This window comes from Fredinandcohnia onubensis (assembly GCF_002734285.1).
GTDB lineage: Bacteria > Bacillota > Bacilli > Bacillales > Bacillaceae_L > Ferdinandcohnia > Ferdinandcohnia onubensis_A.
The window spans coordinates 115,615-173,285 of sequence record NZ_NSEA01000015.1 but is presented as its reverse complement, the minus strand read 5'-3'; the positions used below and the strand labels follow the sequence as shown (position 1 = coordinate 173,285).

At 37.6% G+C, this 57,671-nt stretch carries 51 protein-coding genes, 1 pseudogene and 1 riboswitch (2 of these 53 only partly in view); of the genes and pseudogenes, 42 read left to right on the top strand and 10 right to left on the bottom strand.

Annotated features, from left to right (window positions below; all coding sequences use genetic code 11):
• A protein-coding gene (locus tag CKJ95_RS16045) for an ATP-binding cassette domain-containing protein (protein ID WP_099354460.1) crosses the window boundary here: on the top strand, positions 1 to 965 show its 3' portion. 1,342 nt of this gene lie to the left of the window's left edge; 965 of the gene's 2,307 nt are visible here — the last part of the coding sequence; the start codon falls outside the window, past its left edge; the stop codon is at positions 963 to 965.
• A 173-nt stretch (positions 966 to 1,138) separates the two neighbouring features.
• Here the strand turns inward: CKJ95_RS16045 and CKJ95_RS16040 are convergent, their stop codons facing one another.
• From CKJ95_RS16040 to CKJ95_RS16030, 3 genes are all read right to left on the bottom strand, one after another.
• A complete protein-coding gene (locus tag CKJ95_RS16040) occupies positions 1,139 to 2,032 on the bottom strand; it encodes a cation diffusion facilitator family transporter (protein WP_099354459.1) in 894 nt (297 codons plus the stop codon).
• A gap of 256 nt (positions 2,033 to 2,288) precedes the next feature.
• On the bottom strand, positions 2,289 to 3,689 hold the full coding sequence (locus tag CKJ95_RS16035; protein WP_099354458.1) for an APC family permease: 1,401 nt from the start codon (positions 3,687 to 3,689) through the stop codon (positions 2,289 to 2,291).
• Between the two features lie 114 nt (positions 3,690 to 3,803).
• A complete protein-coding gene (locus tag CKJ95_RS16030; RefSeq protein ID WP_099354457.1) occupies positions 3,804 to 4,910 on the bottom strand; it encodes a CdaR family transcriptional regulator in 1,107 nt (368 codons plus the stop codon).
• A 148-nt stretch (positions 4,911 to 5,058) separates the two neighbouring features.
• On the opposite strand from CKJ95_RS16030, the gene CKJ95_RS16025 reads away from it, so the two are divergent.
• The 12 genes from CKJ95_RS16025 (at position 5,059) to CKJ95_RS15970 (ending at position 18,523) form a co-directional block, all read left to right on the top strand.
• Positions 5,059 to 6,228 (top strand): glycerate kinase, encoded by a 1,170-nt coding sequence (locus CKJ95_RS16025; protein WP_099354456.1) that lies wholly within the window; start codon positions 5,059 to 5,061, stop codon positions 6,226 to 6,228.
• A complete protein-coding gene (locus CKJ95_RS16020; RefSeq protein ID WP_099354455.1) occupies positions 6,206 to 7,315 on the top strand; it encodes a 2-keto-3-deoxygluconate permease in 1,110 nt (369 codons plus the stop codon). The genes CKJ95_RS16025 and CKJ95_RS16020 overlap by 23 nt, the downstream gene beginning before the upstream one ends.
• 81 nt (positions 7,316 to 7,396) lie before the next feature.
• Complete coding sequence (larA, locus tag CKJ95_RS16015) at positions 7,397 to 8,665, top strand: nickel-dependent lactate racemase (RefSeq protein ID WP_099354454.1); 1,269 nt, start codon at positions 7,397 to 7,399, stop codon at positions 8,663 to 8,665.
• A gap of 48 nt (positions 8,666 to 8,713) precedes the next feature.
• Positions 8,714 to 9,013, top strand: a complete 300-nt coding sequence (locus tag CKJ95_RS16010; protein WP_099354453.1) for a UxaA family hydrolase — start codon at positions 8,714 to 8,716, stop codon at positions 9,011 to 9,013.
• Positions 9,014 to 9,026: 13 nt separating this feature from the next.
• Positions 9,027 to 10,175, top strand: coding sequence for a UxaA family hydrolase (locus CKJ95_RS16005; RefSeq protein ID WP_099354477.1), 1,149 nt, complete (start codon positions 9,027 to 9,029; stop codon positions 10,173 to 10,175).
• Positions 10,176 to 10,325: 150 nt separating this feature from the next.
• A riboswitch (Lysine riboswitch) is annotated at positions 10,326 to 10,508 on the top strand.
• Between the two features lie 98 nt (positions 10,509 to 10,606).
• The gene (locus CKJ95_RS16000) at positions 10,607 to 11,443 is read left to right on the top strand and encodes a transporter substrate-binding domain-containing protein (protein ID WP_099354452.1); all 837 of its coding nucleotides are present in this window, start codon (positions 10,607 to 10,609) and stop codon (positions 11,441 to 11,443) included.
• Between the two features lie 65 nt (positions 11,444 to 11,508).
• A complete protein-coding gene (locus CKJ95_RS15995; RefSeq protein ID WP_099354451.1) occupies positions 11,509 to 12,255 on the top strand; it encodes an amino acid ABC transporter permease in 747 nt (248 codons plus the stop codon).
• Between the two features lie 18 nt (positions 12,256 to 12,273).
• Positions 12,274 to 13,017, top strand: coding sequence for an amino acid ABC transporter ATP-binding protein (locus tag CKJ95_RS15990; RefSeq protein ID WP_099354450.1), 744 nt, complete (start codon positions 12,274 to 12,276; stop codon positions 13,015 to 13,017).
• 268 nt (positions 13,018 to 13,285) lie between these two features.
• Positions 13,286 to 13,651 carry a DUF2294 domain-containing protein gene (locus tag CKJ95_RS15985; RefSeq protein WP_099354449.1) on the top strand — a complete coding sequence of 122 codons (366 nt, stop codon included), beginning with the start codon at positions 13,286 to 13,288 and terminating at the stop codon, positions 13,649 to 13,651.
• A 151-nt stretch (positions 13,652 to 13,802) separates the two neighbouring features.
• Positions 13,803 to 15,305 (top strand): NADH dehydrogenase subunit 5, encoded by a 1,503-nt coding sequence (locus CKJ95_RS15980; protein WP_099354448.1) that lies wholly within the window; start codon positions 13,803 to 13,805, stop codon positions 15,303 to 15,305.
• A gap of 68 nt (positions 15,306 to 15,373) precedes the next feature.
• On the top strand, positions 15,374 to 17,959 hold the full coding sequence (locus CKJ95_RS15975) for a DUF2309 domain-containing protein (protein WP_099354476.1): 2,586 nt from the start codon (positions 15,374 to 15,376) through the stop codon (positions 17,957 to 17,959).
• Positions 17,960 to 18,019: 60 nt separating this feature from the next.
• Entirely contained in the window at positions 18,020 to 18,523 is a 504-nt protein-coding gene (locus tag CKJ95_RS15970) for a carbonic anhydrase (RefSeq protein ID WP_099354447.1), read from the top strand.
• A gap of 103 nt (positions 18,524 to 18,626) precedes the next feature.
• On the opposite strand, the gene yidC is transcribed toward CKJ95_RS15970, so the two are convergent.
• The 3 genes from yidC to CKJ95_RS15950 all read right to left on the bottom strand — a co-directional run bounded on the left by yidC (position 18,627) and on the right by CKJ95_RS15950 (position 20,928).
• Entirely contained in the window at positions 18,627 to 19,418 is a 792-nt protein-coding gene (yidC, locus tag CKJ95_RS15965; protein ID WP_099354446.1) for a membrane protein insertase YidC, read from the bottom strand.
• A 22-nt stretch (positions 19,419 to 19,440) separates the two neighbouring features.
• Positions 19,441 to 19,737 (bottom strand): hypothetical protein, encoded by a 297-nt coding sequence (locus tag CKJ95_RS15960; protein WP_099354445.1) that lies wholly within the window; start codon positions 19,735 to 19,737, stop codon positions 19,441 to 19,443.
• A gap of 741 nt (positions 19,738 to 20,478) precedes the next feature.
• Positions 20,479 to 20,928: a S1 domain-containing RNA-binding protein gene (locus tag CKJ95_RS15950; protein WP_099354443.1), complete on the bottom strand. Its 450-nt coding sequence runs from the start codon at positions 20,926 to 20,928 to the stop codon at positions 20,479 to 20,481.
• Between the two features lie 621 nt (positions 20,929 to 21,549).
• On the opposite strand from CKJ95_RS15950, the gene CKJ95_RS15945 reads away from it, so the two are divergent.
• The 9 genes from CKJ95_RS15945 to CKJ95_RS15905 all read left to right on the top strand — a co-directional run bounded on the left by CKJ95_RS15945 (position 21,550) and on the right by CKJ95_RS15905 (position 35,242).
• Positions 21,550 to 23,775, top strand: coding sequence for an FIMAH domain-containing protein (locus CKJ95_RS15945; protein ID WP_099354442.1), 2,226 nt, complete (start codon positions 21,550 to 21,552; stop codon positions 23,773 to 23,775).
• Between the two features lie 229 nt (positions 23,776 to 24,004).
• Entirely contained in the window at positions 24,005 to 25,072 is a 1,068-nt protein-coding gene (locus CKJ95_RS15940; protein ID WP_099354441.1) for a Wadjet anti-phage system protein JetD domain-containing protein, read from the top strand.
• A complete protein-coding gene (locus tag CKJ95_RS15935; protein ID WP_257215817.1) occupies positions 25,063 to 26,577 on the top strand; it encodes a hypothetical protein in 1,515 nt (504 codons plus the stop codon). Before CKJ95_RS15940 ends, CKJ95_RS15935 begins: the two co-directional genes overlap by 10 nt.
• The gene (locus CKJ95_RS15930; RefSeq protein ID WP_099354439.1) at positions 26,574 to 27,320 is read left to right on the top strand and encodes a DUF6063 family protein; all 747 of its coding nucleotides are present in this window, start codon (positions 26,574 to 26,576) and stop codon (positions 27,318 to 27,320) included. The genes CKJ95_RS15935 and CKJ95_RS15930 overlap by 4 nt, the downstream gene beginning before the upstream one ends.
• Complete coding sequence (locus CKJ95_RS15925) at positions 27,298 to 31,764, top strand: hypothetical protein (protein ID WP_099354438.1); 4,467 nt, start codon at positions 27,298 to 27,300, stop codon at positions 31,762 to 31,764. Before CKJ95_RS15930 ends, CKJ95_RS15925 begins: the two co-directional genes overlap by 23 nt.
• A gap of 238 nt (positions 31,765 to 32,002) precedes the next feature.
• On the top strand, positions 32,003 to 32,683 hold the full coding sequence (locus CKJ95_RS15920) for an HAD-IA family hydrolase (protein ID WP_257215816.1): 681 nt from the start codon (positions 32,003 to 32,005) through the stop codon (positions 32,681 to 32,683).
• A 182-nt stretch (positions 32,684 to 32,865) separates the two neighbouring features.
• Positions 32,866 to 33,636, top strand: coding sequence for an SDR family NAD(P)-dependent oxidoreductase (locus CKJ95_RS15915; RefSeq protein WP_099354436.1), 771 nt, complete (start codon positions 32,866 to 32,868; stop codon positions 33,634 to 33,636).
• 243 nt (positions 33,637 to 33,879) lie between these two features.
• The gene (locus CKJ95_RS15910; protein WP_099354475.1) at positions 33,880 to 34,386 is read left to right on the top strand and encodes a DoxX family membrane protein; all 507 of its coding nucleotides are present in this window, start codon (positions 33,880 to 33,882) and stop codon (positions 34,384 to 34,386) included.
• Between the two features lie 223 nt (positions 34,387 to 34,609).
• Entirely contained in the window at positions 34,610 to 35,242 is a 633-nt protein-coding gene (locus tag CKJ95_RS15905) for an FMN-dependent NADH-azoreductase (protein WP_099354435.1), read from the top strand.
• Between the two features lie 504 nt (positions 35,243 to 35,746).
• On the opposite strand, the gene CKJ95_RS15900 is transcribed toward CKJ95_RS15905, so the two are convergent.
• The gene (locus CKJ95_RS15900) at positions 35,747 to 36,946 is read right to left on the bottom strand and encodes an iron-containing alcohol dehydrogenase (RefSeq protein ID WP_099354434.1); all 1,200 of its coding nucleotides are present in this window, start codon (positions 36,944 to 36,946) and stop codon (positions 35,747 to 35,749) included.
• 230 nt (positions 36,947 to 37,176) lie between these two features.
• On the opposite strand from CKJ95_RS15900, the gene CKJ95_RS15895 reads away from it, so the two are divergent.
• The 15 genes from CKJ95_RS15895 to CKJ95_RS15825 all read left to right on the top strand — a co-directional run bounded on the left by CKJ95_RS15895 (position 37,177) and on the right by CKJ95_RS15825 (position 51,186).
• The gene (locus CKJ95_RS15895; protein ID WP_099354433.1) at positions 37,177 to 38,394 is read left to right on the top strand and encodes an amidohydrolase; all 1,218 of its coding nucleotides are present in this window, start codon (positions 37,177 to 37,179) and stop codon (positions 38,392 to 38,394) included.
• A gap of 298 nt (positions 38,395 to 38,692) precedes the next feature.
• Complete coding sequence (locus CKJ95_RS15890) at positions 38,693 to 39,088, top strand: DsrE/DsrF/DrsH-like family protein (RefSeq protein WP_099354432.1); 396 nt, start codon at positions 38,693 to 38,695, stop codon at positions 39,086 to 39,088.
• Positions 39,089 to 39,254: 166 nt separating this feature from the next.
• A complete protein-coding gene (locus tag CKJ95_RS15885; RefSeq protein ID WP_099354431.1) occupies positions 39,255 to 40,949 on the top strand; it encodes an FAD-dependent oxidoreductase in 1,695 nt (564 codons plus the stop codon).
• A gap of 251 nt (positions 40,950 to 41,200) precedes the next feature.
• Positions 41,201 to 41,428: a sulfurtransferase TusA family protein gene (locus CKJ95_RS15880; protein ID WP_099354430.1), complete on the top strand. Its 228-nt coding sequence runs from the start codon at positions 41,201 to 41,203 to the stop codon at positions 41,426 to 41,428.
• A 36-nt stretch (positions 41,429 to 41,464) separates the two neighbouring features.
• Positions 41,465 to 41,824, top strand: coding sequence for a rhodanese-like domain-containing protein (locus CKJ95_RS15875; protein ID WP_099354429.1), 360 nt, complete (start codon positions 41,465 to 41,467; stop codon positions 41,822 to 41,824).
• An 18-nt stretch (positions 41,825 to 41,842) separates the two neighbouring features.
• Positions 41,843 to 42,139 carry a rhodanese-like domain-containing protein gene (locus tag CKJ95_RS15870; RefSeq protein WP_099354428.1) on the top strand — a complete coding sequence of 99 codons (297 nt, stop codon included), beginning with the start codon at positions 41,843 to 41,845 and terminating at the stop codon, positions 42,137 to 42,139.
• An 86-nt stretch (positions 42,140 to 42,225) separates the two neighbouring features.
• Positions 42,226 to 42,801, top strand: a complete 576-nt coding sequence (locus CKJ95_RS15865; protein WP_099354427.1) for a sulfurtransferase TusA family protein — start codon at positions 42,226 to 42,228, stop codon at positions 42,799 to 42,801.
• Between the two features lie 51 nt (positions 42,802 to 42,852).
• The gene (locus CKJ95_RS15860; protein ID WP_099354426.1) at positions 42,853 to 43,980 is read left to right on the top strand and encodes an MBL fold metallo-hydrolase; all 1,128 of its coding nucleotides are present in this window, start codon (positions 42,853 to 42,855) and stop codon (positions 43,978 to 43,980) included.
• A 57-nt stretch (positions 43,981 to 44,037) separates the two neighbouring features.
• Positions 44,038 to 44,814 carry a sulfite exporter TauE/SafE family protein gene (locus CKJ95_RS15855; RefSeq protein WP_099354425.1) on the top strand — a complete coding sequence of 259 codons (777 nt, stop codon included), beginning with the start codon at positions 44,038 to 44,040 and terminating at the stop codon, positions 44,812 to 44,814.
• Positions 44,815 to 44,844: 30 nt separating this feature from the next.
• The gene (locus CKJ95_RS15850; RefSeq protein ID WP_099354424.1) at positions 44,845 to 45,210 is read left to right on the top strand and encodes a hypothetical protein; all 366 of its coding nucleotides are present in this window, start codon (positions 44,845 to 44,847) and stop codon (positions 45,208 to 45,210) included.
• 35 nt (positions 45,211 to 45,245) lie between these two features.
• Positions 45,246 to 45,506, top strand: coding sequence for a metal-sensitive transcriptional regulator (locus CKJ95_RS15845; protein ID WP_099354423.1), 261 nt, complete (start codon positions 45,246 to 45,248; stop codon positions 45,504 to 45,506).
• Between the two features lie 139 nt (positions 45,507 to 45,645).
• Positions 45,646 to 46,266, top strand: a complete 621-nt coding sequence (locus CKJ95_RS15840) for a YdhK family protein (RefSeq protein ID WP_099354422.1) — start codon at positions 45,646 to 45,648, stop codon at positions 46,264 to 46,266.
• Between the two features lie 585 nt (positions 46,267 to 46,851).
• Complete coding sequence (locus CKJ95_RS15835) at positions 46,852 to 48,048, top strand: hypothetical protein (RefSeq protein ID WP_099354421.1); 1,197 nt, start codon at positions 46,852 to 46,854, stop codon at positions 48,046 to 48,048.
• Positions 48,049 to 48,087: 39 nt separating this feature from the next.
• Complete coding sequence (locus tag CKJ95_RS15830) at positions 48,088 to 49,278, top strand: M20 metallopeptidase family protein (RefSeq protein ID WP_373604858.1); 1,191 nt, start codon at positions 48,088 to 48,090, stop codon at positions 49,276 to 49,278.
• A gap of 378 nt (positions 49,279 to 49,656) precedes the next feature.
• The gene (locus CKJ95_RS15825) at positions 49,657 to 51,186 is read left to right on the top strand and encodes a Na+/H+ antiporter NhaC family protein (protein WP_099354419.1); all 1,530 of its coding nucleotides are present in this window, start codon (positions 49,657 to 49,659) and stop codon (positions 51,184 to 51,186) included.
• A 79-nt stretch (positions 51,187 to 51,265) separates the two neighbouring features.
• Here the strand turns inward: CKJ95_RS15825 and CKJ95_RS15820 are convergent, their stop codons facing one another.
• Positions 51,266 to 51,625, bottom strand: coding sequence for a Lin0512 family protein (locus CKJ95_RS15820; protein ID WP_099354418.1), 360 nt, complete (start codon positions 51,623 to 51,625; stop codon positions 51,266 to 51,268).
• Between the two features lie 262 nt (positions 51,626 to 51,887).
• On the opposite strand from CKJ95_RS15820, the gene CKJ95_RS15815 reads away from it, so the two are divergent.
• The 4 genes from CKJ95_RS15815 to CKJ95_RS15800 are packed head-to-tail and all read left to right on the top strand — an operon-like array spanning position 51,888 to position 55,232.
• Positions 51,888 to 52,538, top strand: a complete 651-nt coding sequence (locus tag CKJ95_RS15815) for a helix-turn-helix transcriptional regulator (protein ID WP_099354417.1) — start codon at positions 51,888 to 51,890, stop codon at positions 52,536 to 52,538.
• A gap of 52 nt (positions 52,539 to 52,590) precedes the next feature.
• The gene (locus CKJ95_RS15810) at positions 52,591 to 52,983 is read left to right on the top strand and encodes a RidA family protein (RefSeq protein WP_099354416.1); all 393 of its coding nucleotides are present in this window, start codon (positions 52,591 to 52,593) and stop codon (positions 52,981 to 52,983) included.
• Positions 52,983 to 54,092, top strand: a complete 1,110-nt coding sequence (locus CKJ95_RS15805) for a threonine synthase (protein ID WP_099354415.1) — start codon at positions 52,983 to 52,985, stop codon at positions 54,090 to 54,092. Before CKJ95_RS15810 ends, CKJ95_RS15805 begins: the two co-directional genes overlap by 1 nt.
• 36 nt (positions 54,093 to 54,128) lie before the next feature.
• The gene (locus CKJ95_RS15800; RefSeq protein ID WP_099354414.1) at positions 54,129 to 55,232 is read left to right on the top strand and encodes a D-TA family PLP-dependent enzyme; all 1,104 of its coding nucleotides are present in this window, start codon (positions 54,129 to 54,131) and stop codon (positions 55,230 to 55,232) included.
• Positions 55,233 to 55,405: 173 nt separating this feature from the next.
• Here CKJ95_RS15800 and CKJ95_RS15795 read toward each other — a convergent pair whose 3' ends face one another.
• Together CKJ95_RS15795 and CKJ95_RS15790 are read right to left on the bottom strand one after the other, a co-directional pair.
• On the bottom strand, positions 55,406 to 56,131 hold the full coding sequence (locus CKJ95_RS15795) for a CAP domain-containing protein (protein ID WP_099354413.1): 726 nt from the start codon (positions 56,129 to 56,131) through the stop codon (positions 55,406 to 55,408).
• 379 nt (positions 56,132 to 56,510) lie between these two features.
• A complete protein-coding gene (locus CKJ95_RS15790) occupies positions 56,511 to 57,284 on the bottom strand; it encodes an SGNH/GDSL hydrolase family protein (protein ID WP_099354412.1) in 774 nt (257 codons plus the stop codon).
• Positions 57,285 to 57,500: 216 nt separating this feature from the next.
• On the opposite strand from CKJ95_RS15790, the pseudogene CKJ95_RS23865 reads away from it, so the two are divergent.
• A pseudogene (locus tag CKJ95_RS23865) lies at positions 57,501 to 57,671 on the top strand (branched-chain amino acid transporter permease); its annotated part runs 21 nt beyond the window's last position; the annotation flags it as partial.

Below are 57,671 nucleotides of genomic sequence, written 5' to 3'. Positions count from 1 at the left end.
AATTAACCATAAATAGAGGTCCAAGGGATATAAAAAGTTATTTTAGAATCAAAAAAGCAGCTACCAATAACCTGAAGAATATAAGCGTACACATTCCTAAAAATGCCCTAGTCTCGATTTGTGGAGTGTCAGGTTCAGGTAAAAGCTCACTAATGTTGGAAGCATTTGCGGAAGAATATCCTGAGACCATAATGGTAGGCCAAGGAAGCATAGGAATCTCCAATCGTTCGACCCTGGCTACATATATGGGAATCATGGACGATATTCGCGCAACATTTTCAAAAGAAACAGGACAACCAGCGGGTTTATTCAGCTTTAACACCATAGGGGCATGCCCTATCTGCAATGGAAAAGGAGTAATAACCCCAGATGTAGCATTTGCAGATCCTGTGACAATACCTTGTGAAACATGTGACGGTTCGAGATATTCAGATGAAGCGCTGACCTACAAATATCAGAATAAAAATATAGTAGAAATATTAGATTTAACTATAAATGAGGCTGTTCATTATTTTAATATACCCAAAATCATAAAAAGAGTGCGTACACTTAAAGAAGTAGGTTTAGGGTATTTGACTTTAGGCCAGACGACAAGTTCTCTAAGCGGAGGGGAAATCCAACGTCTAAAGCTCGCAAGCCAGTTACAAAAAGAAGGACAAATCTATCTTTTAGACGAGCCATCTTTAGGGCTACACACAGAAGACAATGAAAAACTATTAGACGTATTTCGTAATCTCGTAAACAGAGGTAATTCTGTCATCATAATCGAACACAATCTAAACTTTATAGCGGCGAGCGACTGGGTAATTGAATTAGGTCCAGGAGGAGGAAAAAAAGGAGGACATCTTATTTTTGAAGGCACACCAGAAGAGATGTTACGGGCAGAAACAATAACAGCGAAATGGTTAAAGCATGTAGTGATCGCACAGAAGGAATCGAGCTACAGGAACACGTCAACGAACTAAACAAAGATGGTTTATTATTTGGACAAGGTTTTTACTTTAGCAAACCATTGAATAGTCAAGCATTTGAAGAGTACCTATTAAAAGGAATCAACATGTAACGTGATTCACTGTCCTGCGACACAAAGAAAAGAAGTAAAATCAAAATTAATTTACTTCTTTTCATTAAAATTTTCTTATTCAATCATCATTAACTTGTCATTTCCAATTGGCTCGACATGGACATGAACATCGTGAACGTTATATTGGTTCATCAACATTTCCTCCACATTAGATGCTATTTCATGTGCCTCGGTAATATCTAAATTATTAGGAACAGAGATCACAACATCTACAGTATTGCTATTTCCATATGTTCTTCCTTTAATATCTTTTACTTCTAAAACTCCCTTTACATTCAAGATTGTCTGTTTATACTCTTCTAAAGCATGTATATCGAAGCCATCAGTTAAGTAATGTGAGGATTCTCTAAAAATATCCCATCCTGTCTTACATATCAATAATCCAACAACTAATGCTGCCACTGGATCGAGCCAAGGTATGCCGAATTGAGAAGCTAAAATACCAATTGCAGTACCAATACTAACCCAAGCATCCGAGAGGTTGTCTTTAGCTGCAGCCATAACTGCATGACTTTTTACTTTTGTAGCTAAATTTTTATTATAGCGGTAGACCAAGATCATAATAAATGCGGAAAAGAATCCCGTCCAAGCTGCTATCATATCAGGCGATTCAGCTTTGCCATTAAAAACAGAAGTAGCTGCACCGTATAAAACCTGAAGACCTACAGCTATCATAATTATGGCGGTGATTAATGATGCAACAGATTCAGCCTTCCAATGGCCATAGGGGTGATCTTCATCTGCTGGTTTTTGAGAAAGTCTTAATCCAATCAATACTGCAATAGAGGCAATTATGTCAGTTGTATTATTTAAACCATCGGCTTTCAGCGCTTCTGAACCTGCTATATAACCAACGACTAGTTTTAAACATGATAAAAGTATGTAAACGGCAATACTTAAAATTGCACCACGTTCCCCTAACTTTAAATCTCTATACCTCTGTTCCATTTATCTTCCTCCAATAATAAGCATTGAAATTCATTGTACCAGAGGGGTTTCGAGTTAGTCTACGGCAACGTTTTTGTGCGAAAACAGTAAAATACAGGTTAGGCAAAAGTTTTGAGGGAGGGAAACTTTTGTGGTGAAATGATTGATATATCAATATAATATATTTGCCTATTCATTTGTTCCTTTTATTAATTCTAAGGGACGATTTTTAACCACAAAAAAATGAGCATACGTTATGACAACGTATGCTCTCTTCTTATCCTTCTAATTCTTTATTCATTACGCTATGCTTTTTGCCATAGACAAAATAGAAAAGTAATCCAAATACAAACCAAACACCACAAGCAATCCAAGTAAAGACGGAGAGCTGGGTCATTAAAAATAAACATAATAGGAATGAAAGAATCGGTAAGATTGGAAAGAACGGTACTTTAAACCCATCGGATGGTAGACTCTTATTTTTTCTTAAGTAAAGAATACCAATTGAGACAACAGTAAATGCAAGTAATGTTCCCATATTTACTAGTTCTGCTAGCTTAGATAACGGAATGAAGCCGGCACAAAAAGCTACAATCGATGCAAATACCCATGTGTTTTTAACGGGTGTTTTATGTTTTTTACTAAGCTCATACATACTTTTCGGCATCAATCCATCACGGCCAAACGCATAAAGAAGTCTAGTTCCTCCGTATGACATAACGAGTATAACTGTCATCATCCCAACAACAGCCCCAAGTGAAATAACACCAGCCACCCAATCTTGATGAACGATTTGCATCACGTAACTAACTGGATCACTTACATTTAGCTTTGTGTAAGAAACCATCCCAGTCAAAACAAGGGAAACAGCTGCATAAAGTATTGTACAAATAAATAACGAACCAATAATTCCCACTGGCATATTACGTTGTGGGTTCTTTACCTCTTCAGCAGCTGCCGAAACAGCATCGAACCCAAGATAAGCGAAGAAAACTAAGGCTGCCCCACTTATCACGCCATTCATTCCGAAGGGCAAGAATGGTTGCCAATTAGCAGGCTCTACATAAAAAATACCTACTCCAATAAATAAGAGAACAACACCTACTTTAATAAATACCATAATCGTATTAATTTTCGTAGATTCTCTTATTCCGAGTGTTAATAAATAAGCAGTGGCAAAAATAATGACTATAGCTGGTATATTAATATAAGTTCCATCTGCTGGATTAAAAGAACCTGAAATGGCCTTTGGAATGGTAATATTAAAGCCTTCTAATAAAGCACTTAAATAGGCAGACCAACCAGTTGCAACTGCTGCAACGGCTAAGCCATATTCCAATAGTAACGCCCATCCAACTAACCAAGCGACTACTTCTCCAAATACAACGTAAACATACGTATATGCACTACCCGTTACTGGTACGGATGAAGAAAATTCTGAATAGCACAAAGCTGCCAATGCGCAGACTATCGCAGCAATAATAAATGAAAAAACGATACCTGGTCCTGCGTGCCCCGCAGCTACTGTCCCAGGAAGAATGAATATACCCGTTCCTACAATGGCACCCACTCCAAGTAGCATTAAATCAAAGGCACCTAATGTTTGTGGTAGCTGGATATCTCCCTTATTTTTCAGTAACTCTGCGAGATCCTTTTTCCTAAATAATATATCTTTCATGCTAACCCTCATTTTTTGAAAATATGTACAAATTCTATATGTATATGAATAAAAGGTCAATCGTTTTTGTCGAATTACCAATATTTTTGTCGAATTATAAAAGCTCTCCACCTTTCACTGCGGGGGAGAGCTAGTTCCATTATGTAGCCAAATGACCATTTGTAATAGAAAGGCATCATGAAAGTTTTGTGGGTCATAGCTGCTTTCTGTTTTTATTTTGTTAAGACGGTAAATGAGAGTGTTGCGATGGATGTAAAGTTTTTTCGCAGTTTCCTTTATATTTAAATTCGAGTCAAAGAATGCTTGAAGCGTATCTAAATGATTGATAAGGTCACCCTTACTTTCTAGTATTCTTTCGGAAAACTGTTTTGCGAGCTTTGGATCAATTTGGTGAACGAGTGCCTTCGGTTCAATGTCGGTATAGGAAATGATCTTTTGTTCAGGTTTACTGATGGCTAAGGCAATTTCACATTCATGATAACCCTGATTAATGTGTAGAAGGTCGTGAATTAGTGGAGAAAATGCTAAACGAACGTGAACCTTCATTTTTTCAAATTCTTTACAAAGGGAAGTAAACTTCTTTTTTGCACCTTCGTGGGTTACCCCAGTTAATAGCAACAGTAATTTATTTCCATGAACAAATCCTGCCAACACCTCACCTTTTTCAACCACTTCTTCTGTGTTTTTAATAAGCAAGTGACTCGAAAGAGAATAATCAAATATCTCAATTAAGCTAACGACGAAAGGACCAGTAAGCTTCATCTTGAGTAGGCTAAGCCAGCGTTCAATATTAATTGTGTTCGGTTTCTCCTTCAAAAGCTCTTCGATAATCGTTTCTTTCGTTTTTTGGCGCCATTCCGTTTGGGAAGCCATGTAAGCTTGCTTAATCATTAATTCGGCCATCATTTTAACAAGGCCTCCACGGTCTCCTATTATGTGAGGTTCCCCTGTAATTCCGATGACTCCGACAACCTCATCATGAAAATGAATCGGTAAATTAATTCCTTGCTGTGTTCCACGAAGTTGGCCTTGATTTTCTGATGTAATTTCAAGTGTCTTTCCAGTTTTAACAACTTCTAATGCACCTTCGTGGATCCAATCTAGACGTGAGGGGTCACTCGTTGCAATAATAACTCCTTCTTCATCCATGATATTGATATTCAGGTTCATGACCTTCGAAGTTTCTTTTACTAACATCTCAGCAATTTCCCTAGTAATCATTTAATTCTCCTCTTGGTTATTGAATACAAAAAATCGTTCGAATTTATATAATTATTTGTATTCTACATATAAAGAAGAATTGATGCAAGTACATTATAATTAAATAAACAGAATATTGTAAGCGTTTCCGTAAAGGGAGGGATATAAGATAAAGATCATTATTGCGCCAGATTCCTTTAAGGGCAGTGTAACTGCAATGGAAGCGGCCTTATCAATTGAAAAGGGAATAAAAAATGCTTATCCGAATGCAGAAACAAAGTTAATACCTGTGGCGGATGGGGGAGAAGGAACGATGGAAAATCTCGTTTCTTCGACGAAAGGACATAAAGTTTCAGTGACTGTAACAGGTCCCCTTGGTAAACCAATCGAAGCATCTTTCGGGGTGCTAGGTGATAACGAGACATGCATTATAGAAATGGCTAGTGCATCCGGTTTGGATTTAATTAGTCGTTCTGAGCGTGACCCTCTTACTGCAACGACGTTTGGTACAGGGGAATTAATTAAGAAAGCGCTTGATGATGGGTATCGAAATTTTGTCTTAGCCATTGGTGGATCTGCCACAAATGATGGTGGTGTTGGGATGCTGCAGGCTCTTGGTATGCAAATTCTAGACAAGTCAGGAAAAGAAATTGATTTTGGTGGAGGTGCATTAAACCAAATTCATGAAGTACTTATAGATCAATTTGATAAACGGATCCAAGAAAGTCATTTTTTAATTGCCTCTGATGTGGAAAATCCACTCGTGGGTGAAAAGGGAGCTTCTCATGTGTTTGGACCACAAAAAGGAGCTACAGATGAAATGGTTCGTATCCTCGACGAAAATCTTACTCATTGGGGCAATGTAGTGGAACAAGTAACGGGGATCCGGTTGCATGAAAGCCCGGGAGCTGGGGCTGCAGGCGGAATAGGTGGAGCCTTTCAAGCATTTTTTCCATCCACTATGAAAAGAGGGGTAGATGTCGTTATTGAATACTCCAAGCTCGAAGAAAATCTTAAAGGGGCTGACCTTGTCATTACTGGGGAAGGGCAGGTAGATTTTCAAACAGCTTTTGGAAAAACTCCCATGGGGGTTGCCCAAACAGCAAAGAAGCTTAATATTCCAACGATCATTATCGCGGGTTCCATTGGTGAAAGAATTCAAACCTTATATCAATATGGAGTTATAGGGGTATTTAGCATAATAAATCGTCCAATAAACTTAGACGAAGCGATGAAAGAATCAAAAAAATTGTTAGAACTTACAGCTGAGCAAGTAAGCCGCACTTATTTTTTCAATAAAGAGGGGGTAAATGGGAATGAAAATCAAGCAAACAATTGAGAAAGTACCAGGTGGATTGATGGTTGTACCTTTAATGTTAGGGGCGTTATTTAATACAGTCGATCAAATGCACATCCCAGCAGTTATGAGTGCTTTAAAATCTTTAGGAGTTGCTCAAACTGCTGATGGTTATTATGAGTTTCTACGTATTGGCGGATTCTCTGAACAATTATTTAAAAATGGTGCATTAACATTAATTGCATTATTCCTTTTTTGCGCAGGTAGCCAGATGAATCTTCGGGTCGGTGGGATTGCCTTGAAAAAAGGTGTATTGCTGACAACATCAAAATATTTAACTGGGCTTGCTGTTGGACTATTGTTTGGATACTTTTTTGACCCAATGAATGGTTTACTTGGTTTATCGACATTGGCAATCATTGCTGCAATGACTAATGGAAACGGTGGGATGTATGCAGCCTTAACAGGTCAATATGGAAACAGGTCGGATGTAGGTGCTGTTTCTGTCCTATCATTAAACGATGGACCGTTTTTTACTTTAATGTCACTGGGCCTATTAGGTTCCAAATTCCCAATTATTTCTTTTATCGCAGTATTACTACCGATTGCTCTAGGAATGCTTCTAGGGAATCTTGACCCTGAAATTCGTGAATTTTTGGCTCCAGGAGAAATCTTACCGGTTCCATTCTTTGCATTTGCACTTGGTGCAGGAATGAACTTTATGACATTCTTCAACCCTAGCGTTGTTGGCGCTGGATTACTTCTAGGAATTATGACAACCGTATTAACAGGATTAACGGGTATTCTCGTGTTTAAGCTGTTTAGAGAGAAAAGTCAAATTGCGCCGGTGGCTGAAGCCTCTACAGCGGGTAATGCTGTAGGTACACCGGCAGCAATTGCAGCGGCTGCGACTGTTGCAGCTGGTTCTGGTATGATGAGTGCTGCTGAAGCTCAAGCCTATCAAGATATTGCGAACATAGCTACGATGCAAATATCAATATCTGTATTAACGACGGCCATTCTTTGTCCAATCGCTGTTATACTAATGGATAAATACCAAAGAAGTAAAGGAATTGATGCAAAACTGGAAAATCCCGGAGCGCCAAAAGACCCTGGAGTCCCAGTATAAAAACCACGCTCCACCCCTGGCCAATTAAGAGGCTAGGGGTTGTTATTTATTAAAACATCATGAGTTAAAAAGGAGAAAAAAATGCAAACAACATTACTTTATGGAAAAGACAATTTAACTATTAATGTACCAGATGATTCTCTTATTTTAGAACCACAAAACCCCTCAGGTCTTGAGGATGAAATGGGGGCATTACAAGAAGCCCTCAAAAATCCAATTGGATCACCTCCTTTAGCAGAAATGGTGAAAGCAACTGACAAAGTAGCTATCGTCATTAGTGACATTACACGGCCAACGCCTAATGAAAAACTTGTTCCGGCTTTAATAAAGGAATTAAACCATGTTCCGCTTGAAAACTTTGTGATAATTAATGGAACGGGAACGCATCGTGATCAAACGGAGGAAGAATTCGTTCAAATGTTAGGGCAATGGGTTGTTGATAACGTTCGGATTATTAATAACCATTGTCATGATAAAGAAACACTTGTCAAAGTAGGGCATAGCAAATTTGGTTGTGACGTTTATTTAAATAAAGAATACGTTGAAGCAGATTTTCGAATCGTAACCGGTTTTATCGAGCCTCACTTTTTTGCTGGCTTTTCAGGTGGACCAAAAGGAATCATGCCTGGGATTGCAGGAATTGAAACGATCATGACCTTCCATAATGCAAGAATGATTGGTGACCCGTTAGCAACATGGGGAAATATGGTGAATAACCCTCTTCAGGAGATGACAAGGGAAATTAACATGATGTGTAAACCGCATTTTATGCTGAATGTCACTTTGAATCGTGATAAGCAGATTACAAATGTGTTTGCTGGGGAACTAATTGCCGCCCATGACAAAGGTTGTGAGTATGCAAAAGAGCACGCAATGACGAAATGTGAACAGCGTTTTGATGTAGTCATAACATCAAATTCTGGCTATCCACTCGATCAGAATCTGTACCAGGCTGTAAAAGGTATGAGTGCTGCTCATAAAATTGTGAAAAAAGGGGGAGCGATCATTGTCGCTTCAGAATGTTCAGATGGGCTTCCAAGCCATGGGAATTACGCGGACATCTTAAAAATGGCCAAGTCTCCACAAGAAATCCTAGACATGATCAATGACCCAGAGTTTAAAACATTTGACCAGTGGCAAGTACAAAAGCAGGCTGTTATTCAAGTATGGGCGGATGTGTATGTCTATTCACTACTAACAGACGAGCAAGTGACACAGGCAATGTTGAAGCCAACACACAATATTGAACAAACGTTAGAACAGCTTAAAGAAAAGTATGGAAAAGACATGTCTGTAGCGGTATTACCGTTAGGGCCATTAACGATTCCATATGTCGATTCTGAGGATTAAAAACTCGAAATGCGATTTGCACCTTTCAAAATAAAGGAGGGCTGAGTCATGTCTCAAAGTTTTTCAGCTGTATTAATGAATGAGAGAGATAATGTTGCGACCGTTTTAGTAGATTTAGAGGCTAAAATCTTTGTTACTGCTTCATATGGTGATAGGAAAATTGATGTAAAACTCTTACACTCAATACCCTTTGGGCACAAATTTGCCGTTGATTCTATTAAAAAGGGTGAAAAGATTTATAAATACGGTGAAATCATAGGTGTTGCTTCATGTGATATTGAGATAGGGGAGCATGTCCATGTACACAATCTTGAAGGAACACGTGGTAGGGGGGATATAAGTGAATAATCAAGAATATTTTATGGGGTATAGACGTCCAGATGGAAAAGTTGGGGTTCGTAATCATGTATTGATTCTTCCAACTATCACATGTGCGACACAAGCAGCATACCAAGTTACCCAGATGGTACATGGGACTGTTAGTTTTATTCATCAACATGGTTGTACACAGGTTGGAGTGGATTATGATCAAACCTTCCGAACCTATGTTGGTGTAGGCCTTAATCCAAATGTGTATGGTGTAGTCGTACTAGGTTTAGGCTGTGAAACACATCAAGCAAGAAGTGTTGCAGAAGAGATTGCTAAAAGCGGAAAGCCGGTTGAGACTGTTTCCATTCAGGAAAATGGAGGTACCTTACAAACGATCGCTAACGCAGCCAAAATTGCAGCGAAGATGGTACAGGATGCCTCTGCAATTATGAGGGAGCCTTGTCATGTCAGTGAATTGATCGTTGGAACGGAATGCGGCGGTTCGGATGCATGTTCTGGCTTATCAGCAAACCCTGCAGTTGGCCATGTGAGTGATTTAATTGTAAAAGCAGGTGGAACGGCAATCCTTGCAGAAACTACAGAATTAATCGGAGCCGAACATTTACTTGCTAACCGAGCGGTCGATGACCGTACCGTAGAAAGAGTATATGAAAAGATTAAGCAGGCAGAAGGTCGAGCGCTCATGATGGGGATCGATATCCGGACAGGTAATCCTACGCCTGGAAATATCGCTGGAGGGCTAAGTTCACTTGAGGAAAAGTCACTTGGAGCAGCTACAAAGTCTGGCACAAGTCCGCTTCAAGAACTAATTGAATATGCAGACATTCCAACTAAAAAAGGGCTTGTCTGGATGGATACTCCAGGGCAGGACATTGAACAACTAACAGGAATGGTCGCAGGAGGTGCACAGGTAGTCCTCTTTACAACTGGTCGTGGTACGCCAACGGGATCACCAATTGCTCCTGTTATTAAAATTTCAACAAATACACCTATGTTTAATAGTATGAGAGATAATATGGATTTGAATGCTGGAACTATTATTGAAGGAAAAGAAACAGTTCAATCAGTTGGACAATCTATCTTTGATGAAATTAAATCTGTCTCGTCTGGTAAACTAACAAAATCAGAAATTTTGAAGCAAAACGACTTTGGTATTTGGAGAATTGGACCAACCTTTTAGTCTTATGTTCTATGACGATTTATGTGTTTACATGTGGCGAATAGTTTCTGGCTAGTGTGAATTACTAGATATTGCTAATGAATAGTGGTTGACGGATATATAGATGTTATTGTAGTATAAAAACACAATTTAATAAGGCCTCACTTTTACTAGTGAGGTAGAGGCGCGATATTTAACAGTCTTTAGTGGAGTTTGAGGAAACAGTGATGCTAAGGAGAAGGAAATGTCGCCGAAGTTTGTAATACCCTCAGTATTACATGCTGGGTCTGTAGTTAAGAGCTGCAGGACTGTCTCAATAAACTATCCGGTTTATTGAGTTGAGCTATCTCATATGGGATAAAGAGAGGACTTTAGGGCAAACTTACTGCGACCTGAGTATATCTCAGGTCGTTTTTTTGTCGGAATTTTTAAGAATACGGAGGAGAAACAGCATGAGAAGCAAATTAACATTATTTCTTGTATTACTAATTTCTAGCATTCTATTATTAGCGGGGTGTGGAACAAGTACTAGTTCGGATTCTGGGTCATCAGAAGATAATACTTTTAAGGTAGGCCTTGAAGCTGGATATGCACCGTTTAACTGGACTCAAAACGATGATTCCAATGGTGCAGTAAAAATAGATGGTTCTGCAGAGTATGCAGGTGGATATGATGTAGAAATTGCAAAAAAAGTAGCTGAAGGTTTAGGTAAAGAATTAGTGATTGTTAAAACAGAGTGGGATGGTCTTGTACCAGCATTAACATCAGGTAAAATTGACGCAATCATAGCTGGTATGTCACCAACAGCAGAACGAAAAGAAACAATCGACTTTTCGGATAATTACTATACTTCAAATTTAGTTATGGTTGTGAAAAAAGGCATCACTTATGAAGGTGCTACTTCTATCCAAGACTTTAACGGAGCAAAAATTACGGCTCAATTAAATACATTCCACTATACAGTAATCGACCAAATAGAAGGTGTCGAAAAGAAAACGGCAATGGACAACTTCCCAGCAATGCGAGTAGCTCTTGAATCAGGAATGATTGATGGTTACGTATCAGAACGTCCAGAGGGTATTAGTGCTTCATCTGCTAATGAAAACTTTGTAATGGTTGAATTTGAAGAAGGATTTGAAACATCAGAAGATGATACAGCAATTGCTGTCGGACTTCAAAAGGGCAGCGAATTAACAGAAAAAATAAATGAGACTTTATCAGGTATTTCAGAAGAAGAACGTACAAGCATTATGGATTCGGCTATTCAAAATCAACCAGCAGCAAAATAAAAAATACAGGGAACCGACTGTATATCAACATGCAGTCGGTTTTATAGGGCAAAGGAGGAGAAACAATGAGTTTTGAGTGGGTCATTAAAATTATCATCGAAAACTGGCCAATGTTCCTTCGTGGTGCGGGTTTAACACTTTTGATCGCTCTTATCGGGACGATCTTTGGGGCAATGATTGGATTGCTGGCAGGAGTTGTCCGTACAATTCCAATGCCCGAACGTGGAGTGAACAAACTATTTTTAAAAGTCATTAATGCCATCCTCTCCATCTATATTGAATTCTTCCGTGGAACACCTATGATTGTACAAGCGATGGTTATTTATTATGGTTCTGCGTTAGCATTTGGGATAGATATGAATGTTTTTGTTGCAGCGATCATTGTTGTCTCGATTAATACAGGCGCATATATGGCTGAGTATGTTCGTGGTGGGATTGTATCGATTGATAAGGGACAGTTTGAAGCAGCACATGCGATTGGAATGAATCATTTCCAAACGATGTGGAACGTTGTATTGCCACAAGTTATACGTAATATTCTACCTGCAACCGGTAATCAATTTGTGATAAATATTAAAGATACCTCCGTTCTGAACGTGATTTCAGTAACCGAATTATATTTCGTGACAAAATCGATATCAGGCAATAACTTTAGATATTTTGAATCATTTTTCGTAGCATGTATGATTTATTTTGTGATGACCTTCATTGTTACAAGAATTCTACTATACTTTGAAAGAAAATTAGATGGTTCTGAAAACTATACGATGATTGGGAACGATCACCCTATACAAGTTAATCAACAACAATAGGAAGAAGGAGGAGAGAACATGGAAAAGATTATTGATATTCAACATTTAAGCAAATCCTTTGGCACTCATGAAGTACTAAGAGATATTGATTTCTCGGTGAATAAAGGAGAAGTTGTCTCCATCATCGGTTCCTCCGGATCTGGTAAATCAACTCTTCTTCGTTGTATTAATCTATTAGAAAGACCTAGCGGCGGGCAAATTATCTATCAAGGTGAAAATATTTTGGATAACAAGCATGATGTCGCTACCTACCGAAGACATTTAGGAATGGTCTTTCAACAATTCAATTTATTCAATAATCATAATGTCCTAAGCAATTGTGTAGTAGGGCAACTAAAAGTATTGAAACGCACGAAGGAAGATGCGGAAAGAGTTGCGATGAAATACTTGAAGGTCGTTGGCATGGATAAATACATTAACGCCAAGCCAAAGCAATTATCTGGTGGACAAAAGCAACGTGTAGCGATTGCAAGAGCACTTTCGATGGAACCAGATGTGATGTTATTTGATGAACCAACATCAGCACTTGATCCAGAAATGGTAGGAGAAGTCCTAAAAGTCATGAAGGAACTTGCTGAGTCAGGTCTTACGATGTTAATCGTTACGCACGAAATGGAATTTGCAAAAGAAGTATCGGATCGAGTCGTATTTATGGATAAGGGAGTTATTGCTGAAGAAGGAAGTCCAGAGCACATCTTCAATAACCCAACCCAAGCTCGTACGAGGGAATTCCTAAAACGTACAATCGTACAAGCCTATTAAAAAAATAAATAGAATCAATCATCTGTCAATTTAATATTGACAAGTTGACCATTTTCAATTAAATTATTACTTAGATTAATAACCGAGTGATATTATTTACCTTCTGAATGATAATAAAGAGCTTTAGCATTTTATTAATGTAGAATTGGTAGAATGAAGAAGCAATCTTTTTGTATTTAGAAGTACAGAATAAGACAAATCGGTATATTTTTAGACTTAGAGGGAATAGTCTGGAAATATACCGATTTTTTGTTTAGGGGGAAGTTTCTTGAAAAAAACAAAAGGGTCTATCGAAGCAGAAATTAGCAAAGCGATTACTCATTGGGAAAAGGATTTTCTAGGTCGTGGATCTGTTTCCGTTAAAACAGATATTCTCCGTGATATGATAATCGTTTATTTACAAGGTATATTAACTCCTGCGGAATATGCTGTTTGTCAAACAAAGGATGGCATGCTATCAATTAAACATACTCGGTCCGGGTTAGTTGAATCTGGTTTAGATGGTTTAAAAGAAATCATCTTATCCATAACTGGAGAAGAAGTAAAAAGCTTTCATACTGATTTAAGTACTCGTACTGGAGAACGAGTTATCGTATTTAAGTTGTTTAATGATCTAGAGAAAGAATTAGTTTAGGGAGATTTTTAAAAGACTTTATGAGTCAGTTAAAAATAAACCGAGAACTAGTATCAGTGGTTACTACTGCTGGTACTAGCTCTCGGTTTTTTTATTTAATAGCTTTATTTTTACTATTTTAGTTCGGTCCATTTTGACGGAGGGAAGTTTTATGATTTCGAATAGCATATCCATACTACTTACCTTATTTTTTATCGCACTTTTATTATCTGTGGTAAGTGGATTCGTATTCTTATCCAAACGGGTACCCTTGGGGTATGTGCGGATACACATTGGGATCATTTCATTACCCGCTTTGGTGTCATTATTGATTCTTTTAATGAACAATTTGAATCACAATGTTGGCCCCTTGCACTTGGATTCCTTAGCTTGGCTTATGGCATGTTTTGTTCTTACGATAGGCATTGTCATCCAACGCTTTTCTGTACGGTATTTACATGGAGATCGTTCTTACCGGAAGTACTTTGCATTCTTCACACTCATTACAAGTACTGCTTCTGTTTCCTGGTTAAGTGATGACCTTCGTTTGATGGTCGGTTGTTGGGGAATCACTCTTATAGGGTTAACGATTCTTATAAGTCTAAAGAGGGAGTGGAAGGTAACGAGAGTAGCAACAAGACTTTCTGTTCAGGTATTTGCAGGTAGTTGGTTGGCTCTTCTTTTTGCGATCATTTGGCTTTCTCAAATTACAGGCAGCTGGAAGCTATCTTTCATCTTGACTAATGAAAGTCTGACACATATAGGTACATGGGAAAAGACAGGAATAAATCTATTGTTAATTTTCGCTGTAATCATTCCAGCAGCTCAATGGCCATTTCAAAAATGGTTAATTGAATCTGTTGTTGCTCCTACACCCGTTTCTGCAATCATGCATGCTGGAATTGTAAATGCGGGCGGAATTATCCTAACACGATTCTCGCCGTTGTTTAATGGGGATAAAGCTCAGATTTTATTACTCATCCTCTCCATTATTTCTGTCTTAATCGGTAGTGGAATAAGTTTGGTACAAGTTGATTATAAACGTCAATTGGTGGGTTCTACAATCGCGCAGATGGGTTTTATGCTGATTCAATGTGCATTAGGTGCTTATTCAGCAGCCATTATTCACCTTATATTTCATGGTATTTTTAAGGCTACACTTTTTTTACAAGCTGGTTCGGCAATACGCCGGATTGAATTCTCTTCTAATGTGACTAAACGATCGTCCATTTTATGGATTTTCACTGGTTATGGATTAGGTTTACTTACAGGGATTGCTTATTGGAGGATGTCGTCTAGTGGGCCATATGACATTGTGACTGCATTGATAGTAGGGTGGTCCTTATCATTTTCTTGGATGCAGTTGGTTGTCTTTTGTAAAGGAAAAATTGATAGATTGGCCGGTCTTTTCCTTTTGGGCGGATCAGCAACAGTCTACTTTCTTTTACATAGTTTTTTTAAAGAATGGTTATACACACCCGTTATTCAAAGTCTTCAACTACCAATGCCAATCGTGTTCATTGTCGTTTGTCTATTGATACTTGGTAGTGTAATAGGCGCGCTCGCTTCTCGATATCCTACTTCTCCCTTTTTCTCTGTGCTGTTTCTTTGGTTAATAAAGTTTGGAGAAGGTGAGGCGAAGTCTACCGAAAGTCATCCAAGCTATCTTAAATAAATCACTTTCATAAGGAGGTTGTTGGTGTGACGGTATCCTCTACATTACAAACAGAAATAAACATACAAATGGATCAACAAAAAGAAATTGATACAGTGATTGATATAAAAACGTTAGTTTCTTCAGCAAGTAGAGTAATAGCACCACTTGGACCTATTTCAACATTTGCGGCTCGTCATCCCTGGGTGGGACTGGAAGATTTAACATTTGAAGATGTTGCTAACTGGTTAAAAACCACCCGAAATGTAGAAATATACCCTAGTACTTCAATGATCCAATCGGCTAAAAATCACGGTGAAATTGATGAAGTTTTTTTAGAAAATGGCTTGCAGCATTGGCTTAACTCACATTCTCTTAAAATCCCTCGGAAAGAGGCTGAATGTTTTTGTCGAGTTTCTCTAGAATTGGATTCGATGTCTGAAAATCCTTCTTCATCAATAGAGGTAAAAAAATTAATAGAAAATACAAGAAAGCGAAATATAGAACTTTCCAAGAATATTCCGATACAGCCCTTAAGCATGTATATAGAACACAAGGATGGTGGGAATGTAACGGAAGAGCTAGATCATCATGTGATTAAATGGTGTAAGTTATATCTGGATGAATCTCAGGCAGGCTGGTCAATTCCGAAGCATAAAGAGGGATTTTATCGAACCTGGCAAAGACTTATCCAGCATGACCCTGCATTACGTAAAAACCAACGTAAAATGTTTAGAAACTGGCCACAAGATGCAGAGACGGCTTTGGAAGTCGTATTATCAGCTTTTAAAATTCCTCAATCAAAGATACAAAATTACCTTGAAGGACATTTGCTATCTTTGCCTGGTTGGGCAGGGATGATGCTTTGGCGTTCTCAACAATCTCAACACGAACAATCACTTTTAGTAGAATATTTAGCCGTTCGAATTTCGATGGAATGGGTTCTAGTGAATCCTTCACTTCCTTTGCACAAAAATAGCGTAGAGAAAAAAGTTCAACTTGATTCACTTATAGAAGCCTGGATTCAGTATGGTGGGCTAACAATTGAGAAATGGTTGAGGATGTCTACTACACAACAAGAAGAATATTTGACATTTGCCTACACGTTTAATGAAAAGATTCGAAAAAAATTGTGGCTTGAGGCTTGGGAACAAACATATACAGATCAATTGAAAAAGAAAATCTTTGCTAAACAACAAGTGAAAAATGAAACGAATTCCGCATTAGCCCAATTTGCGTTTTGTATAGATGTCCGTTCAGAAACCTTTAGACGGTATTTAGAGAAAGAAGGGCATTTTGAAACATTTGGTGTCGCTGGTTTCTTCGGATTACCAATTGAAACACGTGAACTTGATTGTAAACATACCCATGCCTCATTGCCCGTCATGCATAAGCCAAAACATAAAATAGAAGAAAGATTGGATACAAATGAACTAACGCAATACCAACAACGTAAACAAGCGTTAGACTCTGTAGCGTATACGTTTAAAACGATGAAACAGAATGCACTTCCAAACTTACTTTTACCTGAAGTAAGTGGACCATGGCTTATGATTCAAACGCTGAGCCGTAGTTTTCTACCCCGAAAAGCGGGACATTTCATACGTAATCTTCGAGAATCATGGTTACGGAAACCAGAAACAAATCTCACCCTTCATTCTGTTGGGAACAATGAATCTGAGATTTCAGTAGGTTTTTCTAAGGAAGATCAAGTCAATTATGTTCGTCAAACACTTAAGATGATGGGGCTGACTAAAAACTTCGCACCATTAATTGTGATTTGTGGACATGGAAGTCAAAGTACAAACAATCCGTACGCAGCTTCTCTTGATTGTGGTGCTTGCGGTGGAGCGTCAGGAGCGTTCAATGCTAGGGTTCTTGCAAATTTGTGCAACATGCCAGAGATAAGAAATGCACTTTTAACTGAGGGCATTGAAATTCCAGTTGAAACGGTGTTCGTTGCAGCTGAGCATAATACAACGGTGAATGAACTGAAATGGATTTATGTTCCCCAATTATCAAGGCTAGCTCAGGAATCGTTTGATCGTATTGAGGAAGTCTTACCTAGCGTAAGTCATCAAGCAAATGCAGAATGTATATCACACTTACCGACTATCGATACTTATTGTAAAAATCCAAAGGCAGAGGCTCATCGGATAGCAGAAGATTGGAGTGAAATACGTCCTGAATGGGGGTTGGCTCGTAATGCAGCTTTTATTATAGGAAAGAGAGAGCTGACCCATCATTGTGATTTAGAAGGAAGAGTTTTTCTTCATAATTATGATTGGGAGCAGGATCACGATGGAGAGATTCTCTCAAACATCATTGCTGGGCCAGGAACCGTAGCCCAATGGATTAACTTACAGTATTATGCATCTACCGTTGCACCACACTTCTATGGGAGTGGGAATAAAGGAACACAAACGATAACCTCCGGACTCGGTGTTATGCAAGGTGTTGCAAGTGATTTATTACCCGGACTTCCTTGGCAGTCTGTGATGAAGTCCGATGAAGAGGCTTATCACGCTCCCATTCGTTTGCAAATCGTCATTCAAGCACCGAGAGAGTATGTGAAAAGATTATTAGAAAATGATGATGTGTTTAATCGAAAAGTTCAAAATGGATGGGTTAGGCTTGCATGCGTTACTCCCCAATGCGATTGGGAAAACTATTAAAATTGAAATTTATGAAACTACTGTCTTTAAACAAATTATCAATATGAAAGGGTGTGCTGTATGGATAAAACAAGAAAAAAGACATTATTTATAACGGACATGGAATCTGGATTGGAGCCTATTCTACAAGAAGAGACGAACGTCCAACCTGAAAATATGTTAATGATACAAAGCTATGGCCCAATCATTTCTCACCCTTTTGGAGAAATAATGAGATCAATCATCCTTGCCATCTATCAGGAAAATGTTGAGGAGATATTTGTAGTTGGTACTACTGGCAAGAGGAACGTTTTAGATGATGCCCAAAGCCAACTGAAATTGACATCAGTAAATAATGATATGAATGATAAGCTAAAAACAGTAGAGTATCTTTTTAAAAATGTGAACCCAGAATTCGTTGATGCTAGTGTAAGTGACTGGTTAGAGGGAAGTAGAAATGTCGCAGAAAGTATCAAAAAGAGTGTTGAAAAAATTCGCCATCATCCATTAGTACCATCTGATGTTAAAATTCATAGCTTAGTGGTAAATAAAAATGTAGAAGTTGCAACTGTTAATCAACAATAAGACCTTAATTAGGCAATTATTATACCTTCTAATAGAATTAGATAGGGCCTGGCCCCGGCGGAAAGTAGTGTTACGCTGGGGTCAGGCCCTATTTTTTATTTGTTTACATTTGTTTATTTTCTACTAACGGCTCGAGCTTTTGGTTTCGATAAAGTCGATAACCGATAAATGATTGGATTGTCAGAAAAATACCGCCTACTGTCCAGTAAAGTGGCAGTGCAGCTGGAGCATTATATGAAATGACAACAATCATAATGGGTGATAATAATCCCATAAATTTCATTTGTTGTTGTTGGCTTTGCGCCATATTTAACTGTGAGATTCTAAATTGAGTGTAATAAATTACACCCGCAATAATGGTTAACAGTAAATCGGGTTGTCCTAGACTAAACCATAAAAAAGTGTGGTGAGTGATTTCTGCTGACCCACGAATGGCATAATAAAGTCCAGTTAAGATAGGCATTTGAATGAGAAGTGGCAAACATCCCATATTAAGTGGGTTAATTCCATGCTTTCGATAAAGCCCCATCAATTCAGTTTGCAATTCTTGCTTCTTTTTCGGATCTGTTTCAGTCTTGATTTTTTCCTGAATCATTTCCATTTCTGGCTTAAGTAATCCCATCTTTTCTTTCATCACCGATTGATTTTTATACTGTTTTAACATGGATGGCATCATAATCAATCGAATTAATATAGTGACAATAATAATAGCCACTCCGTAACTACCATCAAACGTATTTGCGATAAAATTTATGAGTTTTGTTATTGGTTCCACTAAAAAATTGTGGAAAAACCCTTCATTACCCTCACTTGACTGAATTCCACATCCAGAAAGGAATGCAGTGAGGATAGATAATAGGACAATGAATTTAGTAAAAGTGTGATTCTGTTTCATGTTTCCTCCTAAAAAGTTAGACTTAACTGTTAAGATAGAAGGAAACAACACCATCAGAATCATCACTTGTAGCCATTTTATTACGGATCGACTTTGTAATTCTCCTCGAGATAAGGTACTGGATTAAAAGACTCCTGTTACCATCAAAGCGCTTATCTTCACAATTCTGCTTATCTGTAAAATTGGAAAACGGTGAACCAAAACCAATATGAACCCTTTGTGTAGTCAGCATCAGTAACGTTAGCCCTATACAAATACTAACGTTAAGTGCCATATGAGTATATAATTCCGGATCAAGTAAAAATAAATCAAACAACAAAGGATTCTCACCTCTCAATTACGTTAGCGAATACTTTTACTATACATGAATACAGTTAATCTCACAAAATTAAATTATGGAAGTGAGGGCATCACAGAATGAGTAGTTTGATTCAGAGGTCGTATTGTGGTGCCCTAAATTATTATTCACTACTTATTTAACTGTCACTGTCAATGCCTCTTACTGTATCTTCCTCGACAGGAACTGTTCTACTAAGTAAACGGGTGCGTTATCCAAGAAGGATTATCGCTTATTTTAATTTACATATGTTTTTCATTAGAGGTGAGGAAAAGTGAGAAAAAATGTGTTTTTTATAGCTTCAATTTTCAATATATCGTTATTTATTTTCACTATATATCAAATAAAGACCACAAAAGTTGGTCCAATTGGAAGTGGAGAAATATCTACATTATCTTGGATATTAACCTTTTTCCCACTTGTTTTAGGAATCATTTTTCTTTTATTGTTTATTACATTACACATAGAAGAAAGGAAGAAAAGTAGCTAATTGTGACACTCTCTAATTCAAATAAACCCATCCAAATACAATCAAAATATAACTTTGTGAGGTATTGTATTTCAACTAAAGGGTAGCTTTAGTAAAAATAAAAACCTCAATTTTATATCTTTGTATCTCATAGATAAAATTGAGGTTTTTATGATGGGCAAATTCTTAACGTTGTAAATCCGCACCATCCTGACGCTACCCCTATATGATCTTAATGACAAAACAAATCTAGATTATCCGCGTCTACCGCCTCTACCACCACGCTTTGATTCGGTGCTACGTTTGAGTGTTGATAAATTTTCTTCACTAGCCTTTAAAAAACTTGTCATTTTATCTTCAAAACTTTCTTTTGGTTTGAAATTTCCTTTAGAACGAAAATCTTTGGAATGGCTGTTAGGTCTTCCAGGTCGCGATGGACGTTTTGAATAAGTGGAGGTTTGTTCATTGGGTCTTTCTATAGCTTTTTTGATGGATAAAGCAATTTTCCCTTCCTTCTCACTAATCACTTTTACTTCAACCTGATCGCCTACTTTGAGATGGTCATTAACGTCTTTTACATAGCTATCTGCTACTTCGCTGATATGCACAAGACCTGTTACTCCTTCTGGTAATTCAACGAATGCTCCAAAATTAGTGATGCCTGTTACTTTACCTTGTACCTTACTTCCAACTTCTACTGCCATAAAAAAATATTCCTCCTCAATAATGTTACCATCGTTTCATTATAGCAAATTGAGAAATAATATCTATTGGATTTATTTTGCTTTTATTTTTCTAAGAGAAAGCATAGGAAATCGGATTTACACGCGAAGCATTTTGATACAAGTCTTATGAGACATTACGAAGTCTTATTTAAAGGTGATTTGATTATGTATCAATAGACTTTACTCTATTGATATTGTGAAAGAATGTACTTAAAGTAAAAGGTGCTTTAGTCAAACAGCCAATGTTATAAAATGGAACTTCCTAATTTGTGGAGGTTCCATTTTTATAATTAATATCAACATTAAACTTAAAAAGAACCTAAAATTAAGTATCAATTGATAATTATATCCGTTACCGTAATCAAGAAAGTAAAGTAATTCGTAACAGTTGTTTGGTAGCGGTTCATAAGAACTATAAAAAGACGTTGAGTCTTCGTGTTCCGAATATTTCCCTAAGACTATATTCCTGTCTTATTTTTGGGCTATTTATCGTCATACCCACATAATTTTAGATTTGTTACCCTTAAAATATACCAAAAAGAGGGAGGGATCTTAGTAACCGACATATAATAAAAACTTTAATAAAAAGGAGCGAATAAAATGAGAGCGTTTACAAAGGGTTTTGGGATTTTATTAGCTGTAGGTGTGTTAATTGTTTCTTCTCTACTCTATAGTTTGCCCGTTCATGCAGAAGTAGAAAAAAGATTTAAAGATCCTATAAATTTGGGGTCTACTATTCAAAGTATCGCAATCTATGATTCTACCTATGGTACTGAAAATGGAAGAGATATGATGTATACAACTGCTAGTGGAGACCCAGCTATTTTTCAGGTTATCGATCTTGAAAGCCAGGAAGTAGTTAGGACATATCCTTTAGAAGGAACGGGTGCAGTTTGGACACATATTACGGTACCAAATGGCAACGTCTATATTGGGGGAAATGGGTATCTTTATGAATATTCCCCAGATACACAGGAAGTAAAAAATGTTGGGAGTATAGGAGAAAGTGTTGTATACGGTTTATCCTATGATGAACAGGGCCGGGTTTATTTTGGTTCATACCCGAATGCAAAAGCCGGCCGATATGATCCAAATACCGGGGAGATGAGGGACTATGGTACTGTTGCTCCGGGACAAAGTTATTCGCGATCCACGGCATATCACAATGGCTATTTATATGTAGGTATCGGTGTTGACAATCGGATCGTGAAATTGAATGTGGAATCAGGTGAGTATGAATCAATAGAGGTACCAGATCATGTTGTACCTGGAAGCAGTGTTTGGCAATTAGACGCAGCAGGAAAGTATATCATAGCTGGCGTTGGCGGTGGTAGTAATACACTTCTCTTTTATGATACAGAAACAGGTCAATGGAGTGACAAATACTATACAAACAATAAAGGGTTACGTCTGATACAAGGCCTTCCAGGAAGCAATAAAGTCTACTTCTTGCAAGGTAGTAGATTAAAGGAGGTAGACCTGGATACCCTAGAAGCGGTTGATACAGGAGTCGTGTTTGGAACCTTCTTACGTAATACAACTTGGGTTGAAGTTGAAAATGATCCTGACTTACCTGGACAATCATTAGTTACCGTTCAATTTGGTGGCCAAGTCAGTTATTTTAATTTACAAACCAAAAAAGTAAAAACCATTCAATATCCAATTGTCGGTAATCCAATTCCTATACAAACGTTGGAGAAAGGTCCCGAAGGTAATTTATATTTAAGCGGTTATCCAGGAGGAAAGGGTGCAGTGTATAATCCCGAAACAAATGAGTACAAAAACTTCACCTTGGGGCAAGCAGAAGGTATGGTACCCCTTGGCAACAAAATGTATTTTGGGGTTTATCCAGGTGCTACCATTTTTGAAATGGATCCTACCAACCCAGCACTCTCTGCTAAACAAATTTATGATATTCCTAATCAGGACAGACCATTTATAATGTCTGCAGTCAACGATCAATTATATATTGGTACCATACCGGATTATGGCCATTTGGGAGGTTCATTAACAGTACTTGATCCTACCGGTGCAAAAGATCCAGTCGTGTATGAAAATGTTGTCCATAATCAAGCTATTGCAGGGTTGGAAGAAGTAAATGGAAAGCTATATGGTTCAACGACCGTTGCTGGGGGATTAGGAATAGACCCAACTGAGCCTGCAGCTAAAATATTCGTATGGGATATAGAAAAAGGTGAAAAAATTACGGAGTTTGTTCCGGAAATACCAGGTGTTACCGTTCAACCGAAGCTGATTAGTGGAATGAGTCTGGGACCTGACGGATTATTATGGTCAGCAGCGGGTGGAACAATCTTTGCAATGGATCCTGAAAGCTTAGAAATTGTGAAGAGTAAAAACGTTTATCCTGAAGTAAAAGATTATGGAAGATGGAGACCCATTCATATACGCTGGAGTGAGGACGGACTGATGTACACAACTCTTGCCGGAAAACTAACTGTCATTGACCCTGAATCATTGGAGCATGAAACACTTGCTGAAACTGAGTTGATGACCATTGGTGATGATGGAAATATTTATTATGCCGACAAAGCCAATTTAATGAAAATTGAAGTAGCTGAAACGTTAAAATCTGCACTGAAATTCATTAAAAAGCATGCAAGTACGGGAGAGATTACAAACTCATTAAGTATGCAATTGTCTAACTCGTTAACTTCAGCCGTTCATCATCGCGACATGGGTAGAAAAGAACAAGCTTTAAAACATTTACAAGATGCGATCAAACAATTTGAGAATGCTAAAGAAACAGATATAGCCGAACATATATCTATTAAATTGCAAAAAATCCTCGATTCAATCGAAATATAAAAAGCAGAACCATCCTAACTGCGATATGCCATTAGCATAACAGTTAGGATGGTTTTTTTATTTTATTGAACAATATGATAAACAATTAAAACTTGACAATGGAAGGCATGAAGATACTGGATGAAAAATCCATTTACCTCCTCTTAAATAACTAGTTTATAATTAAAAGATATCCTTTTTATATAAAAGGTCCAATTATCAAGGAAAAAGAAGATACAAGTAGGTGAGTATGATCAATATCATTGAAGCAAGGGTGAGAGGGTTTATCGAGGATATTCAGCACCCGAAGCAGAAAAAGAAGATTAATATAAATGATTTAGAGCTTCAGCTACGTAAGCTTATGGATGATTATTTTGATATGGACGGGTATTCATTGTTCTATCAATCAATAGAAGCATTGCAAACTGAAGGGGTACTGACGCCGATTCTAAATAAACAATACAATGGAAGAACACCAGCACTTTCCTTATACTACTGGGTGAATATAAAGGTACAGGAAGACAAATGGGATCGTCTGGAAATGATGAAAGTAAGTGATTTATTCGATTTTTCCTTCTATGAGCGTCATCCTGAATGGCAAACGAAAGAGGAATGGATGCGAATCCAAAATGTATATTCATTTTTAAAGTCTATTCCAGAACGGGAAATTGTATCCGTTGAGGAAAGAAGCCTGGAACTCTTTGGACATGAAAAATTTTTATTGGACTCTGATAGTTTCCCAGAGGGAAAAGGCTTTTTAGCGAGAATCGGAATATCTGAAGACCAGCTGAAAGTGGTGAATTACGGGGAGCCTTTTGTCTTTTGGATGAAGCAAGGAAAAGAAATACATGATATTCGAAGGGTCCTCATTGTTGAAAATCTATCATTCTTTCATACATCCATTAAGCTATTGGAAGCTAATCAACTAGATTATGAACCAGAACTCATTATTTATGGTGAAGGAACGAAAATTGAACGGAGTTTTTCCTATTTTTTTCGAATGTTTCCATCAAAGCCGTATTTATTCTATTATGCAGGCGATTTAGACGCGGCAGGGTACGGAATCCTCATCAGGCTGATTGAAAAATATCCGGATTGCTCGATTCAGCCAGCCTTGAAAATTTACCGCAAAATGCTCGATTGTTTCGAACAAAAGAATGACCAAAAACAAGGGCAATCACAAAACCTTAAATACCGTGATGCATTTTTTCAATGGTTTACCGAGGAGGAGCAAGTACTATTACTCCAATTATGGGAAGAAAATAAACGGATTCCACAGGAAGTACTAACAAGCGAAACATGGAGGAGATGGATGTGAACGAGTCATGGGAAGGATTTGCTCAGAGAATGCAACGTTTGAATCCTCTGTTTGAGCTTGGTAGGGGAATGGATATAGGTGAACTAAAGCCACGTATCCAGACCATTCTTATGCAGGTGCTCCTCACCATCTTTTACCGAGAATTAAATGATGATGACAGCAGACGTAAATCTGATATTAAGTATATGGTTGAAGATACAATCAAGGAAATGAAGCTTTTAGCAGACGAAAAACAAATCGATCGGATTACAAGCGGTCTTTTGTATCAAGGAAAAGAAGAGTTTAGTAAACCATTTGAAGCGCTATATTACGATGAAATAAGAGGTTCATGGGAGACGCAAACCTTCCGATATGTCACAATGGATGAACTCTATACGAATTTAGAGATAGGCAGCTCTATTGTTTATAAGCTGACAGAGGTTGCTCAAGAAATGATCTTTATGAGCAGAGAAATGGCAGAGGAATTCTCGATTACTATTGAGCAGCTCTATAGTATGCAGCTTATTAAGAATGGGAATTTCAGAAAGGCTACCCGAAACCTTGACCACCTAATTTCACGAGTGAACCGCTTAATGGCAAGGGAGTTTTCTTTTCAAAAGGAAATGATTAACAATCCCAAGATCCTTTTAATTGAAGAGGAATGGCAAAGGGCTGACAATCGAGAAGAAATTGAGAACCAATTTGAAGAAGAAAAAAATCATTTCCGTACGATTACAAGTATGATTGAAAAAACGAAACGAAGGAACGAAGAAGATGATTATATTCAGAAGGAACTGATTCTTCTCCAGGAAAAAATTGGCCATACAAGGCAATTGCATGATCGGTTTGCAAAGCTTGTTATTCAAAATATTTCCTATGAGATGAAGCTGAAAGTAGAAAACCCTTCCTTGTTTTGGGAAAACAGCCTCGTTTCATTTCGAGAGCATTTTTATGAAAATTGGTTCATGAAGGAAGGCTTTAATCGCTTTGATGAAATTGAAAATGTTCTCTCACCTTTATTTTCGCCGAAGAATGAGTTTGTTTTGCCTCTTGATTGGATTTGGGGTGAACAAGAATTCGATGAAAATCCTCAACCTGATGTAGTTGAAGAAGAGGAACCAAAAGAATCCATCACAACTCAGCGCGTGACGAACTGGGATTCTGTTATTAAGGCTTGGAGCTATGTTTTTCAATATTTACAAACACACCGTGAGTTCTCTCTAGCGGATCTAGCGGATTTACCATTAGAGGTGCAGGATTTATGGTTAGAGGAATCAGAAACAATTGATTTATGGATGATGTTTGATAAAAAGCCACTGAAAATTCAAGTCATCCATCGGAAAGAAGAGTCATTAGGTGATGAAAGGGAAATCCTTCTTTATAAGTTAATGAAGGAATATCCCCAATTTCAAATGTTTGAGGGCATGAAGATTTATACAGAATTTGATCATCGAGCGGAACCACTCCTTTGGCATCGAATGAAAATAACCCCTTTTAAAATTTGTGTACAGGAGGAGAAGCGATGAACACAGAAACAATCAAAAAAGCATCGACTGTTTATTTTACTCTCTTAAAAGATAAAGTTATTGACGAAAACAGTGAGCATTTTCAAACTTATTTTGATCCGGAAGTAAGGCAAACGGTCCTTTTATTGGCAGATGAATCAGGTACATATATTATTGAAGCACCAAAGCGCATTCACTTGGTTGTCCAGCCTACCGGATCTGTCTTTGCTACTAATTTCACTCATATGAAAGATAAACATCGGCAAGTCGAAACGAAAAAACATTTCCATCTTATGAGCATCATTATTATGTCCTTTTTAGCAAGCATCGACCGGAACCAGGCTGCTAAAGTTCGTACAAAGCGGGAAGGTATTAGCTATTACGCATTAGAACGGCAAGTCAACGACCTTATGATGAATTGGGATAGCCTTCTGAAAGGGAACCCTCGTTTTGGTGAAGAAGAACGAATTGATATGAAGGAAGCTGTAACCACCTGGAAGTACATGGAGGTTGACACAGACGATTATCGAATGAAGAAAGGCAATCGCCGTACGAGAATTGGTTTAATTGCGAGTAGTATGCGGTTATTAGAGACGGAAGGTTTGATTGTTATTCTAGACCGGGACGATGTTCCAAAGGTGATTCCTAAGAATGAGTTATTTGAACGTATTGAATACCTCTATCACGATTATGACCGTTATGAAATGTTTAAAAAATTGATGACAACAGAGGAGGATGAGCATGCCGAAAATTCATCGAATTAGAATTGTTGGCCTTAAGTATGATGGCATGCAAAAGCAATATAAGGATACTACCTTCAATTTCCATAATGAGCAAACATCATCAAATGGACTTATAGCGATGATGAACGGTGGTGGAAAAGGGGTGTTTTTGCAAACAATCTTTCAAATCATAAAGCCAGGCACAGCGTGGGGTAAGCAAAATAATCGGTATTATCAGCAGTTCTTTTTTAATAATAAAGAGCAGTTTATTCCTTATACGTTTCATGTCGCCATGGAGTGGGAATTAGACGGGGCTGACCGAAGGCATCTGATCACTGGGGGCATGTTCTCAGCAGAACAACGGATTTCCATGAGTGATGAGGGTGAAAATGAAAGAAAGTCATTGGAGCAAGAAGCGAAAATCCTTCCGAATATTACCTTTTATACAAGAGAATTTGAACGGAACGAAGTAGCAGCCCTTGAGCATATTCCGCTCTATGAAAATGATGCAGAGGCGGACACAGAAGAATTAAAGGATTATTTAAAATGGAATGGCTATGATGTTTACCGAGATACGAAGAAACATTTTCGCATCCTAGATACATATGGGATTAACCGTAAAGACTGGGATATTATGAAGGATATCAATAAAGATGAAGGTGGAGTTGGAAAATACTTTGAAGGAGCGGAGGATGACCATTCCTTATTCCAAAAAAGAATCATTCCGACGGTTAGTCAGGTGTTACATCGAACCGAGCATCAAAAGAACGATCTCGTGGAAATCTTCAAAAGTCAGGCAAGCATCGCGAAGGACCTGCCAATCCTATTAAAAAGAGAACAAGCCCACAAGGAGTTTCTAGAGGATATTGTCCCATTTGAAGAGCACCTAGCAAAAGGAATCGAACATAAGGAAATTGTGGAAGAAAGCATTAAAGTAGGTAGACAATTTCTCGGAGCTTTAGAGCATTTGAAGCAAATGGAAGAAGAAACAAAGCTCAATTTAGAAAAGGAAATGGAAAAATTAACGGAAAAGCAAGAGGATTTACACTTTCAAAAGGACAATTTGGAGTATGCTAAAGCCCATCAAGAGGTTTTAGGCTGGGAAAAGAAGGTAGAAGAAGAAAAGAAGAAACATACAACCTTAGAGGGTGTTGTTGTAGAAAAAAAACAACGAAAAGATGAACTCGCTTTTCAACTTCTTTTGAAAGAGTGGCATGAATTCGAACAAACCATTCGCTCTCTTTCACAGCAGATAGCAACACTGGAGCAAAATAGTGGCCTAGAGCAAGTGAATCAAAGAATGGATGAGATTAAAAAGGAAGTAACAGTCGAGTGGGAGCAAGCCTTTCAAAAATTACAAGAAGCTGTGAAACAACATTTTGGCTATCAAAAGTTCTTAAAGAAAAAAGGGTTAGAGCTTTCTAGGCAGGATAAACAAATGACAACAGAAATTGCTCAAGTTTCTACGGAAATTGATTTCCTCTATACTCAAATTCATGCCTTTGAGACGAAGGAAGAGGCACTTATTGAAGAATATGGCGACCGCTTAACCTATGATTTAAAGGGTTTCATCGAAAGTTTGATGAAACAAAAAGAGGAGAAAAAGACTAGACTCATAGAGCTAAAAGCTGAGGAAAAAGCATCGAGTGACAGACAAAATCAACTTGCTGAGACACATGGAACGCTTGTTCAATCGATTCAGTATTCAGAAGAAAAATGGGAAGAATTAAAGGCAGCAAATGAAGTTCAGAAGCAGAAGGAAACAAAGCTATACGATAAGCTCCATGGGCTGTTGACTGATATATCGCTCCCATTTACAAACTCTTTGTTATCGAATTATTCGATGCAGATTGAAGAAATGCTTGGACAAAATCGACAAGAAGGGGAGTTAATAAAAAAAGAGCTTTGGGAATCTCAGCTCGACCATTCCTTAAATGATGAACCTTTTTGGATTGCTAATAAGGATGTGAAGGAATTAAAGGAATGGATTGATGAAAAAACAGGCATTGATGTGTTTTATGGTTCGCAATTTCTTCAGTCATTAAGTACCGAGGAAATGGCAAATCACCTCACTGCTTACCCATTTCTTCCATATGGATTAGTCGTCAACCAGCATCAATGGCAAAAAATAAATCAGCAGGTTCTTTCAGTAAGATTGTTTAACAGTCCAGTTCCGATTTTTTTACGTGAGGATATGAACGGAAACGAAAATGCTCATGCACCTTTTGTGATGATTAATGGTACAGAAAGAGAGCTACTTACAGATAAAAATCAATTCACCAATTGGAAAATCAAGATTGCGAAAAACATAGAAGAAAAGAAAGATACACTCATTGAAATCGAAAAAACAGAAAACTCACTTCGTCGGATTTTAAAAGAAATCGATCGATTTCTATCAAGCGATCTATCTATTGATATGGAAAAGGCAATCAATCAAGAACTGCATACGATTCAATTGAAAAAAGTAAAATTACAGGACATCACGAAACAAACCGAAAAAGAAAAGGAACTACAACTCCAGCTGAAGGAGCAACTGGAGAAAGCTTTAAGAAAGATAGACAAGCTTTCAAAGGATGTAGACGTGTTAGAGGATTTTGAACTGGAAAGAGCGATCCACGAGGAAAACAAACGGGTGAAGTTGGAGAAGGAGAAACAAAAGCAAACACTCGTTGTCAAACAACAGGAAATCGGTAAAGAGCATGAAATGATTGTTGGCCTAGAATCCCAGTGGAACCAAACCTATTTGGAATGGAAGCTAAAAACGGAACAAAATATAAAAGAGATTGCCAATTTTATAGATGGAGCGACTTTTCCTTCTGATGAAAAAGCAGACCAAAGTGAGGAGATTCCCCGTCTATCTCCCCATCTATTAGAAGAGATAAATGGAAGCATGGATGAACTAAAACAGCTTCAAAAATCAAAGGAAGAGCAGGCCAGGGAATTACTTATTATTCAGGCTAAGAAAGAATCTGAGCAGAAGCAGCAAAAGAAATTAGAGAAAAAACTGAATGCAATCGGACAGAATTGGAATGAAGCACCGGAGCCAAATGAACCGATTAGTATATTAGAAACAATGCTACAAACTGCACAAAAGGAAGCAAAACGAGCAGAAAAGGAAGAACGTGAGCAGGGTACAGCTGTAACGAAAGCAGAAACGACCCTGGAACATGAGAAGGAACAGCGTGCCAAGGCAGGGAAAAAAGTTACAAAGCTTGAAAAACAGCCAGAAGAATGGGAAGACCTTGACTTAAAGATAAAAGAAATCGAAATAAAAGACCAAACGAAGAAAACAAAAGATGAGATTAAACAGACTGAGAAGCTTCAAAAAGAAACAGAAACCAAAATAACTGGCTATGAAGGGGATTTATTAACCTTATCTGTTATCCTCAAGGAAGAAGCAACAATATTCACAAATGATGAGATCGAAAAAATCAAGAGCCAGGGAAAAGCGTGTATCTTAGCATGGTGTGATGAGCATCAGGCCATTCAGGAGGAAGGCCAGGAGAAGCATGCGAAAATTGAGCAATCATTGCGTAATTTAAAACTGACGATTGAAGGCAAGGATTGGGAGATTCGCTTCAAAAATGAGGTATTAACGACACTAGATCATTTGGATACTAGGCACTATACTCATATCCAAAGCGTAGTAAAGAATATGAAACTTTTTTCACAAAGCGGTTTGGAGCAATTAGAACGTGACAAGGAAAGGGCGGAGAAGGCTCAAAACTTCTGGGCAAGTCGTGCCAGTATGAAGGTGATGAGTATTTCAGAGGCGATCCGTTCGATGGTTGCAAAAATGAAGCTGAAAAATGAACGAGGTTCATTCCCACTTGTTCAGCTAAAAGAGGATATTTTACCAAAACGGCCAGAGGACGTCGAGCCATTATTGAAACAGCATTTCGTATCGTCCATTAACAAAATTACGAAGCAATTTGATATGATTGATGACCAGAATCGAGTGTTAGACCAAGAAATAAAAGAGCTCATTAGTGATGAGCAAATTTTATTTGTCTCTCTTCGGAATCGATATCCAGAGTTGCTCGTCTATAATATGAGAACAGATAATGCCTTTATGTACGGAAAACCGCAAAGAGAGCATTACTCGACATGGCAGACGATTAATCAAGGCTCGAAGACGAAATCCGATGGGAGCGGAGGACAAAAACTATCAGCCCGTATGGTCATGATGATGATGTTATTATCTGTTAAGAGCGAAACGGACCAGAGTTGGGTTCCGTTAGTGTGTGATAATCCATTTGGACAAGCGGCATCGGCCCATGTCCTTGACCCAATTTTCGCCGTTGCAGAGAAGCTGAAATTCCAATTTATCGTGGTTACTCCACCAGAGTTGGTGAAAACGGAGATCAGCCAACGATTCGATGCCTATTACAAACTTGATTTCATTCGTGAAAATGGAAAAGAAATTGTTTCCGACACGATTGTTCCAGCGTTTCGGATCTATCAGGGTGAAAAAGTAGGTCAATAGAGCAGTTATACATTTATAGAGGAAAATATCACTATAGCCTTGACCGCCAGGGGGCTCAAAGAAAGAATCCATTTTGATCGATCTTTTTCAAAATGGATTCTTTTTTACTTAAAGGCTGTGAAAGCTATTACTTATCAGCATGTTTGCTGAGTGCGAGAAAACTTGGTATAAAAGGTATTACTAGACTTCGGACACAGCCGTAATTGATTTAACTTCCCATGTCTAAAGTTACCACCCGTTGATAGTTTATTTGAATATTTTCTTCGGACAGCCTTTGTACATAAAACTTTATTTTCAGGAGCATCATTCCTATAATGGTATGTACTATGTAAAAGAGAGGGGGATTCACATTAATATTCTATGGGATTTTGATGGAACATTGTTTAACACCTATCCAGCCCTGGTCAAGGGTTTTATCCATTTAAGCGGCAATGATTTGGATCCGAGCGAGGTTCTAAAATGGCTAAAGGTCAACTCAAAAGTAGCCTTTCAGCATTATGGAATTGATGAAAGTAAGCGTGAAGAATACATCAAGCTTTATAATCAATATTCCACTGACAGCCGGCCGTTTGAACAACTAGAAGAGGTTTTGCGAATTGCGGATGACAATTTTATCGTTACACACCGCGATAAGGAGTCGACGCTGTTCCTCTTGGAAAAATTCAAGTTATTACATTATTTTAAGGTAGTTGTTTCAGTCGAGGAAGAGGGCTTTGAGCGGAAACCACATGCAGCGTCATATCAACATGTAATCAAGGATTACCCAATTGATTTAGTGATTGGTGATCGTGAGTTAGATTTAATTCCTGCTCGAGAATTAGGAATCAAAACCGTTGCCTTTGAAAATCCGGAAATTGAGGCGGACTTTCACATTGATAACTATACGGACTTCAGAACGAACGTCCTTCCGTACTTATAAAAAATGCTTCTCATGGGCCTGCCCCTCATCAGCGTTATCGTTATTGTGTACTGGCGGCAGGCTAAGCATTTTCTTTGATTTATCTAAATAGTAGGATTACAATATTAATATATCTTGTATTCAAGATAATTAAATTCAAGATTATTTAGTAGCTAATCTGAATAAATGAGGAGAGGTTAAGAATGAATTTTGAAGGTAAAGTAGTTATTGTTACAGGTGCAGCAGGCGGTATCGGGAAAGAAGTTGTACGAAAATTAGCGAATGCACAAGCAAAAGTTGTATTAGTAGATTTAAATGAGGACGCAATCAAAGCTGTACAAGCTGAGCTTGGTTTAACAGAAGAGAATAGTTTAGTGGTAAAAGCTGATGTTTCTAATGAAGAAAATGTGAAAAATTATGTTGAACAAACAGTTTCAAAATTTGGACGCATTGATGGCTTTGTAAATAATGCAGGTGTTGAAGGCCCGGCTAAATCACTTGAAGAAGTTACAGAGAAAGATTTTGATTTTGTTTATGGTATTAATGTAAAAGGCGTACTCTTTGGTCTTAAATATGTATTACCAGTAATGAAAGAACAAAAATCTGGTGCAATTGTTAATACTTCATCAGTAGCTGGTTTAATAGGATCACCGAGCATGATCTTATATAACTCATCAAAACATGCTGTAATGGGTATTAATAAAGTTGCGGCTTTAGAAGCAGCACCATTTAATGTTCGTGTTAATACAGTAAACCCGGGTGTAATTAATACACAAATGATGCGTAAAATTGAGTCAAATGTTGCACCAGGTGCAGCAGAAGCAGCGCAAGCAGCTTATAACGATGCAGTTCCAATGAAACGCTACGGCGAACCAGAAGAGGTTGCTAACGTAATTGCATTCCTTCTTTCTGATGAAGCTTCTTATGTAAGCTCATCTTCATTCACAGTCGATGGTGCTTTGTATAACGTTTAATAATTAAATTATATCCTCAAATCAGTGTATCTTCTCTTGCTAAAAAAGCCCTGAATTTTTTCATTCGGGGCTTTTTTCTGTTCAAACTCCTGATGATTTTATAAAAATTTGACCTACGTCAAAGAAAGCAAAAAACGAACATCTTAGAATAAAAATATCGATAGAGAGGATGTAGTAGCTCATCGATAAAAATTTCATAATTTTTGTGAAGGAATTCACAATTAAAAGGAGAAACGAATGATGATAAAATTTATCAAAGGACCCATAATGGCGATAGCTTGGACAATCTTACGCATTTGGTTAGGATTTCAATGGATAGAAGCGGGTTATTATAAAATTAAACTAGGCTTTAATGCAGGAGGATTTATACAAGGAGCTATAGCAAATGCAAATGGTGGATCCCCTACAGTGCAAGGATGGTATGCGGGCTTTCTTGAAAAAGTTGCGTTACCAAATATAGATTTATTCAACATTCTTATCCCTTGGGGTGAGTTCCTTGTTGGTTTAGGATTAATCTTAGGGTTAGCTACAATTCCAGCATTAATTGGCGGTGCTTTTATGAATGCGAACTTCATCATGGCAGGGGTTGGATTAGCGAGTCTGGATACAAAGCTTTTTGCAGTGGCAATGATTCTATTGTTTGTAGGAACAGCAAGGTATTACTATGGACTTGATCGATTTGCCATCCCATTTATAAAAGCTGTGTTCAACAAGAATGAAGTTATAAAGCAAATAAAAGTATCTGCTTAATCTTATAAAAGAGCGAAGCTCTGTTGTTTTTTAAAATGTAATTTGTTATATTAATATAATTTACTATCGGTAATAAATTCCCGTACTAAAGAACTAGTATTCGTTATAGGACTAAGGTTCCAATATTTGTGAATTAAGTGTATTGAGTTGACTTAGGTCATATTTCAATATACCATTAATTCGAGATAATTAAATTTAAGATAATAAAGGAGACTTTCATATAATGAATATATTAGTAGTAAAAGCAAATAACCGTCCAGCTTCAGAAGCTGTTTCAAGTAAAATGTATGAGACGTTCATGAATAACATTGAGGGTGAAAATGTAACAACATATGATGTTTTTGCAGAAGACATGCCTTACTTTGGTCAAGATTTATTCAATGCTTTTGGTAAAGTTGAATCAGGCGAAGAAATGACAGACGTCGAGCAACGTATTTTAGCTGCAAAACAAAAAGCAATGGATGCTGTAACAGCAGCAGACGTACTGGTATTCGTATTCCCGCTATGGAACTTAACAATCCCAGCAAAATTACAAACATTCATTGACTATGTATACCAAGCTGGATACTCATTTAAATATGATGAAAATGGTCAGTTAGTCCCATTATTGACTGACAAGAAAGCTGTAGTTCTAAGTGCTCGTGGTGGTATTTACTCAACACCTGAAAGTGCGCCAATGGAAATGGCTGCCACTTACATTAAAAACATTGTTGGTGGCGTATTCGGCATGGAAATCATGGATGAAGTCGTTATTGAAGGTCATGCAGCAGCCCCAGATCAAGCTGAAAATATTATTGCAGAAGGACAAGAAAAAGTTAAAGCTGTAGCAAAAAAATTATCAGCCGTATTGGTTTAATCCGATTATTAGGTAAATAACGTGTAAATAACCCGTCTTTTTATAAGATGGGTTTTTTTATTACTATGATCCCATTATTCTTTAATCGATTGGCAAAGCCTATCCGTTTTTTCTTTTTATGTATTTTTTTGAATGGTTTTATACTACCAAACTATATAAAAGCATACGCAAATCTTATTTACGTATGCTTTTATCACTTTTTTACTTAAAAATGATACGCAAATGGATAATTATTACAATTATTGTCTCTTTTGAAATCACTTCTACCTTTTTTTTGGATTTTACGTATGGTTTAATGCTGTCAATCAAAATAAAAACATACGCAATTCTTATTTACGTATGCTTTTATTGCTTTTTTACAAAAAAATGATACACAAGTGGATAATTGTTACAATTATTGCCCCTTTTGAAATCGCTTCTTCCTTTTTATGTATTTTGCGAATAGTTTTCTACTGCCAATCCATATAAAAGCATACGCATTTGTTTTATGTATTGAGGACCTCATTATTCTTTAATTATCTGGTAAAGCTCAGTCATTTCTTTTTCTGATAGTATCATTGGCACTGGGTATAGAGGATTTGCTTCTTTTAAAGCCCGATCAACCATCAGCGGGATATCACCTTCTACAATTCCGCTTACCTTTTTAGGTATCTTCATATCTTCACTAAGCTTTTTTATGGCTTTAATAAATTTTTTCGCCTTCTTTTCTTCGGAATCACTTAATTCGGTAATGCCGATTAAATCAGCAAGTTCTGCTAAAGGTTTATGTACTGAATCTCCGTAATACTCTAAAACATATGGTAATACAATGGCGTTTGCAAGGCCATGAGGCACGGCATAAAAGCCTCCGAGAGTATGTGCAATGGCATGGACATTGCCTACATAAGCACGGGTAAAAGCAATACCTGCTAGGTAGGCGGCTGTTTGCATATTTTTTCGCGCTGTGATATTTGATCCATTCGAATAGGCTTCATAAAGGTTCTCAAAAATCAGTTTTACAGCTTTTCTGCTGCATTCGATCGTTTCATTCGTATTACTTTTGCCAATATAGGCTTCTACCGCATGTGTCAGTGCATCAATTCCTGTTGCCGCCGTTATATGTGGCGGAAGTTTAACAGTAAGTAAAGGGTCCAGGACAGCATAATGAGGGATGAGAGATGTATCCATAATCGCATATTTCTCATGTGTCTTGCTATTAGAGACCACTGCAGCTAGAGTGGCTTCACTACCAGTACCAGCTGTGGTGGGAATAGCAAACAATGGTGGTAGCTTTTTCATGACTTTAAATATCCCCTTCATTTGGGGAATACTTTTTCCCGGTTTAGCCACCCGTGCTCCCACACCTTTGGCACAGTCCATTGGCGAACCGCCTCCAAAAGCAACAATCCCTTGGCATTGATACTCATGGTATAGATGAAGAGCTTCCTCGATATTATCAATTGTTGGATTTGGAACGGTTTTGTCATAGATAAAGAAGTTCACGCCTTCCTCATTTAATCCTTGAAGAAAGGGATCCATCAATCCTATCGAGGTAATTCCCATATCAGTAATAATTAAAACGTTTTCAATTTCAAGGCTTTTGATCAAATGGGGTAGCTTCAGTAAGCTATTCTCACCCTCTAGTAATTCAGGCTTTCGCCAAGGAAGAATGAATGAAGCAAATTTCATAGAACGTTGAAACGTACGGCAGTACAGTTTATACATCTCAAGACCTCACTTTTTACTAAAATAGGAAATAAGCACTCTACTAACTATATAACTGCACTTAGGATAAATATGTCAAGATATAGAATGCAGAGCCTGGGTCAAAGGGACAGGTCCCTTGTCCCACCACCGAATGGAATAAAATAGTGAACCTATCTCTCTGTCCAAGGATTTAGTAAGATGAATACATACATATCTTAGTTTAAATATTGAGAGGAGAGCATTAGATAATGGGTTACTGGTTAAAAAATGTACGTTTAGAAACGGGTTATAAAAAAGAAAATGGAATCGTAACGGGCACAGAAACGGAGATAAAGCATTTAGTTATTGAAGATGGGAAAATTAGCAGGATTGTAGACGCAATTGAACCTATACCTAGTGATGTAAAAGTTAAGGATGCAATGAGGCTTTTACTGCTTCCTTCATTCGTTGAAAAGCATGTTCACTTGGATAAAACGTATATGGGTGAAAACTGGAAGGCATGTACCCCTGCGCCAGGTGTTCTAGAGCGATGTGAAATTGAAAAGAATATTTTAGCTTCGATTCCTTCTAGTACAAAGTCTCGTGCTCAAAGATTATTAGATGTCTTATTATCTGCAGGCTCTACGCATGTGAGAACTCATGTAGATATTTATCCTGAGGTACAACTCCAAAATCTAGTAGGTGTCAATCAGGCACTTGAAACATATGCCGATAAAGTATTTTCAGAGGTTGTAGCGTTTGCTCAGCACGGGTTGCTTAAGAATGGAACCGTACAATTAATGAGGGAAGCGGTAAGAAACGGTGCAGGAATAGTAGGCTCTGTAGACCCAGCGACGGTAGATAATAATATCGAGGAATCATTGGTCCAGTTACTCGATATAGCTGTTGAAGGAAATGTTGATATTGATTTACATCTACATGATCCGGGTCATTTGGGCACCTTCACAATGAAACGCCTAGCGTATTTAACAAAGCAAGCTAGTTGGGAAGGAAGAGTTGCGGTGAGTCATGCCTTTGGATTAGGTGATGTCTCAAAAGAAGAAGCTCGTGAAATGGCTTATATCTTAAGAGATGCGGGTATTTCAATCATTACAAGTCTTCCGATTGGTAGAGGAGTCCCTGTCGATCTTCTTGAAGAATGTGGGGTTGATGTGGCTGTTGGAAACGATAATATCTTTGATTCATGGTGGCCAACAGGGAATGGGGATATTCTTGAGAGAGCGGGACGGTTACTTGAAAAATACCGCTGGACGAATGAGGTTGCACTCTCCCAGGCTTTACGTTTTATCACGGGAGGAATAACACCATTAGATCGAGAGGGAAATCAAATTTGGCCAAAGCCAGGAGTAGAAGCAAATATGATTTTAGTGGATTCAAGCTGTTCTGCAGAAACGATTGCTAGACGCTCCGAAAGAAAAGTAGTTTTCTATAAAGGAAATATCGTTGCAGGTGGCTTAACAAGTTAATTGTTATAAGCCATCTTAATTAAGGGCCTGCCCCCAGTGCTAAAATTATTACTGGCTGGGGCGCGGGCCCCATGTTTCGGGAGATTGTTCCACTAAAAAAATTTTAAGAAGATGGGTTGACATTTTACCCTATGGGGTATATTATTACACATGTAGTGATTTTCAATTACGACAATTTTTTTAACCTTAAATATACCTAATGGGGTATTTTGCGAGGCGTTTTTAAAAAATATATACTTCGTTCTACTTGGTGAACCGAGTGGAGCGAATATAAAAAATGTTATTGGAGGAATATAATATGTCAAATAAAGTAGCAATTATTGCAGCAAACGGTGGAATGTTTGATGCTTATAAGGTATTTAATATCGCAACTGCAGCGGCGGCTTCGGATAAAGAGGTTGCAATCTTTTTCACATTTGAAGGTTTAAATCTAATCCATAAACAAGGAATGCATGCATTAGAAATGCCAGCTGGGAAAGAACATTTTGCAGAAGGTTTCTCGAAAGCAAATGTACCAGGTATTCCAGAATTAGTTGAAATGGCACAAGAATTAGGTGTGAAGTTTATTGCTTGCCAAATGACAATGGATGTTATGGGACTAACGAAAGAAGATTTCGTTGATGGTATTGAGGTTGGAGGAGCCGTAACGTTCCTAGAATACGCAAAAGATGCATCACCAACATTAACTTTCTAATGATTTACTACTTGCAGTGAGGAATTCCTCACTGCAAAAAAACAATTTATTATACCCATAGGGGGTAAGGAAGAGTTAAGGATGTATTCTTCATTCTTCAACTAAATAATCACAGGATTTTCAGGTAAGATATAGGTAGTAGATTAAACACGGAGGGATCATATCTATGTCAAAAAGAGTATTAGTTGTTGGTGGAGTCGCTGGTGGTGCCTCTGTTGCTGCGAGAGTTAGAAGATTAGATGAAAGTGCAGAGGTTATCATGTTTGAAAAGGGTCCTCACGTATCTTTTTCGAACTGTTCGCTACCTTATCACTTAAGCGGAATTGTCGAAGATAGTGAAAAACTAGTTTTAATGTCTCCTGACATTTTTAAAAATCGTTATAATATTGAGGCCAGGGTTCATCAAGAGGTTATGCAAATAAACCGAGATAAGAAAACGATAACGGTAAAAGATATAGTGAAGGGTACAACCTATGAAGAAAAGTATGATAAATTAGTCCTTTCTCCTGGGGCGAAACCAATTCGTCCAAACATCGAAGGGATTAACAATTCCAATGTTTTTACGGTCCGTAATGTGGTAGATATCGAGAGAATTGATCAATATATTAAGCATAACGGAATTAAAGATATTGCAGTTATTGGCGGCGGCTTTATAGGAGTTGAGGTTGCGGAAAACCTAAAACTAGCCGACTATAATGTAACTTTAGTTGAGTTTGCTAATCAAGTCATGGCACCTTTTGATTACGATATGGCACAAATTCTTCATAAGGAAATGGCAGATCATGGTGTAAATCTTGTTCTAGATGATGGATTAGCTAAAATCGATGATGGATTCATCACAACCAATTCAGGTAAAAAAATTGAGGCACAGGCAGTTGTTTTAGCAATTGGTGTAAGACCTGAAACTAGTCTGGCAACAGAAGCGGGTCTTGAGATTGGTGAAACGGGTGCAATTAAGGTTGATCACAATTATGTAACAAGTGATAAAGATATTTATGCCGTTGGTGATGCAATAGAAGTGTACCATCGCTTATTGCGCAGGCCAACACGTTTAGCATTAGCTGGACCAGCTCAGAAGCAAGCAAGAGCGGCGGCTGACCATATGTACGGAATTCTAAGTAAAAATATAGGGGTAATTGGGTCATCATCCATCCATCTTTTTGATCTTAATGCTGCTTCTACTGGAATAAATGCAAAAGTAGCTGAGCAAGCAGGAATTCAGTATGACTATGTTTATCTCATGCCAGGGGATAAAGTGGGACTAATGCCAAATAGTAATCCAATGCACTTTAAATTAATTTTTGAATACCCAACAGGTCGAATTCTGGGTGCACAAGCAATCGGAAAAGGAAATGTAGATAAACGAATTGATGTCATCGCAACAATGATAACGATGAACGGTACACTGGAAGATCTGAAGGATCTTGAACTGACCTATTCTCCAATGCTTGGCACGGCTAAGGATGTCGTAAATCACGCAGCTTTAGTTGGTTTAAATCTACTCCAAGGAAGATATAAAGAAGTAAAGGTTTCGCAAGTTCGAGAATTAGTTGAAAACAATGCGTTTATTGTGGATGCTCGAGAAAAAGGTGAATATAGAGCAGGACATTTTATTCATGCAGTCAACATCCCATTAAGTGAATTCAGGAACAGGTTAGATAAAATTCCAAAAGATCAACCAGTCTATATTCACTGTCGTTCAGGTCAAAGAAGTTATAATATGGTTATGGCCTTACAGCACTTAGGATATGAGAATGTATACAATATTTCGGGATCCTATTTAGGTGTTAATCTTTATGAATACTTTAATGATGTAGTTACAGGTCGAGATAAAATAGTAACTGAGTATAATTTTAAATAATCTCCACTCTAAAATTGAATGGTAGGGATTTAGGATATTCTAAACCCTATCATTTTTTATTAAAAAAGTGGTTGCGCATAAATAAATGAATGTCTAATAAGGTGTTGACAAAATACCTTTAGGGGTATATTATAATTCTTGTAATCATTGTTATATGATACGAAAAATTGGGCGACGCCCATTTTTATTTTCGATAATATTATACCCGCGGGGGTAATGGTAAAAATACAAACTACTTGGAGGTATGTAATATGAATATTGATCAAGTTTTAGATGCAAAAGGTTTAGCATGTCCAATGCCAATCGTAAAAACAAAGAAAGCAATTGATGGATTAGAGTCAGGTCAAGTCTTAGAAGTACTTACAACGGATAAAGGAGCAAAAAATGATCTAACTGCTTGGGCTTCATCTACTGGACACGAAATCCTAGATTCGAAAGAAGAAGATGGAGTATTAAAGTTTTATATAAAAAAAGGGTAACATAAAAAAATTCCTACAAAGCAGGAGGATGAAAAAATGGATTATATCAATTACATTCTAATTGCACTAATTGGTATTTTTATCGCACAACGCTTGATACCTACTAAAGGTGTTCGAAATATAACCACAACTGAATTAAAGAATGAACTTAAAAATAAAGATAAACAATTTATTGATGTTCGTACTCCTGGAGAGTACAAAGGTTTTCATATTAATGGATTTAAAAATATGCCACTTCATCAACTTTCACAAAAAGCAACTGAACTTTCAAAGGAAAAAGAGGTCGTTGTCATTTGCCAAAGTGGCATGAGAAGTCAAAAAGCAAGTAAACAACTTAAGAAAATGGGCTTTAAGAATATTACAAATGTAAAAGGCGGAGTAAGTGCCTGGAGATAATATATTTTAGGAGGAAACATGAAAAAATTTACTGCAAAAGAAGTTGAAGAATTATTAGCTGAAGGAAAAACATTAAATATTATTGATGTACGTGAAGTAGAAGAAGTGAAAGAAGGTAAAATTCCTGGAGCAGTGAATATCCCATTAGGTTTAATTGAATTCCGTATGCATGAACTAGATAAGTCAAAGGAATATGTAATGGTTTGTCGTTCAGGTGGTAGAAGTGGAAGAGCTTCACAATTCCTTGAAGGCCAAGGGTTCAAGGTGATCAACATGGAGGGCGGCATGCTCGCTTGGGAAGGTAAAGTAGAATAATTTTTTTGATGTAATAATACCTTTGTGGGTAACGATAGATATCATGACATATATGTCTACTTGACGAATAATCGGGAGGAATATAGATGGAATCATTAAAAACAAATTCTGTGTTAGATGCAAAAGGCTTAGCATGCCCGATGCCAATCGTGAAAACGAAAAAAGCGATGAATAATCTAGAGAGCGGTCAGGTCCTAGAGGTACAAGCAACTGACAAAGGTTCAAAAGCAGATCTTAAAGCATGGGCTGAGAGTACGGGACATCAATACCTTGGTACTCTTGAAGAGGGCGATGTACTTAGACATTATATACGTAAAGCTAGCGGGGATGAAGTTGTAGAAAAGAAACATCCTGATGTAGTATCAAACGAAGATCTAGAGGCTACTATTTCTTCTGGAAAGGATATTCTTGTTCTTGATGTTCGTGAAGCAGCAGAATTTGCATTTAATCATATTCCGGAAGCAATCTCTATACCATTAGGAGAATTGGAAAATAGATTTTATGAATTAGATAAAGATAAAGAGATTTATGTGATTTGCCGTACTGGTAGTCGAAGCGACTTAGCATCACAAAAGTTAACTGAAAATGGATTTGTGAACGTAAAAAATGTCGTTCCTGGAATGAGCAATTGGACAGGTAACACAACAAATATTACAAAATAAAAAATATAAATTTTTTTAAACAAAATTATACCGTAGGGGGTAATTTTAAAAATGACTGTGAACGTAATGACTGCAAAGTATGTTACGAAAAAAGTGTTCGATAAAGAAACATTGTTTATCTTAGACGTTCGTAATGAAAGTGATTTTAACGATTGGAAAATTGAAGGTGAAAACTTCGACTATTTAAACATTCCTTACTTTGAATTACTAGACGGGGTTGAGGAAATCCTTGAAAAGCTACCGAAAGATCAGGAAATCTTAGTCGTTTGTGCAAAAGAAGGTTCATCTGTCATGGTAGCCGATATGCTTTCTGAAGCTGGACTTACAGTTTCTTACCTTGAAGGTGGAATGAAGTCGTGGAGTGAGCATTTAGAGCCAGTTAAAGTGGGCGACTTAAAAGATGGTGGCGAAATCTATCAATTCGTTCGTATCGGGAAAGGCTGTCTATCTTACATGGTTGTATCAAACGGTGAAGCAGCGATTATCGATGCCACTCGTATGACTGATATCTTCCTTGATTTTGCTGAAAGCAAGGGTGTAAAAATCACAAATGTATTTGATACTCACTTACATGCTGATCATATTTCCGGAGGAAGAAAAATTGCAGAAGCTACACATGCAACTTACTGGTTACCACCTAAGGATGCAACTGAAGTTACGTTTGAATACGCAGCTCTAGAAGGCGGACAAGATGTGACAATTGGTAATACGACAATCAATATTCATGCCTTGTATTCTCCAGGTCACACAATTGGTTCTACTTCTTTTGTTGTGGATGAAAAATTCCTACTTTCTGGTGATATTCTATTTATCGATTCAATTGGTAGACCGGACCTTGCTGGTTTAGCACAGGATTGGGTAGGAGATTTAAGAGAAACGCTTTATAACCGTTACAGAGAATTATCTGATGAACTAGTGGTTTTACCGGCTCACTTCATGATTATTGACGAATTAAATGAAGATGGAAGTGTATCTGAAAAACTTGGAACACTATTTGCGAAAAACCATGGTCTAAATATTACGGACGAAGCAGAGTTTAGAAGAATCGTAACAGAAAACCTACCACCACAACCAAATGCGTATCAAGAGATTCGTGAAACAAACATGGGAAAAATTTCTCCTGATGAAGAAAAACAACGTGAAATGGAAATCGGACCAAACCGTTGTGCGGTACGTTAATGAATATTACTAGGGAACCATTATTGGGTTCCCTTTTATATGGAGAGGGGTAATACGATGGATTTTGCATTTATAATTACAATCTTTTTAATTGGCTTTATTGGTTCATATATCTCGGGAATGTTAGGAATCGGTGGATCTATCATTAAATATCCAATGCTATTATATATTCCACCTTTATTTGGTTTAGCAGCTTTCAGTGCCCATGAAGTGTCAGGTATCAGTGCTGTTCAAGTGTTTTTTGCGACCATCGGTGGTGTCTGGGCTTATCGTAAGGGCGGTTATTTAAATAAATCACTTATTCTCTATATGGGGATTAGTATTTTAGTCGGTAGTTTTGTTGGGGGATTTGGATCTAAGTTTATGTCAGAGGGCGGTATAAACGTTGTCTATGGTGTGTTAGCGTTAATTGCTGCGATCATGATGTTCATTCCGAAAAAGAATGTTGACGATGTTCCGTTTGATCAAGTGACGTTTAATAAATGGCTAGCAGCGGCGCTTGCCTTTATCGTAGGGCTTGGAGCTGGAATAGTTGGAGCAGCCGGCGCATTTTTACTTGTACCGATTATGCTCGTTGTCTTAAAAATTCCAACCAGAATGACAATCGCCTCTTCACTTGCAATTACATTTATTTCATCAATTGGTTCTACTGTAGGAAAAATCACAACAGGACAAATTGAATATGTTCCAGCAGTAATTATGATCGTGGCAAGTTTAATTGCCTCTCCGCTTGGTGCCATTGCAGGGAAGAAGATGAATACAAAGGTGTTACAAATTATCCTGGCCATCTTAATCGCTGCAACTGCAGTGAAGATTTGGATGGATATTTTATAGTGATTCCAACTTTTTAGGAAGGAGGTTTGTATGCATTTGATTTTATTTAGTCTTTTGCTACTATTTATAGTATGGGAACTATACAAAAGGTACTTTCCTATAATCGGAATACACTGCGAAGATGTGTTAAAAGTTGATTTAACGAATATTGAGGTTATAGATGTAAGAGACTATAATATTTCATACAAAGATGTAATCGAGAATTCTATTAATATTCCTGTCGCCTATTTGACAAGGTATTGTTATGAAATACCTGATAAAAAGGTTCATGTCGTGGCATTAACAAGACTTGAGAAAAATGTTGCCATACGAATACTAAGACGTAAAGGTTTTTTAGTAAGTGGATATTCAATAATCGGTTCTCGTAAATTTTGCTGTAAATATGCGGTCACATAACGTTACATTAAACCAGTAAGAGAGGGGGTCTTTTTATGGAATATGATGAAAAGATAAAAAATCGAATTAAACGTATCGAAGGGCAATTACGCGGCATTTTACGTATGATGGAAGAAAATAAAGATTGTAAGGATGTTATAACTCAGTTATCCGCATCTAGAACTGCAATCGACCGTACAATTGGTGTAATTGTTAGTTCAAACCTCGTTTCATGTGTGCGAAATGCAGATGAAAAAGGGGAAAATACAGAGGAATTAGTTAAAGAAGCAGTGGAACTGCTTGTTAGAAGCAGATAAAAGACCTGGATGGGTCTTTTTTCCTTTTGTGGAATTTAGTATAAAAATACTAAATTAGCCCTATGATGTTTGCATAGAATCTGCACAATTTATTGATAATTTAATATGGACGATAAATAAGTTTGAAAGGATGGTAATGATGAAAAATAAAAAAAGATTGTTAGGATTAGCTACATTATTGTTGGTTTTCCTTTTAGCAGCATGTACAGGTAATGAAGCAACCACACCAAATGAAAACACAGATACAGAATCTGACACTCATGAAAATATGGATATGGGCGAAGAAGAATCTGATTCTAATGGAGAAATGGATCATTCAGACATGAATCACTCAGGCTCTGGTGAAGTTCCAGAAGGTTTGGCGGAGGCAGAAAATCCTACCTATCAAGTTGGTAGTAAAGTGATTATGCATGCAGATCATATGCCAGGGATGAATGGCGCAGAAGCAACGGTTTCAGGAGCCTTTAATACAACAGTCTATTCGGTTACATACACTCCAACAAATGGTAGTGAACCAGTAGAAAATCATAAATGGGTGGTTCATGAAGAAATTGAAAATGCAGGTAAAGAACCGTATAAACTAGGTGATGAAGTTGTGTTAACTGCGGATCATATGGAAGGTATGAAAGGTGCTAAGGCAACAATTGATACAGCCGAACAAACGACTGTTTATATGGTGGATTTCACAGATACAAAAACAGGAGAAAAGATAACAAATCATAAGTGGGTAATAGAAGATGAGCTTTCACCTGTTGAATAATGAACATTAAAATTCAGTTCATATTTAAGAGATTGGCGATATCCAATCTCTTTTTTTTTTTTGCAAAAAAGAGGGGCCTTTAGTCGTCTATTTTTGGATGAAGACCTGAACGAGCGGAGTGCGAGCTGGTAGAGTCCTTCATCAAGTCGATGAAGTCCCGAACGAGCGTAGCCCGAGTCGGTAAAGTCCTTCATAGGGCGGATGAAGTCCCGAACGAGTGGAGCCCAAGCTCATAAAGTCCTTCATCGAGTGTATGAGGTCCCGAATGAGCGTAGCCCGAGCCTGTAGAGTCCTTCATCGGGTGGATGAAGTCCCGGACGTACAGAGGGCAAGCTTGTAAAGTCCTTCATCAGATAGACGACTTCTATTATAAGTGTGCTTAGCTTTTTGCTTTTATAGAATACAGTGTCATCTTTATACTAATATAACAAAATATGCTAAATACCAGACATGATATAAAACACTTACATTTCCAATTTACTTGATATTTCAACCAATTTCAAAAAAACCTTTTATTCTGACTATCGAAATGTTATTATATTTAAAAAATAATAACAATTAACGCAAAAAGGGGTTGAACATATAATGTCTCAAATGCTAGCTTTCGTTCTTTTACTTATCATACTTTTTATCGGAGACTTTATTTCTATAAAAACAAAAGCATGGATACCATCCGTGTTTGTGTGTGCGGTCCTATTTTTAATAGGATATTGGACTTTTTTTCCGCAAGACATTGTCGCATTAGCAGGTATTCCATCTGTTGTAGCTACGATGTTGATGTATCTATTAATTGTAAATATGGGTACATTATTATCACTTAAAGAATTAGTGGCACAGTGGAAAACAATTTTAATAGCTTTATCTGGTATTCTAGGAATTATCGCGATTCTTTTTGGAATTGGAACACTCATTTTTGGAGTGCAAACAGTCATTGTAGCGATTCCGCCTTTAGTTGGAGGTCTAGTTTCGGCATTAATCATGTCAGAAGGGGCTGCGAATGCAGGACTTACAAGTTTATCTGTTTTTGCGATTGTGATCTATGTGATGCAAGGTTTTGCAGGATACCCTATAACATCAATCGTATTGAAAAAAGAAGGTAAGAAACTATTACAGCAATATCGCAATGGTCAGCTTTTAAAAGTTGAAGAAGTAAAAGCAGAAGTTGCGGCAACATCTGAAACTGCTCCAAAGGCTAAGTGGATTGATAAAATTCCAGAAAAATATAATACAGAGTATTTTAAGTTTTTGAGATTAGCAGTTGTTGGTTACCTTGCATATTTGGTTTCTACTTTATTAGCACCGATTGTGAATGTTAATGCACTGGTTCTATGCTTGCTTTTCGGAGTTATCGGAAAGAGTATTGGTTTTCTTGAAACACACTCATTGAAAAAGGCAAATGGATTTGGTTTAGCAATTATGGGGCTAATGCTTTTCATTTTTGATGGATTAAAGCATGCAACTCCTAGCATGATGCTTGAGATTATAACACCGCTTATCGGGTGTATTGTATTAGGGGTAATCGGGATGTATATCTTTTCATTCATTGCAGGTAAGTTGCTAAAGGTCAGCAAACACATGGCATTTGCTGTATCACTAACAGCCCTATACGGATTCCCAGCTGATTATATTATTACAAATGAAGTTATTAACTCATTGACAAAGGATGAAAAAGAAAGAGAAGTATTAACAAGTCATATGTTACCGCCAATGCTGGTCGGTGGATTTATCACAGTTACGATCGTTTCTGTTATTCTAGCTGGCATTTTTGTATCTTTCTTATAAAGTTTACATGCTTTTTTAACGCACAACAAAATGATTTAAATGGAGTTGAACATCTTGGTAAATGAACATATAAAACAAGCAATCGCGGACTATGGTGAGGAATTGACAGCTATCCGTCGAAAATTGCATAGTGAGCCTGAATTGTCTTGGGAAGAGTACAATACATCAGCGTTCGTAGCGCAATATCTCGATGAGTTAGGAATCGAGAACCATAAAACAAAGCCAACAGGTGTGATCGGAGAAATAAAGGGTGGGAAGCCGGGAAAAACTGTCGCATTGAGAGCGGATATGGACGCTTTATCCGTTGAAGAATTAAATTCGGATTTGCCATATGCCTCTAAAACGAAAGGCAAAATGCATGCATGTGGGCATGATTCTCATACTGCAATGCTTCTCATTGCTGCGAAGGCATTGAATGACATTAAAGAGGAACTGCATGGGAATGTCCGCTTGATTTTCCAACCGGCTGAAGAAGTGGCAACAGGAGCTTTAGAGTTGGTGAAACAAGGAGCGGTTGAGGGAGTCGATAATGTATTTGGAATGCATATTTGGTCACAAATGCCAACCAATAAAGTGTCCTGCAACCCTGGGCCTTCGTTCGCATCAGCAGATATTTTCACGGTGAAATTCAAGGGAAGAGGGGGACATGGGGCAATTCCACAGGATTGCATTGATGCTGCAATTGTTGCCTCATCCTTTGTGATGAATGTTCAATCTGTTGTTTCAAGAACGATCGACCCTCAAAAACCAGCTGTATTAACGGTTGGAAAAATGACAGTGGGAACGCGCTTTAATGTAATTGCTGAAAATGCGGTAATTGAAGGAACTGTTCGCTGTTTTGATCCTGAAGTCCGTGATCATATCGAAAAGCAGCTTCGTGTGTACGCAGAACAGGTTGCGTCAATTTACGGGGCAAGCGCTCAAGTAGACTATATTCGTGGCACACAGGCGGTCATTAATGGTGAGGAAAGTGCAAAACTCGTACAACAAGTAGCCACAGAGGCATTTGGGGAAGTAGCCCTATATGATGAAAAACCAACAATGGGCGGGGAAGACTTCAGTTTCTACCTTGATGAAGTACCAGGTTGCTTTGCTTTAGTTGGATCAGGAAATCCAGAAAAAGACACTCAATGGGCACACCACCACGGCAAATTCAACATCGACGAAGATGCTATGGTCACCGGGGCAGAACTATATGCCCAATACGCGTGGGCATACCTAAACAAATAGTGGGAGGGGTCTCCCTCAAATTTTTGGATCAATCATGTGATACCCTGCAGATGCTGGTTATACATCACGCTAATATCAAGAAAACGAAGAGGTGATCTGAACTCTTCGTTTTTTTCTTAAGTAAAATATGATTGCAAGAATAATAACCTTTTAATTAAGTTGATGTGATTGACCCGTTTTGACCGTATCAGAAGGGCCGCATCAATTTCTTTTTTATAAACATAATAACAAAATGTATATTTATAAAAATTATATTTAAATAGTTTATTGCATTTAATAGAAGTGTTCTTTATAATCAAGCTTTAGGATGAATTCTAAAAATTTACCCTCTTATATTTATGCAATAAAATAGTTTATTTATTAGAAGGAGAAATGTTTATGGAACACTTGGGCTGGATATCAATACTCCCACCTATTATTGCAATCATTCTTGCAGTTATTACGAGAAATGTGGTAGTGTCTCTGTTCTTTGGTACTTTTATCGGAGTGCTCATGCTTGTCGGGGGAAATCCTCTTGTGGCAACAACAGAGACAATAGGGAATTACTTTTTCCCACTTGCAGCAGATGGCTACAATGCTGCTATTATCGTATTATTATTCTTCATTGGCGGGTTTGTAGGGCTTATGGAAAAGTCCGGTGGTGGAGCTGCACTTGCAGCAAATACGATTAAATTTATTAATACTAAGGCTAAAGCGCAGATTTCTGCTTGGTTCGGAGGAATTATCATTTTCTTCTCTGATCTGGGTACACCGCTAATCGTTGGCCCTGTTTTTGAAAAAATCTTTGATAAGGCAAAAATTTCAAGAGAAAAGCTCGCTTGGATTATTGATTCAACTTCCTCACCTGTTGCAGTATTAGTTCCTTTTATCGGATGGGGCGTTTACATTATGGGGCTTATTCAAAAGGAATATGAGGCCTTAAACATTACGACATCTGAATTTTCTACTTTGGTTCAGGTTATTCCTTTTCAGTTTTATGCGATATTAGCTGTTGTAATGGTCCCATTAGTCGCTCTTACTAAATTAGATTTTGGGCCAATGGCAAAAGCTGAGCACAGAGTTCAAACTACTGGTGAACTATACTGGCCAACATCTAAGCCATTAAGAAGAGTAGAGAATAGCGAAGAAGGTACAGAACACCGACATGCTATATTGGTTTGGTTACCTCTTTTAGTATTATTTGTTACTCTTTTTGGTTTATTGATTTCGTATGGTTTCCCATTTGAACCAGTACCAGGAAATGATTTTAGAGTTTCCTTAAGTACAGCATATTTGTTTGCCGCAATTACAATTATCATTTTAATGCTTGTATACAAGTTGAAAAAATTTAGTGATATTTTTACTATCTACACAACTGGGATGCAAAAAATGGTTTATGTTGCAGTTACACTAATCCTAGCTTGGTCACTTGGAAAAGTGATGAAGGAAATGGGTACTGCAAACTTTATTGTGGAAGCAATGAATGGAAATGTGCCTGCATTCATTATTCCAGCCCTGTTATTCTTAGTCGGCGTGTTAATGTCTTTAGCTTCAGGTTCTTCATGGGGAACTTATGCTATCATGCTACCAATCGCTATTCCTATGGCAGTTACATTAGATGCGCATTTATTAGTTTGTATCGGGGCTGTACTTTCGGGTGGAATAATGGGAGATCATAGCTCACCAATTTCCGATACGACTATCCTTTCGTCTACAGGAGCGGGTGCTGACCATATTGACCACGTGAAAACACAATTACCTTATGCACTCCTTAATGCATCAATTGCATTTATTGGGTATATTGTTGCCGGTATTACAGGCAGTGTTTTAACTTTACTATTAATCTTAGTCTTACTCATTATTACTATTTTTCTATTATCTAAGAATCACAAAAGAAAGTACGGTGCAAGTGAAGGAATTGGAATATAAGTGAGATTGGGTCGCAGGGACAGGTTCCTTGTCCCACTTTTTTGGGAGGTTGGGACAGAGGACCTGTCCCTCTGTCCCATTAGTACCCAACTTCGACTGAAGCAACTACTATGTACATTAAATCGTTTCGATCGCCTTTTTCCTCAATGACGATTCCGCTTGTTGTTAGCATTCCACCGTCCATAACTTCCACTGACACTTTTCCAAACGGTATACTCTCTTGAACCGCCTCGATATCCAGAGCCTCTTTATCACAAGGGACCGCTAGCTTTACGTTTACGACCATATTGTCTAAACTATTGCCCGGTAGTACAGATCGAATTCCAGGCATTGAATTAAAATGAATTGCATTTTTCACAGCACGAACGGCTGCCTTCGTAATGTTCTGGCCATGAACATCAATTCCCATTCCTGTTTCAATAAACATTAATTGCTCCATCAAATACACACCTCTTTATTATGTTTTGGAAAGGACCCTGTTACCCACCAAATTTGAAGGTGGGACACGGGACCTGTCCCTCTGTCCCATTATACACTTCTTGTGTTTTGTATAAAAAATTATAGGGAAAGTTATATTGTTTTATGACTTTTTTAAACAATGAGCGTTAATACTCATTTTATTCGCATATAAAAAGTTATTGATTTTATATAAAATTTTATATATATTTTAGTTGAATAGACCTATGGAAAGGAATTTATTTATGAATTCTATACTTGAACAGTACATTCCAGTGGCAGAGTTGATTGCTAAAACATTTGGCAATGATTGCGAAGTTGTACTGCATGATTTAACAGTGCCTCAAAGTTCAGTTGTGTACACGGTTAACAACCATGTAACCGGAAGGAATGTAGGACAAAGTTTTAATCATCTCATTACAGAAGTGTTGTTATCACAAAATTTTACGAATGATTATTCAGCAAATTATTATTTCCATACCGATGATGGTAGATTAATCAAATCTTCTACTTTGTTAATTAGAAATCAGGACAAAAAGGTAATTGGCGCACTTTGCATTAACATTGATACGACACGAATTACTGAGAATATAAACTATCTAACCAGCTTGATTCCCAAACATCCGGACCAGCTTCCAAGACACAATTATCAGCAGGAAAATATGAATGAAACAGAGCATATTCAAGAGATAGCTAATGATTTGATCGATAAAATTATTGGGAATAGACCAGTAAATCAGCTAAGGCGTGATGAAAAGGTCGAGATGGTTCGATTTATGGAACAAAAAGGAATCTTCTTAATTCGTGGAACAATCGATAGAGTTGCTGAGAAATTGAATATCTCAAAAGTTACGGTGTACAGCTATATTGAAGAAATTAAAGAAAAAAAGCAATAAAGGATAAATCCTCTTATTCATAAAAATTCTAATCTAAAGGAGGCTTATTAGTATGAAATTTATCACAATTAACGGTGCGAAGCCAAACCCGGGACATTATTCCGCTGCAACACAAAAGGGTAATTTACTCTTCATATCTGGTCAACTCCCAGTTGATCCTTTTACAGGAGAAGGAACTAGCGGTGATATTGTCGCCGAAACCAAACAAGTTTTAACCAACTTAGACCATGTTTTAGAAGCAGCAGGTGCAAAAAAAGAGGACATCATGAAGGTTACAATTTATATTTCAGATATTTCATTATGGGATACTGTTAATTCATTATACAAACAGTATTTTGGTGATCATAAGCCTGCACGGGCTGTTGTTCCTACCAATCAACTACACTATGGATATTCGATAGAACTTGAAGCAATAGCCTATATTGATCAAGAAAAGGAAGATTGATGATGAACTATATCTGCTTTGAATGTCATTCAACATATCCGTTGGAAAGTAATAAATGGAAATGTGATTGTGGCGGATTACTAAACCTTGAATATGAGAAAAAGGCAGTAGATTTTACTGCAACCTCGTCATCCAGAAATCACTCTCTTTGGAAATATATCGATGCACTTCCATTTGAACATGATGACGTATGGCAAGAGATTACGTTAGGGGAAGGGGGGACTCCACTCATTAAAATTATTGATAATGTCTACGCCAAAGCTGATTACTATATGCCTACTTTGTCTTTTAAAGATCGTGGTGCCGTACTGCTCATTGCCATGGCGAAAAAACTCGGAGTTGAGAGAGTGGTTGCAGATAGTAGTGGTAATGCGGGAACAGCCATTGCAGCCTATGGAGCAAGGGCAGGGATCAAATGTGATATTTTCGTACCGGAATCAACCTCTAGTAAAAAAATAGCCCAGATTGAAGCACATGGCGCGGTTATTCATAAGGTTCCTGGAAATAGAGAAGATACGGCAAACGCTGCGATATCGATGGTTGATACCACAGGAGCATTCTATGCAAGTCATATTTACAACCCGATTTTTTGGGAAGGTACGAAAACGTATGTGTATGAAGTATTTGAGCAAATGAATAACAAAATGCCTGAAGCATTCATTATCCCAGTAGGAAATGGAACATTGCTTATGGGAGCATATATTGCCTTTCAAGAGCTATTGGCAAATGGCCAGATTGAGAAAATGCCAAAAATTCTTGCAGTACAGGCAGAAGTTTGTGCACCTCTTATGAAGGCCTTTGTAGAAGGTAAAAACACGGTGGAACCTGTTAAACATTCAGGAACCTTGGCGGAGGGCATTGCCATTGCAGCACCGGCAAGAGGACCGGAAATCTTGCAGGCTGTGCGAGAAACTGGTGGAGATATAATCGGTGTGTCTGAGGAAAGTATAGTAGAGGCAAGAAAGCAGCTTGCATTAAAAGGAATTTATGTAGAAATCACTTCAGCAGCCAATTATGCCGGATACTTACAATTTGTAGAGAAATACCCCGAAATAAAAGACCAACAACTAGTCTTTCCTCTATGTGGAGCGGGTCTAAAAAGTAACTAGAAGCTTGACTATTTTAATTTGTGAGGAGTGGTTTTGATGAAAAAGCATGAACTAGATACACCGAGCTTATTAATTGATCGAGAAATTATGATGGATAATATGAATAGAATGCAAACATATGCTAATCAATATGGTGTTCATCTTCGCCCGCATACGAAAACGCATAAAATGCCTGTGCTAGCTAAATTACAGGTACAGGCAGGTGCTAATGGTATTACGGTAGCGAAGGTCGGCGAAGCGGAAGTCATGGCTGAACACGGACTGAATGATATTTTTATTGCAAACGAAATCGTGGGAGAGGTCAAACTAAATCGTATTAAAAAGCTTGCTGAAACAATTGATATTTCCTTTGGTGTCGACAGCGTCGAACAATGTGAAATGATTGAGAAAGTCTTTAGTGATAGTCAAAAGCCAGCGCAAGTCCTGATCGAGATTGAAGTGGGTGAAAACCGGTCAGGCGTTATCGAAGAAAGTGATTATACAAGTTTAGTAGAATATATTAAAAATTGCTCGCATGTGAATTTAAAAGGGATCTTTTCTCACGATGGTCATACATATAAAGCCAAAGACCTTGAGGAATGTCGCCGCCTTTATAATGAAGCGCAAAAACGCACCCTTCATTTTGCACATTTAGCTGAAGGCTTAGGCTGCAAACTTGAAACCGTTAGCATAGGATCGACTCCACCGCTTATGCATGATTTCGGAGTAATGGAGGGAATCACTGAACTTCGTATTGGAACTTATATCCTCATGGATGTTTCGCAAGGAAATGCAATTGGTTCTTACTCTAGATGTGCGGCAACTGTCCTCACAACTGTTATTAGCAAACCAACAAATGAACGCGTCATTACAGATGTCGGTGCAAAAGGACTAACCATGCAATCGCGAAGTGAAGGAATATGTGCAACTACTGGAATAGGCTATATCAAAAACTATGGTGTTCATATTGACCAGCTTTATGATGAGCATGCAATTATCTATAATGAGAAATTTAGAAATCAAGTTGCAATTGGAGAAACACTAGAAGTCATACCAAACCATATATGCCCAGTCTGCAACCTCTATGACCATGCCTACCTGATCTCAGGAGACGAAGTCATAGACCAAATCCCAATCCTCTGCAGAGGAAAACTGCAATAACCAGTACATGGGCCACACGTTCCACCGCCGGGTCACAGGGACAGGTCCCGCGTCCCACCAATATTTTCCTGAGACAGTGGACCTGTCCCTCTATCCCACAAAAAAACACCCAACGAAATTTCGTTGGGTGCTCATTTATTATAAGGAAGAAAAGCATAACTTGCTAAATAAATTTATTTTCCAATAAACATTTGTGTCCAATAATTGCCTTCTACATGGCCTACTCCAATATGAGTGAAGTTTGAGCTTAAGATATTCTTACGGTGGCCTTCACTGTTCATCCATGCATTTACAACTTCTTGTGGTGAACGTTGACCCATTGCAATATTTTCACCAGCTGCACGATATTGAACACCGAATTGCTTCATCATATCAAATGGTGATCCGTAAGTTGGACTTGTATGTGAAAAGTAACCTTTATTCTTCATATCTGATGATTTGACTCTCGCAACTTCGCTTAATTTTAAATCAATTTTTAGTGGCTGTAAGCCATATTTTGCACGTTCATTATTTGTTAGAGTTACAACTTCTTGCTCAAACTGACTTAATGAATAAGTAGCTTGGTTCTCAGTTTCTTTTGGCTGTTCTGATGGTTGCTGTTGTACAGGTTGTTGAACGACAGGTTCTTCCTGAACTGGCTCTTCAGCTTTTGGTTGAGTTGGCTCCTCAGCTGGTTGTGTAGGTGCCTCCACTTTAGGTTGAGTTTGAGAGTACCCAGAATAGTATTTTTTAAGTAAGTTTTGAATAAGGTCATTCCAATTAGTAGAGTTGTTAACAGATACAACATAACGACCTTCATATACATTTTTTGAATCACTTACTTGCTCCGCGGAACTAGCTAATGGCCCAGTAACTAATAGTGCACCAGCCACTAATAACGAAAATACAGTTTTCTTCATATTCAGTCCTCCTCTTGTTTGTATCCAAGATACATCACAATCATAGCATGTGAATTTTGTAATATTTGAGGAAGACTTTTCCCTCAATCGATAACATAAAACTTTTCTACTATATTAACCCCAATCAATCATTGAAAATTAATAGATTTGACTAATTGAATTTCGTATCTATTATTTGCATACTTTGGTAATAGAGGTAGAAAATACTAGAATAGGACTATTGACAGGAATGAAAAAAGCCACGTTTTATGACGTAAATTACTATTAAATAACAAATGTAACGGAACATAGGATTATGCGTCGCCCCAGGTGGGACACGGGGACAGGTCCCGCGTCCCACCACATTCTGGAAATTGGGTCAAGGGACCTCCCGCAATCCCTAAAATAGTTCAGACATTATTTTTTCTGCGATTAGCTTATATTGCTCGGCTTTAAAGTGAATTCCGTCTTTAAGATTATTTTTAATCGGAATTTCAGAACCATTAATATAATGAATATTTTCTTCTTCTGCTAAGGATCTTATTGCATTTGTATAGTGTACTTGATTTATATTTGCATTATTTTTTTTACTAGTAAATGTAGTTGGTGAGATGATAACCACTTCGATTCCTTTTTCTTGAAGCTTTCGTAGTAAAAGTTGATTATTTTCTTTATATTGTTCAACAGGGACAGGGAGAGAATGAGGACTGTATTTTAAATGACCTCTTGCATCATTTATCCCAAACATCAAAATGACTAGGTCGGGATGATAGCTAAGTACTTCCTTTTCAATATTTTCAAGTGCCTGAATAGATGTCCATCCGGGATGACCTCTATTAATAACTTTTATATGACGATAGCCAAACTTTTTCCTGAGATCATTTTCTAGGATCTTTGGATAAGGGTTCTTTACTTGGGTTACTCTTCCGGTATCAGAATCTCGTTCGTATCCCCATGTAATTGAATCACCATACGCAACAATAGTCACAGGTTGACTATTGTTAAGCTTTTGAATTACTGAAGAATCGTGGACTGATGTAAATTCTTGAATCGTTGCTTTACTTTCCTGAGGTAAAATGAAGGTTTCAATTGTCCCGTTAACCCCAACGAACAACAACACACAAACCACTATATAAATAAAATACGAAAGTTGTATACTGGGGCGATTCTTCATATCATTCTCCTTCTCTGAGGGACACGGGGACAGGTCCCGCGTCCCACCATTTTTTTTACAAAAGGGGCAGTGATAATCTTCTTTCTTGGACGGGGAACCTGTCACTCTGTCCCAGGATATATTAATGTAAAAAGTAATCTATATAGGCTAGTATTATTATTTTAACAAACACAATACAGTGCTACAAAAAGATAATTGTAATCCATACAATTCTTTTTACCATTGTCGGTTATCAGTCTTATGGTCATTTACTGTTTTAAAGATGTTTCGATCTTAACAGGAACTCATGGTATGCCAGAATTCATTTGAGTTGCTGTAGTTGCCATGCTTCATTTTTGGAAGGGGAATATGTTCCTTTCAATTGCGGGCGGAACAATCGTAAACATG

Excerpts from the sequence above, each read along its gene's own strand:
- CKJ95_RS15870 (WP_099354428.1), top strand. The coding sequence starts at position 41,843 with ATGAAAAAATTTACTGCAAAAGAAGTTGAAGAATTATTAGCTGAAGGA.
- CKJ95_RS15970 (WP_099354447.1), top strand. The coding sequence starts at position 18,020 with ATGGATAAAACAAGAAAAAAGACATTATTTATAACGGACATGGAATCT.
- CKJ95_RS15980 (WP_099354448.1), top strand. The coding sequence starts at position 13,803 with ATGATTTCGAATAGCATATCCATACTACTTACCTTATTTTTTATCGCA.
- CKJ95_RS15800 (WP_099354414.1), top strand. The coding sequence starts at position 54,129 with ATGAAAAAGCATGAACTAGATACACCGAGCTTATTAATTGATCGAGAA.
- CKJ95_RS15930 (WP_099354439.1), top strand. The coding sequence starts at position 26,574 with ATGAACACAGAAACAATCAAAAAAGCATCGACTGTTTATTTTACTCTC.
- CKJ95_RS15835 (WP_099354421.1), top strand. The coding sequence starts at position 46,852 with ATGTCTCAAATGCTAGCTTTCGTTCTTTTACTTATCATACTTTTTATC.
- yidC (WP_099354446.1), bottom strand. The coding sequence starts at position 19,418 with ATGAAACAGAATCACACTTTTACTAAATTCATTGTCCTATTATCTATC.
- CKJ95_RS15905 (WP_099354435.1), top strand. The coding sequence starts at position 34,610 with ATGAATATATTAGTAGTAAAAGCAAATAACCGTCCAGCTTCAGAAGCT.
- CKJ95_RS16000 (WP_099354452.1), top strand. The coding sequence starts at position 10,607 with ATGAGAAGCAAATTAACATTATTTCTTGTATTACTAATTTCTAGCATT.
- CKJ95_RS15895 (WP_099354433.1), top strand. The coding sequence starts at position 37,177 with ATGGGTTACTGGTTAAAAAATGTACGTTTAGAAACGGGTTATAAAAAA.
- CKJ95_RS15915 (WP_099354436.1), top strand. The coding sequence starts at position 32,866 with ATGAATTTTGAAGGTAAAGTAGTTATTGTTACAGGTGCAGCAGGCGGT.
- CKJ95_RS15790 (WP_099354412.1), bottom strand. The coding sequence starts at position 57,284 with ATGAAGAATCGCCCCAGTATACAACTTTCGTATTTTATTTATATAGTG.
- larA (WP_099354454.1), top strand. The coding sequence starts at position 7,397 with ATGCAAACAACATTACTTTATGGAAAAGACAATTTAACTATTAATGTA.
- CKJ95_RS15880 (WP_099354430.1), top strand. The coding sequence starts at position 41,201 with ATGAATATTGATCAAGTTTTAGATGCAAAAGGTTTAGCATGTCCAATG.
- CKJ95_RS15795 (WP_099354413.1), bottom strand. The coding sequence starts at position 56,131 with ATGAAGAAAACTGTATTTTCGTTATTAGTGGCTGGTGCACTATTAGTT.
- CKJ95_RS15805 (WP_099354415.1), top strand. The coding sequence starts at position 52,983 with ATGATGAACTATATCTGCTTTGAATGTCATTCAACATATCCGTTGGAA.
- CKJ95_RS15925 (WP_099354438.1), top strand. The coding sequence starts at position 27,298 with ATGCCGAAAATTCATCGAATTAGAATTGTTGGCCTTAAGTATGATGGC.
- CKJ95_RS16035 (WP_099354458.1), bottom strand. The coding sequence starts at position 3,689 with ATGAAAGATATATTATTTAGGAAAAAGGATCTCGCAGAGTTACTGAAA.
- CKJ95_RS15875 (WP_099354429.1), top strand. The coding sequence starts at position 41,465 with ATGGATTATATCAATTACATTCTAATTGCACTAATTGGTATTTTTATC.
- CKJ95_RS15855 (WP_099354425.1), top strand. The coding sequence starts at position 44,038 with ATGGATTTTGCATTTATAATTACAATCTTTTTAATTGGCTTTATTGGT.
- CKJ95_RS15890 (WP_099354432.1), top strand. The coding sequence starts at position 38,693 with ATGTCAAATAAAGTAGCAATTATTGCAGCAAACGGTGGAATGTTTGAT.
- CKJ95_RS15975 (WP_099354476.1), top strand. The coding sequence starts at position 15,374 with ATGGATCAACAAAAAGAAATTGATACAGTGATTGATATAAAAACGTTA.
- CKJ95_RS15850 (WP_099354424.1), top strand. The coding sequence starts at position 44,845 with ATGCATTTGATTTTATTTAGTCTTTTGCTACTATTTATAGTATGGGAA.
- CKJ95_RS16010 (WP_099354453.1), top strand. The coding sequence starts at position 8,714 with ATGTCTCAAAGTTTTTCAGCTGTATTAATGAATGAGAGAGATAATGTT.
- CKJ95_RS15815 (WP_099354417.1), top strand. The coding sequence starts at position 51,888 with ATGAATTCTATACTTGAACAGTACATTCCAGTGGCAGAGTTGATTGCT.
- CKJ95_RS15940 (WP_099354441.1), top strand. The coding sequence starts at position 24,005 with ATGATCAATATCATTGAAGCAAGGGTGAGAGGGTTTATCGAGGATATT.
- CKJ95_RS15830 (WP_373604858.1), top strand. The coding sequence starts at position 48,088 with ATGGAGTTGAACATCTTGGTAAATGAACATATAAAACAAGCAATCGCG.
- CKJ95_RS15840 (WP_099354422.1), top strand. The coding sequence starts at position 45,646 with ATGAAAAATAAAAAAAGATTGTTAGGATTAGCTACATTATTGTTGGTT.
- CKJ95_RS15995 (WP_099354451.1), top strand. The coding sequence starts at position 11,509 with ATGAGTTTTGAGTGGGTCATTAAAATTATCATCGAAAACTGGCCAATG.
- CKJ95_RS15810 (WP_099354416.1), top strand. The coding sequence starts at position 52,591 with ATGAAATTTATCACAATTAACGGTGCGAAGCCAAACCCGGGACATTAT.
- CKJ95_RS16040 (WP_099354459.1), bottom strand. The coding sequence starts at position 2,032 with ATGGAACAGAGGTATAGAGATTTAAAGTTAGGGGAACGTGGTGCAATT.
- CKJ95_RS15990 (WP_099354450.1), top strand. The coding sequence starts at position 12,274 with ATGGAAAAGATTATTGATATTCAACATTTAAGCAAATCCTTTGGCACT.
- CKJ95_RS15865 (WP_099354427.1), top strand. The coding sequence starts at position 42,226 with ATGGAATCATTAAAAACAAATTCTGTGTTAGATGCAAAAGGCTTAGCA.
- CKJ95_RS15935 (WP_257215817.1), top strand. The coding sequence starts at position 25,063 with ATGGATGTGAACGAGTCATGGGAAGGATTTGCTCAGAGAATGCAACGT.
- CKJ95_RS16020 (WP_099354455.1), top strand. The coding sequence starts at position 6,206 with ATGAAAATCAAGCAAACAATTGAGAAAGTACCAGGTGGATTGATGGTT.
- CKJ95_RS15820 (WP_099354418.1), bottom strand. The coding sequence starts at position 51,625 with ATGGAGCAATTAATGTTTATTGAAACAGGAATGGGAATTGATGTTCAT.
- CKJ95_RS15860 (WP_099354426.1), top strand. The coding sequence starts at position 42,853 with ATGACTGTGAACGTAATGACTGCAAAGTATGTTACGAAAAAAGTGTTC.
- CKJ95_RS16030 (WP_099354457.1), bottom strand. The coding sequence starts at position 4,910 with ATGATTACTAGGGAAATTGCTGAGATGTTAGTAAAAGAAACTTCGAAG.
- CKJ95_RS15885 (WP_099354431.1), top strand. The coding sequence starts at position 39,255 with ATGTCAAAAAGAGTATTAGTTGTTGGTGGAGTCGCTGGTGGTGCCTCT.
- CKJ95_RS15845 (WP_099354423.1), top strand. The coding sequence starts at position 45,246 with ATGGAATATGATGAAAAGATAAAAAATCGAATTAAACGTATCGAAGGG.
- CKJ95_RS15825 (WP_099354419.1), top strand. The coding sequence starts at position 49,657 with ATGGAACACTTGGGCTGGATATCAATACTCCCACCTATTATTGCAATC.
- CKJ95_RS15950 (WP_099354443.1), bottom strand. The coding sequence starts at position 20,928 with ATGGCAGTAGAAGTTGGAAGTAAGGTACAAGGTAAAGTAACAGGCATC.
- CKJ95_RS15900 (WP_099354434.1), bottom strand. The coding sequence starts at position 36,946 with ATGTATAAACTGTACTGCCGTACGTTTCAACGTTCTATGAAATTTGCT.
- CKJ95_RS16005 (WP_099354477.1), top strand. The coding sequence starts at position 9,027 with ATGGGGTATAGACGTCCAGATGGAAAAGTTGGGGTTCGTAATCATGTA.
- CKJ95_RS15945 (WP_099354442.1), top strand. The coding sequence starts at position 21,550 with ATGAGAGCGTTTACAAAGGGTTTTGGGATTTTATTAGCTGTAGGTGTG.